The organism is Pseudomonas sp. LABIM340 (assembly GCF_040017195.2).
Taxonomy (GTDB): Bacteria; Pseudomonadota; Gammaproteobacteria; order Pseudomonadales; family Pseudomonadaceae; genus Pseudomonas.
In genome coordinates, this window is the sequence record NZ_CM200227.1 from 1,672,966 (window position 1) to 1,728,982 (window position 56,017).

Sequence of the window (56,017 nt, forward strand, 5' to 3'; positions counted from 1 at the left end):
CCAGGAGCTCAGGGCGTCGACTGGAGCCGAACCGGTACGCTCAGTGTCCGGAGGCGTCCGGGTGTCGTGGGGGCGGGGGGAGTTCGCGGTGGGTTCCATCGGGCGGCATCTTCAAGGGGGTGAAGAAGAGGCCTGGCCCTCGTACTGGAAGCGGAGCGCCGTACACGACGAGAAGCAGGCATTCAATGTTCGAAAAATGGCCGCGGATCATAGAAAGCCGATTTCCACGGCTCAAATGCGCTGGGTGGTTTCCGTCGCAGGGGTGGGGATTTGAGGATCAGGTCGCGCTTTGCGGCAGCTTCCGGAGTGCCAGTCCGGGAAGTGTGACCGAAAGGTCAGGAAAAGAAATGAAATGTGATATCTGTCGCACAGTGGCGCTGTGATGCTACTCTCACCGCGCTCGCGCAAGGATTGCGCCACTACCCCTCAGAGCACCACTGGAGCACGCATGGACGCTTCTGCAACGCCTGCTGTCATCCCGCAATCGGAAATCGCCCTGCTGGCGAACATCCTCGCCCTCGCCACCCGCAACATGTCCAACCTCAGTACGCTGATCACCCAGTTGTCGGTGGAGCTCGGCCATAGTCCCGATCCGCACCTGCAGCGCGTGGGCCAGCGGGTGCTGGCGGATGTGGATGTGCTGGCGAAATCCCTGGATACCCAGTGGGAGCTGATCGGCGCGCTGGCGCGCTTCTGCCCGCTGCTGTCGCGCACGCCGCTGGTGAAGCCGTCGCTGGTGACGGAAATCCATATTACCGAGCTGCCCCAGCGGACGTGATCCGAACTCCCCAGCAGGAGCGGGCCATGCCCGCGATCGCGCGCATGGCCCGCTCCTGCAGGTTGACGCTCTATTCGCCGGTCTGCGCCAGCTCGAAGCTCATCATCAGCGCCCAGGGCGCATCGCTGTCGCCCACGCGGATGGGTTGTAGCAATTGCACGCGGCGGCCTTTCACCTGTTCCCAGCAGCGGCCCTGGGCGATGGCGTTGCGTGCTTCCTGCGGCAGCTCGCCGGCCTTGTCGCCCAGACGCTTGGCGTCGGAATGGGTGACGTAGACGCTGGCGTTGGACAGCAGCGTGTACTGGCCGTTGCCCATGGGGCTCAGCTTGCCGAGGCTTTCCTGCAGCTGGTGCAGGGTGTAGTCGGCGCCCAGGATGCCGAGGAAGCGGCCGTTGGAGTACATCGGAGACATGAACGAGGTCATCAGCACGGTGCTGCCGCCGACGCTGTACTCGTAGGGCTCCATGAACACGTCGCGGCCCTTGTCGCGGGGGATCTGGTACCAGTCGCCGCTACCGTCGGCCTTGTCGTAGCCGACCAGGCATTCGCGCTGGGCCACGCCGCTGCCGCGGTGCCAGTAGGCCATGAGGCGCCCGCTGGCGTCGTGGCCGGGGGCGTCGATGAACTCGCGGTCGCGGCCGTCGAAGGCATTGGGTTCGCAACCGCAGGCGAAGGCCAGCAACTCGGGGTTGCGGGTCAGGTACTCGTGCATCACCGCGTCGATCTGCTCGCGCTGCGGGCCGAGGTTGCGGCTCTTCATGCCGAGGATGAAATGCTTCAGGCCATAGAGGGCGGTGGCCATCACGGCGAAGCGCGCCTCCAGTCGCTGGGACTCGCTGGCGAGCACCACGCGGGCGGTGTCCAGCAGGCTGGAGTGCTCGGCCTGTTCGACGTCGGCCAGGGCGCGGGCGCTCTCGCTCTTGATCGAGGCGACGACGTTGCCGATGTCGGCGGTGGCGTTGGCCGACTGGGTCGCCAGGCGGCGCACCTCATCGGCGACCACCGCGAAGCCGCGCCCGCTTTCCCCGGCGCGGGCGGCTTCGATGGCGGCGTTGAGGGCCACCAGGTTGGTGTTCTTGGCGATCTGCTTGATGACTTCGGAGACCTTGCTGATCTCGGTCCAGCGCACATTGAGGTCGGCGATCAGTTGCTTGACCTGGTCGATGGTAGAGCGGGTGCTGGAGCTGTCTTCGGCCTTGGCGGGCCGTGGTTCGAGTGTGATTGACATGGTTTGGGACACTGCAGTGGCGGAGGAGGGCAGAGTTAGGCGAGGGCTTCTTTCTGGTTATGTCGGCCGCGCCCCGAGGCGTGGCCGATGATGCTCCCTGTAGGAGCGGGCCCATGGGGCGCTCCTACAAAGGCGGCGCAGGGCGGATGACGCCCTGCGTGCCCGACGTCTGTTACCAGCCGAGCTGCTTGTGCAGGCCCAGGGCGTCGTAGTAGTCGCCCTGGTAGACGATCTTGCCGTCCTTGACCTTCACGTAGCTCACACCGTCGAACGACAGCGGCTTGTTGGTCGCCGGGGTCTGGGCGTCCCAGGCTCCGGTGTTGGTGCCGCTGAAGGTCCACTGGAAGGCGATGCCGTCCTTGTCGACGATCGGCTTGCCGTTCATCTTCCACTTCAGGTCCGGAACGGCCCCCACGAACACCTTGATCACGTTGTCGCGCGCGGCATCGCGGCCCTTCTGCGGGGTGCCGACGGTGACGTCGAAGTATTCCGCATCCTTGGCCAGGTAGCCGGCGGCCTTCTCGGCATCGTGGGCGTTCCACGCGGCCATGTAGGCATCGACGATCTGTTTGGGCGACTCTGCGGCCTGTACGAGGCCGGCAAAGGTGAACAGCGACAGCAGGTAAAACGCTCTGACGAGGTGACGCATGCTTGCCTCCGTTGCGGGCGGGCCCGCGGGTTGTCGGCCGGACGGCCGTTAAGTGCGGCGCCACGCGGTGCGCGGCGCCGGATTGCTCAGGCCAGCTCGCCCACCGCGCGCCAGGCCTCGTCGATGGCTGCGTGGGCATAGGCGTCCCAGGCGGCATCGGAGTTGGCGATGGTGACGTTGCCGACCTTGGTACGAGCCAGGTTCATCAGTTTTTCGCTCTCTTCCTCATCATCGAAGAGGCTGTTGGAGAAGTACGAATAGCCGTGCGACCAACGGTTGATGGTGATCCCCTGGATATCCTTCTGATGGTCGAAGCCGGCCGGGCCGAGCATGGCCTGCAGCTGGTCGCGGATCATCTCTTCCATCTTTTCGAAAGACATGGCGTAGAGCTTGCCGCGGCCGACGCGGGCCTGGGTACGTGCGTCCATGCCGGCGTTGGGGCTGGTGGGCACGTAGACCATGTGCAGGCCGATGGGCTGGTTCGGATCGCGCGGGTGGCTGTAGCCGCCGATGTCCACCGGGTAGTCCAGCTTCACGCGGCTGTACGGCTGGCTCGGCGCGTAGATCTCATGCACGCCCAGCTTCATGAAACTCTGCCAGTTGCGGATCACCACCTTGGTGTACACCAGCGGGAACTTCACGTTCTGCGCCAGGGCGTGGCTCTGCTCGGCGGAGAGGTCGCGCAGGATGTAGGGGATGATCATGTTGTAGCAGGCCAGCACGCAGTGCTTGGCGCGCACACGGTGCAGGGCGCCGGCGCGGCTGTAGCCGACGTCCACGCCGCCATCGCGGTTCTTCACGCTGACCGCGGTGCTGTTCAGGCGCAGGCGCACGGCGTTCTTCGGCTGGTCCAGCTTGGCGTAGTCGAAGGTGGCCAGGACGATGTCGTTCATGTCCTTGCCCGGTGCCACGCCGGGAATCAGGCCGCGCACCAGCAGGCGCGCCAGCGAGGCGTTACCGTCGGGGAAGTGGTAGATGTACGGCTCTTCCATCTCGGCCTTGGCTTCCTCGCTGATGGGCGAGAGGTCCATGGCGGCGAAACCGGGGAAGCCCACGGAGTAGGCCGAGTCGGCGGGGACGGCGTCGATGCTCAGCGCCGAGAAGTCGTTGGTGCGGCTGAGGAAGTAGCGGGTGGCGGCTTCGCTCAGGCCGACGTCCTTGCGCAGGAAGTCCTGGTAGCTGGTCTTGGCCAGGTGCGCTTCCTTCTCCTCGCGGGTCTTGCCGGCGAGGTAGTCCTTCGGCGCTTCGTGCAGGTCGATCAGCGCCTGGCGGTCGGCCTCGGGCAGCGGGAAGTCGGAGATGAACGCGCGCCAGCTGCGGGCGTTGAGTTTTTCCGGGGCGATGTCGTCGGCCACCATGGGCGTCGGGTCGCCGGACACCATCTTCGCTTCGCCGAAGCCGGCCTTGTCGAAGAACACGCCGCGCGACAGGCCCAGGTTCGGGTAGAAGTCACGGTCGAAGGCGGTCTCGAAACGGTCCACGTCAACGTTCAGCTGCTTGAGCAGATTGTTGACCGTGTCGCTGTACAGGTGCTTGGGCGACTGGAAGGCTTCGCTGCCGCCGTAGCCGAGGATCATCCGGCCGCCGGCCTGGAATTCGTTGCGCTTGGCATGGCCGCCGAAGTCGTCGTGGTTCTCGATGATCAGCACGCGCGCCTTGGGGTGCTTCTGCCGGTAGAACCAGGCCGCGGACAGGCCGCTGATGCCGCCGCCGACCACCACCAGGTCGTACTGCTCCTCGATCTTCAGGCCATCGGTATCGAATACCTTCTTCTCCCAGCCCATCTGGTGCGCGACCTCGAACGCGCCGGGATGGCTGCCGCGCATGCCGGTGAGGGCGGGCGGGTAGTAGCGGCCGGAGGGGGCGGCCTGGAGAAGTTGCAGCGGGGTGAGGCCCGCGCCGATGGTGAGGGCAACGCCGTTGAGGAAGTCGCGGCGGGTGATGGTCATGGGAAGTCCTTGCAAGGTGATGGCCCGGGGCACGGGCTGTCATGGTTTTGCCCTTCCATCCGGAAGGGAGTGCGGCATGCGTGGCCGCGCGGCGGTCCCGGTCGAGCGGGGCGCCGTAAAGCATCGGGCCCTCGTGTGAGGGCCCGACTTGTTACTGCTTAATGTTTGATCATCACGTGACGGATCGCGGTGTAATCCTCGAGGCCGTACATCGACATGTCCTTGCCGTAGCCGGACAGCTTCATGCCGCCGTGGGGCATCTCGGTGGTCAGCATGAAGTGCGTGTTGACCCAGGTGCAGCCGTACTGCAGGCGGGCGGACAGGCGATGGGCGCGACCGATGTCGCTGGTCCACACCGAGGAGGCCAGGCCGTAGTCGGAGTCGTTGGCCCAGGCCAGCGCCTGTGCTTCGTCCTCGAACTCGGTGACCGAAACCACCGGGCCGAAGATTTCGCGGCGGACCACTTCGTCGTCCTGGCGGGCGCCGGCGAGCACGGTCGGCTCGAAGAAGAAGCCCGCGCGGTCGGCACGCTTGCCACCGGTGACCACTTCGATGTGCGGAACCTGGCGGGCGCGCTCGACGAAGCCGATGACGCGCTCCAGGTGCTGCTCGGTGATGACCGGGCCGAGCTCGGTGTTCGGGTCGTCCTGCTCGCCGTACTGGATGCTGGCCACCGCTTCGCCGAGCTTCTGCACGAACTTGGCGTAGATGCCCTTCTGCGCGTAGATGCGGCAGGCAGCGGTGCAGTCCTGGCCAGCGTTGTAGAAGCCGAAGGTGCGGATGCCTTCCACGGCGGCGTCGATGTCGGCGTCGTCGAAGATCAGTACCGGGGCCTTGCCGCCCAGTTCCATGTGCATGCGCTTCACGGTATCGGCGGTGCCGGCGATGATGCGGCTGCCGGTGGCGACCGAACCGGTCAGGGACACCATGCGCACTTTCGGGTGGGTAGTCAGCGGCTCGCCGACGGTCGGGCCGCGGCCGAAGACCAGATTGACCACGCCGGCGGGGAAGATGCCGGCCATCAGCTCGGCCAGGCGCAGGGCGGTCAGCGGGGTCTGCTCGGAGGGCTTGAGCACCACGGTGTTGCCGGCGGCCAGGGCCGGGCCGAGTTTCCACGCGACCATCATCAGCGGGTAGTTCCACGGTGCGATGGAGGCGACCACGCCCACCGGGTCGCGGCGGATCATCGAGGTGTGGCCTGGCAGGTATTCACCGGCGGCGGAGCCCTGCATCACGCGGCAGGCGCCGGCGAAGAAGCGGAACACGTCGGCCACGGCCGGCAGTTCGTCGTTCAGCGCGGCGGAGTAGGGCTTGCCGCAGTTGTTGGACTCCAGGCGGGCCAGTTCCTCGGCGTTGGCGTCGATGGCGTCGGCCAGTGCCAGCAGGAGCAGGGAGCGATCCTTCGGCGCGGTCTGCGACCAGCTGTCGAAGGCGGCGTCGGCGGCCAGCACGGCGGCGTCGACCTGGGCCGGGGTCGCCTCGGCGATTTCCACCAGGGTGGTGCCCAGCGACGGGTTCAGGACGGCGAGCTTTTCGCCTTCGCCAGCGACCAGTTGGCCGTTGATCAGCAGATTGGTTTGCATGGTTGAGTCCTCTTGTTCAGGAGCGTGGTGCAAATTCGGTTGGGGTGTTTCTTTTTAGGGGCCTGCCGGCGAGGGGCCGGCGGGCCTGAGGGGTTCTGTTGGCTTACTTGCCGCTCCCCGCCACGCCTTCGCCACCCTTGGTCAGGTAGTAGGCGCCGAGGATCGGCAGCATGGTCACGATCATCACCAGCATCGCCACCACGTTGGTCACCGGCACGTCGCGCGGGCGGCCCAGCTGGTTGAGCAGCCAGATCGGCAGGGTGCGTTCATGGCCGGCGGTGAAGGTGGTGACGATGATCTCGTCGAAGGACAGCGCGAACGCCAGCATGCCGCCCGCGAGCAACGCCGAGCCGAGGTTCGGCAGGATCACGTAGCGGAAGGTCTGCCAGCCGTCGGCGCCCAGGTCCATCGAGGCTTCGATGAGGCTGTGCGAGGTGCGGCGGAAGCGCGCGATGACGTTGTTGTAGACGATCACCACGCAGAAGGTGGCGTGGCCGATGACGATGGTCAGGAAGCCCGGCTCGATGCCGAGGGTCTTGAACGCCGACAGCAGCGCGATGCCGGTGATGATGCCGGGCAGGGCGATCGGCAGGATCAGCATCAGCGAGATGCCTTCCTTGCCGAAGAAGTCGCGGCGGTACAGCGCGGCCGCGGCCAGGGTGCCCAGGCACATGGCGATCAGCGTGGCGACGCTGGCGATCTTCACCGACAGCTCGATGGCTTCGAGCACGTCCTGGCGCGCGAAGGCGACGCTGAACCAGTGCAGGGTGAAGCCCTTGGGCGGGAAGCTGAAGGCCGCGTCCTCGGTGTTGAAGGCGTACAGGAAGATGATCAGGATCGGGAAGTGCAGGAACACCAGCCCGCCCCAGGCGGCTGCTTTGAGCCCCCAGGAAGCTTTCTCAGAGTGCATCGAAGGCCCCCAGACGTTTGACGATGGAGAGATAGACCGCGATCAGTACGATGGGCACCAGGGTGAAGGCGGCGGCCATCGGCATGTTGCCGATCGCGCCCTGCTGGGCGTAGACCATGCTGCCGATGAAGTAGCCCGGCGGGCCCACCAGCTGCGGCACGATGAAGTCGCCCAGGGTCAGGCTGAAGGTGAAGATCGAGCCGGCGGCGATACCGGGGATCGACAGCGGCAGGATGACCTGGAAGAAGGTCTGCCGCGGGTGCGCGCCGAGGTCGGCCGAGGCTTGCAGCAGTGAAGGCGGCAGGCGTTCCAGGGAGGCCTGGATCGGCAGGATCATGAACGGCAGCCAGATATACACGAACACCAGGAAGCGTCCGAAGCTGGAGGTGGACAGGGTGTTGCCACCGATGCCCGGAATGCCCAGCAGCAGGTTCAGCACGGGCTCGAGCCCCAGGTGCTGGACGAACCACATGGCGACGCCGCCCTTGGCCAGCAGCAGGGTCCAGGCGTAGGCCTTGACGATGTAGCTGGCCCACATCGGCATCATCACGGCGATGTAGAAGAACGCCTTGGTCTTGCCGGTGGTGAAGCGCGCCATGTAGTAGGCGATGGGGAAGGCCACCGCGCCGCTGGCGATGGACACCGCGACCGCCATCAGCACGGTGCGCTGGATGATGTCGAAGTTGGAGCCACTGAGCAGCGAGCCGAAGTTGGCCCAGGTCAGGTCCGGCGTCACCGTCATGGTGAAGTCGTCGAAGGTGTAGAAACCCTGCCACAGCAGCGTCAGCAGCGAGCCCAGGTAGATCGCGCCGAACCACAGCAGCGGCGGGATCAGCAGCAGCGAGAGGTACAGCGTCGGCTTGCGGTAGAGCAGGTTGCACAGGCGGCGCAGCGGGCCATTGCTGGCCTGCGGTACCGGTGCGTTCATCGTCAGTTCCATGTCACGCGCCCTCGTTCAGCACCACCATCGCCTCGCGCGCCCAGCGAGCGGTCACGCGCTGGCCCGGCTGGTGGGCGAGGTCGATGTCGGCCCACTGGCTGTTGGCCTGGCTGAGGCAGAGGTTCTGGCCGTTGTCGAGACGGATCTCGTAGCGGGTCGCCGCGCCCTGGTACTGGATGTCGTGCAGCAGGCCGCTGATCTCGATGTCCGAGGCGCTGCGCTCGCCATTGGCGAAACGGATGTGCTCGGGACGGATGGAGAAGGGCTGGGCGTTGCCGGTCAGGCCCTGGGCGATGTCGCCGCGCAGCACGTTGGAGGTGCCGACGAATTCCGCCACGAACGGGGTGGCTGGTTTCATGTAGAGGTTGCGCGGGGTGTCGACCTGCTCGATGCGGCCCTTGTTGAACACCGCGACGCGGTCGGACATGGACAGCGCTTCGCTCTGGTCGTGGGTGACGAAGATGAAGGTGATGCCCAGCTGGCGCTGCAGCTTCTTCAGCTCGCTCTGCATCTGCTCGCGCAGCTTTAGGTCGAGGGCGCCGAGGGGTTCGTCCAGCAGCAGCACGCGCGGGCGATTCACCAGGGCGCGGGCCAGAGCCACGCGCTGGCGCTGACCGCCGGAGAGCTGCACCGGCTTGCGCACGCCATAGCCGCCCAGGGCGACCATGCCGAGGGCTTCTTCGGCGCGCTTGAGGCGTTCGGCCTTGCCGATACCTTTTACCTTCAGGCCGTAGGCGACGTTCTCCAGCACGCTCATGTGCGGGAACAGCGCGTAGTCCTGGAACACCGTGTTGACGTCACGCTGGTAGGGCGGCAGGCCGGCGGCCTCCTCGCCATGGATGCGGATGGAGCCTGCGCTGGGTTGCTCGAAGCCGGCGATCAGGCGCAGGCAGGTGGTCTTGCCCGAGCCCGACGGGCCGAGCATGGAGAAGAACTCGCCGTCCTTGATGTCGATGGACACCCGGTCAACGGCCTTGACGTCGCCGAACTGGCGGGAGACCTGGGTGAATTGAACAGCGGGAGTGGTCATGGTGCACGCTCCAAGGGGCAGGAATCCGGCGTAGGGGAGCCCTGCCCGTGAATCTGAGATACGGGTGAATCGGTACGTATTGGGTGGGGCGGGAACGCCCTCTCCCTCTGGGAGAGGGCCGGGGTGAGGGAAGGCACGGCACACGGCCGGCCCTCACCCCCAACCCCTCTCCCAGAGGGAGAGGGGAGCCGGAATCAACGGCCGCCCATGATCCCGATGTAATCCTGGGTCCAGCGGCTGTACGGGACGAACTTGCCGCCCTCGGCCACCGGGGTTTTCCAGAACGCGATCTTGTCGAACTGGTTGTAACCGTTGGTGGCGCAGCCTTCGGCACCGAGCAGGGTGCTGGCCTTGCAGCCTTCGGGCACGGCCGGCACGGAGCCGAACCAGGCCGCCACGTCGCCCTGCACTTTGGGTTCCAGCGACCAGTTCAGCCACTTGTAGGCGCAGCTCGGGTGCTGGGCTTCGGCGTGCAGCATGGTGGTGTCGGCCCAGCCGGTGACGCCTTCTTTCGGGAACACGGTGGCGATCGGCTGACCTTCGGCCTTCAGGGCGTTGGCCTGGTACGGCCAGGCGCTGGAAGCGGCGACGCCTTCGTTCTTGAAGTCGCTCATCTGCACGGTGGTGTCGTGCCAGTAGCGGTGGATCAGGTCATGCTGCTTGCGCAGCAGTTCGACCACGGCGGCGTACTGCTTCTCGTCGAGCTGGTACGGGTCGGTGATGCCCAGCTCCGGCTGGGTCGCCTTCAGGTACAGCGCGGCGTCGGCGACGTAGATCGGGCCGTCGTAGGCCTGCACGCGGCCCTTGTTCGACTTGCCGTCAGGCAGGTTCTGGGCGTCGAACACGACCTTCCAGCTGTCCGGCGCGGTGGGGAAGACCTTGGTGTTGTACATCAGCAGGTTCGGGCCCCACTGGTACGGTGCGCCGTAGGTCTTGCCGTTGACCACGTACCAGGCGGCGTCCTTCAGGCGCGGGTCGATGTTCTTCCAGTTGGGGATCAGCGACGGATCGATCGGCTGCACGCGCTTGCCGTAGATCAGGCGCAGGGAGGCGTCGCCGGATGCGGTGACCAGGTCGTAGCCGCCCTTGGCCATCAGGCTGACCATCTCGTCGGAGGTGGCGGCGGTCTTCACGTTGACCTGGCAGCCGGTGTCCTTCTCGAACTGGGTGACCCAGTCGTAGTTCTTGTCGGACTGGCCGCGCTCGATGTAGCCGGGCCAGGCGATGATGTCCAGGCGGCCTTCGCCTTTGCCGACTTCCTTCAGGGCCTCGGCGGCCTGGACGCCGGCGCTGGCCAGCAGGGCGGTGGTGATGGCACTGAGCAGTGCGGTCTTGCGCATCGGGTGTCTCCCTCTCGTTGTTGTCTCTATTGGTGGGGCAGTTCAATCGAGCAACAGCCCTCGGACGGCTTGGCGTCGGGGCGTTTCTTATGTGCCGGCGGGCGACCCCGCCGGGTGGTTCAATCCAGTCGCTGGCCGTGGCGCGCCATGATGTGGCGCACCACGCTGTAGTCCTGCAGCGAATCGCTGGACAGGTCCTTGCCGTAGCCCGAACGCTTGAGCCCGCCGTGGGGCATCTCGCTGGCGAGCATGAAATGGGTGTTGATCCAGGTGCAGCCGTACTGCAGGCGGTTGGCGATCTGGAAGGCCTTGTCGAGGTTCTGCGTCCATACCGAGGAGGCCAGGCCGTACTCGGAGTCGTTGGCCCAGTCCACCGCCTGTTCCAGCTGGTCGAAGCGGGTCACGGTGACCACCGGGCCGAACACCTCGCGCTGGACGATCTCGTCCTGCTGCTTGCAGCCGGCCAGCAGGGTCGGCTGGTAGTAGAAGCCGGGGCCCGAATGCACGGCGGCGCCGGTGACGCGCTCGATGTGCGGCTGGCCGAGGGCGCGTTCGACGAAGCTGGCGACGCGGTCGCGCTGGCGAGCGCTGATCAGCGGGCTGATCTCATTGTCGGCATCGCGCTTGCAAGCGAAGCGGATGCTGGCCACGGCGTCGCCCAGTTCAGCGACGAGGCGGTCATGGATGCCGGCCTGCGCATAGATACGGCAGGCGGCGGTGCAGTCCTGGCCGGCGTTGTAGTAACCGTGGGTGCGCACGCCCTGGACCACGGCTTCGAGGTCGGCGTCGTTGCAGACGATCACCGGCGCCTTGCCGCCCAGTTCCAGGTGGGTGCGTTTGAGGGTGCGCGCAGCGGCCTGGAGAATCTTCTGGCCGGTGACGATATCTCCGGTCAGCGACACCATGCGCACCTTCGGGTGGCTGACCAGATGGCTGCCGACGCCTTCGCCGCCGCCGCAGACGATGTTGATCACGCCCGCGGGGAGGATTTCCGCCAGCGCCGGGGCCAGCGCCAGGATGCTCAGCGGGGTGTGTTCGGACGGCTTGAACACCAGGGTGTTGCCGGCGGCCAGCGCGGGGGCGATCTTCCACGCGGCCATCATCAGCGGGTAGTTCCACGGCGCAATCGAGGCGACCACGCCGACCGGGTCGCGGCGCACCATGCTGGTGTGGCCGGGCACGTATTCACCGGCCAACTGGCCCTGCTGGCAGCGCACGGCGCCGGCGAAGAAACGGAACACGTCGGCGGTGGCCGGGATATCGTCCTGGCGCGCCAGGTGCAGCGGCTTGCCGCAGTTCAGCGACTCCAGCTGGGCGAGGTCGTTCGCGCGCTTGTCGATGGCATCGGCGATGGCGAGCAGGGCGGTGGCGCGCTGGGCGGGCGTGGTGCGGGCCCAGGCGGGGAAGGCGCGGTGCGCGGCAGCGATGGCCTGCTCGACCTGGTCCAGGGAGCCGTCGGCGATGCTGACAATGGTTTCGCCCGTGGTCGGGTTGATGATCGGCTCGGCCATGCCTTCGCCGGCGACCAGTTGGCCGTCGATCAGCAAGGCGGTATGCAGGGTTGCGCCGGTCATCTTGGAAGCTCGTCTTTTATCTGTCTTGTTTTCGGTGGCCATGTGCGTGCTCCGGAGGGGGCGATACCCGGAGCTGGCCCTTTGTATGAAGGCAGAGACTAGAGTCCGGGCGTGGGGTCGACAAATTCTAATTACTGAAAGCGGTGTTCGATTAAATCGAATGGCTGACTTTGCTGCACCGAACCCGTAGGGCGCATAACGCCCCAGGCGTTATCCGCCATCAGCGCCGCTCCGAATCCTGGCGGCGGATAACCGCAAGCGGTTATGCGCCCTACCTTCAGATGGAAAGCTTCTTCGCGTTGGGCTGTTCGCGGGCCACGGTGAGGAACGGATCCACCAGCGGCGGTCTCGCGGTGCCACGACGCCAGGCCAGGCCGACGTCCAGCGGCTCGGAGAGGTCCACCAGCGGCCGCGCCTCGATGATGTCGCCCTCAAGCGACCAGGGGCGGTAGGTCATGTCCGGCTGGATCGACAGGCCCAGGCCCGCGGCCACCAGGCTTCGCACCGCCTCCACCGAGGCCGTGCGCAGCGTCACCTGTGGCACCAGCCCGGCGCGGGACCAGATACGCTGGGTGTGCAGGCCCATCTCGTCGGCGTTCAGCTGGATCAATGGCTCGCCCGCCACATCGGCCAGGCCGATGCTGTCGCGCTCCAGCAGCGGGTGCTGCGCCGGCAGCCAGAGGCGGTGCGGCGAGTGGGTCAGCACCTCGGTCTGCAGGGCGTGGCGGTCTTCCAGGTTGGAGAGGATCAGCACGCCGACATCGATCTCGCCGCTCACCAGCAGGTGCTCGATGTACGGGCGCTCGTCTTCTACCACGCGGGTCTGCACGTTGGGGTAGGCGCGCTGGAAGCGGTTGATCAGGTCCGCCAGGTAGTAGCCCGCTACCAGGCTGGTCACGCCGATGGTCAGGCTGCCGGCCACCTGGTCGGTGCTCTGCTGCAGGCTGCGCTTGGCGTTCTCCACCGTGGCCAGGATCAGGTGCGCCTGGCGCAGGAACTGGTGGCCCTGGTGGGTCAGGGTCATGCCCTTGGCGTGGCGGTCGAACAGGCGCACGCCGATCTCCTCCTCCAGTTGCTGGATGGCAAGGGTCAGGGTGGACTGGGAAATGAACACCGCCTGGGCGGCGGCGGAAATCGAACCGGTCTCGGCGACGGCGATGAAGTGGCGGATCTGGCGGAGCGTCATCATGGTGATTGGCCGCTGGCGCTAAGCCCGGTCTAGAGCCTTGTCTAGCCGGTCTGGGCGCTTTTCATTGTTGATTATCGAAAATCTATAGGAGCATTCTTTTAAATCGAATGAAAGCGGCCTATTTGTGCTGCGGACCCGCGGGCATTGGCCCGCAATATCCGGAAGCACACTGTCGCTGCGTCCCGGCCGCGCGCTGGACTAGAGTCGGAATCCACAATTTTCGATAGACAGTGGAGATCGCCATGAACACTCGCGGCCTGCTCGACCAGCTCCTCAGATCCGGCCAGGACCTCCTGCAGAACAAGGGCGTGGCCCGGCAGGACGGCGCCCAGCAGTCCTCTTCGTCCGGCAAGGGCGGCGGCCTTGACCTGGGCAGCCTGCTCTCCGGCGCCGGTGGCGGCGCCCTGGCGGCGGGCGCGCTGGGCCTGCTGATGGGCAGCAAGAAGGCGCGCAAGATTGGCGGCAACGTCGTCACCTATGGCGGCCTCGCGGCGCTTGGCGTGCTTGCCTACAAGGCCTACGGCAACTGGCAGCAGAAGCAGGCCAGTGCCCCGCGGGGCGAACCGCAGACCGTCGACCGCCTGTCACCGGCGCAGGCCGAGCAGCACAGCCATGCCATCCTGCGGGCCATCGTCGCTGCCGCGAAGGCCGATGGACATATCGATGATCGCGAACGCCAGCTGATCGACGGCGAAATCGCCAAGCTCACCGGCGACGTCGAGCTGCAGGGCTGGCTGGACCGCGAACTGGCCAAACCGTTGGACCCGGCCGAAGTCGCCCGCGCCGCCACCAGCGAGGAAATGGCTGCCGAAATGTACCTGGCCAGCCTGCTGATGGTCGACGAGACCAGCTATATGGAACGCGCCTACCTCGACGAACTGGCCCGCCAACTGAGCCTCGACGCCGGCCTCAAGGTCGAGCTGGAAGCCCAGGCGCAAAAGGCGCTGGACGCCGTGCCCGCGTGACCTTCCTCGCAATCGCCGGCTGAAGTCGGCGCCGGGCGGCAATCGCCTGGCTGGCAATCTCTCGCGGCGGCAGGCTTCGCCCCGGGTGTCCCGCCCTGACACCCGGCCGGCGAACGGCGCTGGCGCATCGGTGTGGCGGGACTATCGTTGCCCAACGCATAGCGAGAGTTGTCATCTCATGAATGCTGGTTCTCTTTTCGATCAACTGCTCAAGGCAGGTCAGAGCTCATTGCTGCAACAGGTTGGCGACGCCGCCCGGCGCGCCACGCAAGCCGGCGAGGGTCACTCCATGAACACTACGGATCTACTGGAACAATTGCTGCGCGGCAGCCAAGGCGCGGCGACACAACAGGGCGGCGGCGCGGGAGGCCTGGGCGGCCTCGGTGGGTTGCTGGGTGGCTTGCTGGGCGGCTCCTCCGGTGGTGCCGGTGGCGGGCTCGGCGGCCTGGGCGACGTACTGGGCGGCATGCTCGGGGGCGGCATGAACAGCGGCGGTGCGCCGCAAGGCCGTACGGGCAGCAGCGGCGGCATCAACTACGCCATGCTCGCGTCCCTCGGCATGATGGCCTTCCAGGCTTATCAGAATTACCAGCGCCAGCATCCGGCTGCGGCACCGCAACAGCAGTCGCTGATGACCGTGGACCAGCTCTCCGGCCCGGAGGCCGAGGCTCATAGCCACGCGATCCTGCGCGCGATGATCGCTGCCGCCAAGGCCGACGGCCGCATCGATGAAAAGGAAAAGGCCGCCATCCAGGCCGAAATCGCCCGGCACACCGATGAGCCGGAGCTGCAGGACTGGCTCGACGCCGAAGTGCGCAAGCCGCTGGACGCCGCCGAAGTCGCCGAGTCCGCCCAGGGCGATCCGGCCGTGGCCGCCGAGATGTACCTGGTCAGCGTGATGCTGGTGGACGACCAGCAGGGCACCGAGCGCACCTACCTGGACGAACTCGCCTACAACCTCAACCTCGCCCCGGAACTCCAGGCCCACCTGGAGCAGCAGGCCAAGGCTGGCGGTGAAGTAGCTTGATACAACTCAGCGCACGGCTGTAGGAGCGTTCGTACAATTTGACGGTCAGAGCGCTCGGACGGACGCACCCATGCGGTGCGTTCGTTCTTCATTTCTGCAAGGAGGCTTCATGCCGTTCGTACGTTTCACCCTCCCCACTGCGCTGCTGCTCAGCGCCACCGCCACCTTCGCCAACGCCGCCAAGCTGGAAGACGTCGCGCCTTATCCCAAGGCCGAGGACGGCTTCGTGCGCCAGGTCATCCACCTGCCCAAGCAGGCGCAGGAAGAAAACTTCAAGGTCGAGATCCTCGCCGGCAAGACACTGACCGTCGACTGCAACCGCCAGCGCCTGGGCGGCACCCTGGAAGAGAAGACCCTGGAAGGCTGGGGCTACTCCTACTACCGCCTGGACAAGGTCAGCGGCCCGGCCAGCACCCTGATGGCCTGCCCGGATGGCAAGACCCGCAAGGACTTCGTCCCGGTGATCGGCGACGGTTTCGTGCTGCGCTACAACAGCAAGCTGCCGATCGTGATCTACGCGCCCAAGGACGTCGAAGTCCGCTACCGCCTGTGGTCGGCTTCCGAGAAGGTCCAGAAGGCCCGCGTCGAATAATCCTGCCCCTGTAGGAGCGGGCCATGCCCGCGATCACGCGAATACGCGTGATTGGATCCGGACGGAATTCCAGTAGGACACTCGCGATTTGCTTCGACGGGGGTAGTGGCGTTCGGATCAACCGTCGGCCCTGCCGACGGATCGCGTGCATGGCACGTTCCTACAGGGAGCAAGCCTCGCAGCAATGGCTGCAAGGGGGCTTTCACTGGACGAACGTAGCCAGGTCCTTTCTCAACTGGGCGAGGATGGCCGAGGGTTTGCCGTCGCCCCATCCCAGATGCACGCCCATCCTGTCGAGGCACTCGATGGCCGCCAGGGAGGAGGTTTTCAGCGAGGCGTCCATGCTGCCGGTGATCTTCATTTGCCCGAATGCGGCGGCAATGACGACGTGGCAGCTCTGGTAGATGTCCGGCTCGAGCTCTTTGTTTTCCGGCTTGAGTGCGCCTTCGATATCGATCGAGACGGGCTCGACGAAGGTCATTCCCCACTGGGTTTCGATCAGCCATCGGGGGAAGTCCGCGACGTGCGGGGTCTTCTGAGTGCGGATGAAGCCGGCGAGCTCGCTCAGGGCATCGCTGCCTTCGTCGCTGCCGAAGGGCGCATCTTCATCGCAGCAGTCGTAATAGACGTCATCGGCGAAGTGGGTGACGAAGCGCGGGTGCGAGGTCAGGCGATGCAGCCCGACTTCCTCGTCGTCGAAGTAGCGGTGGCTGTCGTAGTCGAAGGGGAAGTCGACATAGCCTTTCTTCATCTTGCCCTGGGTGAGCTTCCGGGCCTGCGCCTCGCAGTCCTGAGAGGACGCGAATGCCTTGATCTGGTTGCGGCCGCTGGTGCCGCTTTTCCCGTAATTGACCAGCAGTTCGGAACCCAGCGTTTCAACCCGCCAGAACTTGTCTGCTTTTTCTTCCGTGAACTTCAGTGACGCCTTCATCCTGACCTCAGTTGGTTTGCAGGTGGGAATTATCTGAATTCCCGGCTGAATGGTCGAGCACGTAGGGCGGAACACCTTGTAGGAGCGGGCCATGCCCGCGATCGCGCGCATGGCGCGCTCCTACAGGGGATCAAGGTTTACCGCCCACCAGTATTCCCTGTTCGCGCCCACAGACTTCCACCAGAAAATCCCACACCAGCCTCAACCGCACCGAGCGGTGCAATTCGCGCCGGGTGCACATCCAGTATTCCCGTTCGATGAATTCCTCCGGCAGCACCGGCACCAGCCGCGGGTCGTGCAGGCCCATGTACTGCGGGAGGATGGCGATGCCGATGCCGGCCTGGGCGGCCTGTTGCTGGGCGACCACGCTGGTGCTGCGGAACACTACCTGTGGGTGGCGGCAGAAGCTGTGGTGGAACAGCAGTTCCTGGCTGAACAGCAGGTCGTCGACGTAGCCGATCCACGGGTGGCGGCTGAGGTCTTCGCGGTCGCGCAGGGGCGGGGCGTTTTCCAGGTAGGCGGGGCTGGCGAACAGGCTAAGGCGGTAGCTGGTGAGGCGGCGGCTGATCACCAGGTCGGCGCTGGGGCGTTCCAGGGTGATGGCGATGTCCGCCTCGCGGTTGGTGATGCTGACGAAGCGCGGCACCGACACCAGTTCCACTTCCAGGCCGGGGTAGCGCTGCATCAGTTCGCCCAGGCGCGGGGCGAGGAACATGGTGCCCAGGCCTTCGGTGACACCGATGCGGATCTGCCCCAGCGGCGAGATGGCCTGGCTCATTTCCTCCTGGGCGAGGAGGGCAGTGTTCTCCATCGCCTCGGCGTGCTTGAGCAGCGCCTGGCCTGCCGGGGTGAGCTGGTAGCCGCCGGTGTGCTGGGCGAACAGCTGGGTGCCCAAGTCGCGCTCGATGCTCTCGATATGCCGCGCCACCGTGGCGTGGGTGGTGCCCAGGCGTTTGGCGGTGGTCAGCAGGCGTCCGCTGCGGTGCAGCTCCAGGAAGTAGCGCAGGTCATTCCAGTCGAACATCTCGGCAGTCCTTGTTGTTAGAAAACGCACAGCAGCTGACTCGAAACGACTGTTCTTTTATCACGAACGAACGACTAGGCTCGGTCCTCAGATAACAAGAACAAGCACGACGAGGTACTTCTCCATGCCCCAGGCACTGGATGCTTATGACTACCTGATCGTCGGCGCGGGCCCTGCCGGCTGCCTGCTGGCCAATCGTCTGTCCGCCGACCCTGCCAACCGCGTGCTGCTGCTCGAAGCCGGCGGCCCGGACAACTATCCCTGGATCCACATTCCTGTCGGTTACCTCTATTGCATCGGCAACCCGCGCACCGACTGGTGTTTCGACACCGAGAAGGTGCCGGGCCTGAACGGCCGCGCGATCAAGTACCCGCGCGGGCGCACCCTGGGCGGCTGCTCCTCGATCAACGGCATGATCTATATGCGTGGCCAGGCGCTGGACTATGACGGCTGGGCCGCCGAGGGTAACGCCGGCTGGGGCTGGAATGACCTGCTGCCGCTGTTCATGAAGATGGAGGACCACTTCGGCGGGTCGAGTGAGCTGCACGGCTCGGGCGGCGAATGGCGGGTGGAGAAACAGCGGCTGTCGTGGACCATCCTCGATGCCTTCCGCGAGGCGGCGGCGCAGTCTGGCGTGCGCCCGGTGGACGACTTCAACGGCGGCGACAACGAAGGCTGCGGCTACTTCCAGGTGAACCAGCGTTCCGGCGTGCGCTGGAACGCCTCGAAGGCCTTCCTGCGACCCATCGCCAACCGCCCCAATCTCACTGTGCTGACCAACGTGGAAGCCCTGCGCGTGCTGCTGGAGAACGGGCGCGCCGCCGGGCTCGAAGTGAATTGGCAGGGCACGCGGCGTGAGTTGCGCGCCCGGCGTGAAGTGATTCTCTGCGCCGGGGCGATCAACACGCCGGTGCTGCTGCAACGCTCCGGCATCGGCCCGCGCGATCTGCTGGAGAAACACGGTGTCGGCGTGCGCCATGAGCTTTCCGGCGTCGGCGGCAACCTGCAGGACCACCTGCAGCTGCGCCTGATCTACCGCATGAACGGCGCGCCCTCGCTGAACCAGATCGCCTCGACGCTGTGGGGCAAGATGGGCATGGGCCTGGAGTACCTGTTCAAGCGCAGCGGCCCGCTGTCCATGGCGCCGAGCCAGCTGGGCGCATTCGCCAAGTCCGACCCCGGCCAGCGTTCGGCCAATCTCGAGTACCACGTGCAGCCGCTGTCGCTGGAGCGCTTCGGCGAGCCGCTGCACAGCTTCCCGGCGTTCACCGCTTCGGTGTGCGACCTGCGCCCGCTGAGCCGTGGCTCGGTGACGCTGCGTTCGCTGGACCCGCGCGACAAACCGGTGATCCAGCCCAACTACCTGAGTCACCCGCAGGACCTGCGCGTGGCCGCCGACGCCATCCGCCTGACCCGCCGCATTGCCTCCGCGCCGGCGCTGGCGCGCTACCAGCCGGTGGAGTTCAAGCCCGGCCCGGATTACCAGACCGAGGAAGACCTGCACCGCGCCGCTGCCGAGATCGGCACCACCATTTTCCACCCGGCCGGCACCTGCCGCATGGGGCCGGGCGAGGGCGCGGTGGTGGACAGCCAGCTGCGCGTGCACGGCATCCCCGGCCTGCGCATCGCCGATGCTTCGATCATGCCCAGCCTGACCTCCGGCAACAGTTGCTCGCCGGTGCTGGTGATCGCGGAAAAGGCCGCGCAGATGATTTTGAGCGAACCCGCGCGTGGCGCGGAGGTCATCCCTTCCAGTGGGCACACACAGGAGGAAGCTCCGGTGGCGTGACGGCGATCCCGTCTGCCCACTTTTTTATTTGGCGTGTAGCAAATCAACGGTATCGCGCGGTGTAAAAACCGTGGCAGTCGAGGCTGACAAAAACAAAAGCCCCCAGAAGGGGCGGGAGAGCCCGCAATGACCGATCCAGCAATCACGAGTGCGACACAGACCAGCTCCTATGAGCGGCCCGCGACCTCGCGTCGCGACGAGCGCAAGGTGATCTTTGCCTCGTCGCTCGGCACGGTGTTCGAGTGGTACGACTTCTTCCTCTACGGGTCGCTGGCGGCAATCATCGCCAAGCACTTCTTCGCCGGGGTCAACGACACCACGGCATTCATCTTCGCCCTGCTGGCATTCGCCGCCGGCTTCCTCGTCCGCCCCTTCGGCGCGCTGGTGTTCGGCCGCCTGGGGGACATGATCGGGCGCAAGTACACCTTCCTCGTCACCATCCTGCTGATGGGCCTGTCGACCTTTGCGGTGGGCCTGCTGCCGGCCTACGCCACCATCGGCGTGGCGGCGCCGATCATCCTCATCGTGCTGCGCCTGCTGCAGGGCCTGGCGCTGGGCGGTGAGTACGGCGGCGCGGCGATCTATGTGGCCGAGCACGCGCCGGACCACAAGCGCGGCGCCTACACCAGCTGGATCCAGTGCACCGCCACCGCTGGCCTGCTGCTCTCGCTGGTGGTGATCTGGGGTTGCCGCCAGCTCACCGGCGCCGAGTTCGAGACCTGGGGCTGGCGCCTGCCGTTCCTGATCTCCATCGTGCTGCTGGGCATCTCCACCTGGATTCGCCTGTCGATGCACGAGTCGCCGGCGTTCCTGAAGATGAAGGCCGAGGGCAAGGTGAGCAAGTCGCCGCTCAAGGAGTCCTTCACCAACTGGGGCAACCTGAAGATCGTCCTGATCGCGCTGTTCAGCATCAACGCGGGCCAGGCGGTGACCTTCTACGCGGCGCAGTTCTACGTGATGTTCTTCCTCACCCAGGTGCTGAAGGTGGACCCGGCGTTGTCCAACGGGTTGCTGATCATCTCCCTGGTGATCGGCGCGCCGCTGTTCGTGGTCATGGGCTGGCTGTCGGACAAGGTCGGGCGCAAGCCGGTACTGATCACCGGCCTGTTGCTGGCCACGGTGCTGTACTTCCCGCTGTTCCAGGCGCTGACCCACTACGCCAACCCGCAGATCGATGCGGCCACGCGCCAGGCGCCGGTCACCGTGATGGCGGACCCGGCCACCTGCACCTTCCAGTTCGACCCGGTGGGCAAGGCCAAATTCGACAGCGCCTGCGACAAGGCCAAGACCCTGCTGGTGAAGGGCGGCGTGCCCTACAGCACGGTGGCCGCGCCGGCCGGCAGCGAGCTGGTGGTGACCGTCGGCGAGAAGCGCCTCGAGGGCTTCGACGCCGCTGCGCTGGGCAATGCGGTGAAGGATGCCGGCTACCCGACCGTGGCCGACTCTTCGATGGTGAACCGGCCGATGGTGGTGGCGATCATCGTCGCGCTGATCTTCATCGCCACCTGCTGCTACGGTCCGCTGGCGGCGCTGATGGTCGAGCTGTTCCCGACGCGCATTCGCTACACCTCGCTGTCGCTGCCGTACCACATCGGCAACGGCTGGTTCGGCGGACTGCTGCCGACCATCTCGTTCGCGCTGGTGGTGTACACCGGCAACATCTTCTACGGCCTGTGGTACCCGGTGCTGATCACGGCGATGAGCCTGGTCTGCTCGCTGCTGTTCCTGAAGGAGACCAAGGACAACGACATCCACGCGGATTGATCCTCGGCTGAGGTGAAAGGGCCCGGCTGGTTGCCGGGCTTTTTCATGTGCGCTCTGGCGCCGCTGCGTCTCGTCAGCGCGGGAGTCGTGCGTGGAATTGCCAAGGCCTTCGCCTTAGGATGCAGGGCCCGGTACACCGCCGGATCACTCAAGGAGCGAATACGATCATGGCCATCAGGAACGAAAAGCTGAGTCAGTACACCTTCCTCGACGACATGGTGCGCGACAGTTACTTCCCGCCGCAGCTGGTCGCCAAGGGGCAGCAGTTGCTGGTAGCGCTGTGCGAGTCCATCGAGGCGCAGGCGCCAGCGGACCTGGATGCGCTGTACGCGCTGACCCATGAAACCACCCTGGCCTTCAATGCGCTGGGCGAGGAGTTCGAGGACCAGGGCAGCGAGATCGAGACCGCGGCGCGCGAAAGCATCGGCGGGGATGTCGCCTTCATCGCCGAGGCCTATGGCTTCGATGCCGATATCGAGGAATTGATCGCGCCGCGAGAGTGGTAGATCGTTCGAGCTTCTGTGAAATGACGAAGGCCCGGCTTGATGCCGGGCCTTTTCATTGGGGCGCCGGAGTCCGCCTGCAGGAGCTGGGTGGTTGCGGGCATGGCGGGAGGCGCCTTGCAGGATGGGTATCGCTGCGCTCCACGCCATCCTACGGTCGAGGTTATTCCCGAATCGGTAGGCGCGAGAGGAAAGACAAAGGGCGCCCGGAGGCGCCCTTTGCGGCAAGCAGCAGCGATCAGCGGAAAGCCGGCACCACGTGCTTGATGAACAGTTCCAGCGACTTCTTCTTCTGCGCATACGGCAGGCTGTTGTCGGCCCAGAAGCTGAACTCGTCCACGCCCAGTTCCTGGTAGTGGCGGATGCGCGCGATGATTTCTTCCGGGGTGCCGATCATGGTGTTCTTGCGAATGTTCTCCAGCTCGAACTCCGGGCGCTCCTTGAACTTCTCCTCGGGGCTGGGCGGCAGCAGGCCGTTGACCGGGGTCTGCTTGTTGCCGAACCAGGCGTCGAAGGTGCGGTAGAAGCGCGAGATGGCCTCGGCGCCGACCTTCCAGCCTTCCGGGTCGTCGGCGGTGTGCACGTGGGTGTGGCGCAGCACCATCAGTTGCGGGCGCGGCACGTCCGGGTTGTTGGCCAGGGCGGCTTCGAACTTGTTCTTCAGGTCGACGACTTCCTCGTCGCCCTTCATCAGCGGGGTGACCATCACGTTGCAGCCGTTGGCCACCGCGAAGTTGTGCGAATCCGGGTCGCGGGCGGCGATCCACATCGGCGGGGTCGGCTTCTGGATCGGGCGCGGCGAGGAGGTGGCGGTGGGGAACTTCCAGATCTCGCCTTCGTGGGCGACGTCGCCCTGCCACAGCGCCTTCACCACCGGGACCATCTCGCGCAGGTACTTGCCGCCGTCGCCGGCCGGCATGCCGTTGGCCATGCGGTCGAACTCGTACTGGTAGGCGCCGCGGGCCAGGCCCACTTCCATGCGACCGTTGCTGATCACGTCGAGCAGGGCGCATTCGCCGGCCACGCGGATGGGGTGCCAGAACGGCGCGATGATGGTGCCGGCGCCCAGGTGGATGGTTTCGGTGCGCGCGGCCAGGTAGGCCAGCAGCGGCATCGGGCTCGGCGAAATGGTGTACTCCATGGCGTGGTGCTCGCCGATCCAGACGGTGGAGAAACCGCCGGCTTCGGCCATCAGCGTCAGCTCGGTGAGCTCTTCGAACAGCTGGCGGTGGCTGGGCTGGTCGTCGTAGCGCTCCATGTGCACGAACAGGGAAAACTTCATATCGCTTACCTCGAACCTTTCTTGTTTCCGGCGCGGCAGCCGGCGGGAGATGCGCAGGCACGCATCGCTGCTTTTCGGCGGTCAGGCGCGGCGGCGGGGGGAGTGGCCGTTTTCCGCGCTAGGGAATCCGTTGCATATTGGTATACCATAATACGGGATGTCTGCAAGGCGTTTCTGCCGCGAGCAGACCAAGGGAGTAGGGATGAACCTCAAACAAAAACTGATCCTCGCCTTTTCCGCCATCGCCAGCCTGCCGGTGATCCTCGTCGCCGTGCTGGTGATCCTCAACCTGCGCGGCGAGGCGCGGGACAGCTTCATCGACGGCAGCAGCCGCGAGATCCGCCAGGTCGAAAACGCCATGCAGATCTTCTTCGACGGCATCACCCAGAACGTCGAATACCTCGCCAGCCATCCGCAGCTGGCGGCCATCGACAGCAGCCTCAAGCAGTACATCGGCGCCGACGCCGCGCAGCACCCGACCGGGGAGCTGGACAAGCGCGTCTTCGACCTCTTCACCGGCCTGGCGCAGAGCCATCCGGATTACGCCTACGTTTCCCTGGGCACCCGCGAGGGCGGCTACAGCTTCTGGCCGGGCGACGCCAAGCTGGCCAGCTATGACCCGCGCACCCGCCCCTGGTACCAGGCGGCCATGGCCCAGCCGGGCAAGACTCTGCGCACCAAGGCCTACTACTGGGCCGCGGACAAGGTGGTGCTGGTGAGCAGCGTGCGGACCTTCGCCAACCAGTTCGGCCCGCAGGGCGGGGTGGTCAATATCGACGTCTCGCTCAAGCGCCTGACCGATATCGTCAAGGCTATCCGCCTGGGCGAATCCGGCTACCTGATGCTGATGGAAGGCGACGGCACCATCCTGGTCGATCCGCACAACCCGGAGAACAATTTCAAACAGCTGGGCGAGCTGGGCGGCGATTTCCAGCGCCTGGCCAGTGCGCAGAAAGGGCTGGTGGAAGTGACTATCGGCGGCGAGCCCTACCTCGCCAACGTCTGGCCGTCCGAGACCCTGGGCTGGCGCTTCGTCGGGCTGATCAAGGAAAGCGAGGTGATGAGCAAGGCGACCCGCCTGACCTGGGGCATCGCCCTGGTGGCGGTGATCATCGCGCTGGTGTTCGCCGGCCTCGGCTCGCTGTTCGCCGGGTTGGTAGTGCGCCCGGTGCGCGCCGTGGCCGCCGGTCTTGAAGGTATCGCTCAGGGCGACGGGGATCTCACTGGCCGTCTTGCCGTACGCGGCAGCGATGAAACGGCGCAACTGGCCGGCTGGTTCAACCAGTTCCTCGATGCGATCCGCCGGTTGGTGCAGAGCATCGGCACCGCCGCCGGCAGCATCCACCAGAGCTCCGGCAGCAGCCGCGAGACCTCCCAGGCGCTGGCCGATACCGCGGCGCGCCAGCGTGAGGCGGTGGACATGGTTTCCACCGCGTTCAACGAGATGGTCATGACCGCCAACGAGGTCGCGCGCTCCTGCAGCCAGGCGGCGGAATCCGCCGACAGCGGCCAGCGCCAGGCCCACGATGGCCAGCTGCAGATTGACGAGGCGGTGGACAGCGTTGGCCGCCTGAGCGACGAGATTGCCCTCTCCGCCGACGCCATGCGTCAGCTGGAGCAGGACAGCAACGACATCCAGTCGATTCTCGGCACCATCCGCTCCATCGCCGAGCAGACCAACCTGCTGGCACTCAACGCGGCCATCGAGGCGGCGCGGGCGGGCGACCAGGGGCGTGGTTTCGCCGTGGTGGCCGACGAGGTGCGCGCGCTGGCGCGGCGCACGGCGGAGTCCACCGGGGAGATCGACAACCTGCTCGGCACCCTGGCCCGCCGCACCCACGACACCGGGCGGCAGATGCAGTCGAGCCTGGAGGCGTCGCAGCGCACTGTCGGTTCGATCCGTGAGGCGCGCGCTTGCTTCGGGGCGATCCGCGAATCGGTGGACGTGATCCGCGACATGAACGCCCAGATCGCCACTGCTGCCGAGGAACAGCACCAGGTGGCGGAGGAGATCAACCGGCACATCAGCCAGATCCACCGCGACGCCCAGGAGGTCGCCGGCCTGGCGGACGCCACGCGGGGCGATGCGCAGACCCTGAGCGGGCTGTCGGACGAGCTGAACCGGCTGGTGTCGCGGTTCAGGACCTGATGGGAAAAAAGGGGCTCGCGAAGGCGGGCCTCCTTTTTTTGCGGCTGAGAAAGGTGGTTCCCTGTAGGAGCGCGCCTGGCCCACCTGGCGCTGCGCCGGGCTCATCGGCGCGTCGGATCGATGGGTATCGCTGCGCTCCACACCATCCTACGTCCCATGCTTCATGGCAATCGTAGGGCGCATAACGCGCCAGCGTTATCCGCCGCCGCAACGGCGGATAACCTGTTCCAGGTTATTCGCCCTACGGTCCTGATCGATGGGTATCGCTGCGCTCCACGCCATCCTACGCTTGCGCCTCATGGTGGCTCCGCCGCTGGCGAAGGTAGGGCGCATCAGGACCAGCCAACAGACAAAAGAAAAGCCCCTTCTCACTCCCGCAAGAAGGGGCCTGCGCCGGACGGCGAAAGATCAGGCGGTCAGGCGAAAGCCTGCAGCGCGCCCATCTTTCCGCGGCAGTAAATCATCGGGGTGATCTGCTGGTCCGGCACGATCAGGTTCTTCACGGCGCCGACCAGGATGGCGTGGTCACCGCCTTCGTATTCGCGCCACAGCTCGCATTCGATGATGGCGGTGGCGTTCTCCAGCAACGGGTTGCCGCGTTCGCTCAGGGTCCACTCGATGCCCTGGGTCTTGTCCTTGCCCTTGCTGGCGAAGGCATAGGCCTCGCCCTTCTGGTCGGCGGAGAGCAGGTGGATGGCGAAGTGCTTGCGGCGGATCAGCACCGGGTAGGAATCGGAGCTGTAGTTGGGGCAGAACAGCACCAGCGCCGGGTCCATCGACAGGGAGCTGAAGGCGCTCGCGGTGAGGCCGACCACCTGGCCATCGTCGTCCATCGTGGTGATGACGGTGACGCCGGACGGGAAGGAGCCCATGACTTGTTTGTAGGCAGCGTGGTCGATCATTGCGAGTACCTGTCTTGTGAGCCGGCCATCGGGAGTGGTCGTTTCGTCTGATGGTATACCGTAATACTTCGAAAGCAAGCCATTTCTTTTCCCGATGGATGGACGGCGAAAGGCCGACTGTCGGCTGGAGGCTAAGGAATACGGGGCTTTCGCCGATAGGGTGAGTGTCCGCCAGACACCCCGTTGGCTACCATTCGACCAACGGTTACTCAGAAATACCTTGCCTGGTATTTGGAATACCATAATATTGCCTCCGTCACTGCAGCGCCGTTTCTGCCCGATTCAAGGCGCCGGATGACCAGACCTTACAAAGACAATAAGCAAGGCAAAAACGATGTCCGATACTCCGCTGATCGAGAACCATACCGTCGATTACGTGCCGCCGGCCGAGCGCCATGGGCGCTCCCGCGACCTGTTCACGCTGTGGTTCAGCACCAACATCGCACCGCTGCCGGTGGTCACCGGCGCGATGGCGGTCCAGGTGTTCCATCTCGACCTGCTCTGGGGGCTGATCGCCATTGTCCTGGGCCATATGTTCGGCGGCGTGTTCCTCGCCCTGGCATCGGCGCAGGGCCCGCAGATGGGTATCCCGCAGATGGTCCAGAGCCGGGGCCAGTTCGGCCGTTACGGTGCCTTGCTGATCGTGTTCTTCACCGCGCTGATCTACGTCGGCTTCTTCATTTCCAACATCGTCCTGGCGGGCAAGTCGATCCAGGGCCTGGTGCCGGCGACCCCGACGCCCGTGGCGATCATCCTCGGCGCGCTGAGCGCCACTGCCATCGGCGTGATCGGCTACCGCTTCATCCACACCCTCAATCGCATCGGCACCTGGGTGATGGGCGGCGCGCTGCTGCTGGGCTTCGTCATCATGTTCGGCGGCGACCTGCCGGCGAACTTCCTCTCCCGCGGCGCCTTCAACCTGTCCGGCTTCCTGGCCACCCTGTGCCTGGGCATCATCTGGCAGATCAGCTTCGCGCCCTACACCTCGGACTACTCGCGCTACCTGCCGGCCAGCGTCGGCATTGGCAAGCCGTTCCTGGCGACCTTCGCCGGCGCGGTGGCGGGCACCAGCCTGTCGTTCAGCTTTGGCGCCGTCGCCGTGCTGGCGACGCCGGAAGGCACCGATGCGATGGTCGCGGTCAAGCAGGCCACGGGCCTGTTCGGCCCGGTGCTGATGCTGCTGTTCCTGCTCAACATCATCAGCCACAACGCGCTGAATCTTTACGGCGCGGTGCTCTCCATCGTCACCTCGATCCAGACCTTCGCCGGCAGCTGGACGCCCAGCGTGCGGGTACGCGTGGCGTTGTCCTCGGTGGTGCTGGCGGGCAGCTGCCTGATGGCGCTGGGAGCCTCGGCAAACTTCATTTCGCAGTTCATCGGCCTGATTCTGGCGATGCTGATCGTGCTGGTGCCCTGGGCCTCGATCAACCTGATCGACTTCTACCTGATCAAGCGTGGCCGCTACGACATCAACTCGATCTTCCGCCGTGACGGCGGCGTGTATGGGCGCTTCAACCCGCACGCGATCATCGCCTACTTCATCGGCATCATCGTGCAACTGCCGTTCGCCAACACCTCGCTGTTCGTCGGCCCGTACGCCAACTACATCGACGGAGTGGACCTGTCCTGGCTGGTCGGCCTGCTGGTGACCGTCCCGCTGTACTACTGCCTGGCCACCCGCGGCCAGGCCCGCGAAGTTGGCCAGCCGGTGGCGCTGGGGATCGCGGAGTAAGGTTTCGACTTGGGTTTTACACTCTCTGCCCTGCCGGGTTTCGGTGGGGCTTTTTTTTGTCCGGATTTTTCAGGACACGCCGAGTGGTCAATCGACGCCGGCCTTGCCGGCGGATCGCGGGCATGGCCCGCTCCTACAGGGAGCACGCTCTTGCTTTGATGACTTCCAGAGGAGTATCCGCACGCGCCGAATGCCCCTTTCAGAAGGCCGAAGGTGATCGGAGTTTCAGGGGTTGAGCGACATGGATGTCGCGAGAGCGTTGTCGGGCCAGGGATGGCCCGTCAACGCGGGCCCCTGGAACTCCGAGGAACCGAGGGTACTTTTCGCGAAGCGAAAAGCCGGATGGCAGGGGCAAGCCTTTTGGTTACTTTTTGGGGGGCGGCCTTCCGTCGTTTGGAAAAGTAACTCGCCCGAGGGGGCGAAACCAGAAGTCCGCGCGCACACCGAAGCGGCGCTGGAACACCCAGATCAAAGCATCGCGAATGAAGTCCGCACCTACGGCGGAAGTGTCGGCCTAAACCTGTAGGAGCGGGCCATGCCCGCGATCCGTCGGCAGGGCCGACGTTGATCCGGACTCACGTGCTGGCTGCCACTGGCCGGTTCCTTACCCCTCGAATCCCTCGACGATGACGATATCCGCCTTCGCCACGCCCTGCCGGTGCGCGCAGGCCTCCTGGTATTCCGCCGAGCGGTAGCAGGCCACCGCCTGCTCATAGGAATCGAACTCGATCACCACGCTACGCTGAGGAGTAGGGCGCCCCTCCAGGGCCTCGGAGCGTCCGCCGCGGGCGAGGAACTTGCCGCCGTACCTGGCGAAGGCCGCCGGGGCGCGGCGGGTGTATTCGCTGTATTGCTCCGGGTCGGTGATATCGACGTGAGCGATCCAGTAAGCCTTCATGTTCACCTCTGCTTGCTGCTGTTTCGGATAAGAAATGTATTATGGTATACCAGATTTTTTCATCCACGATCCAGCCGAGTACCGCACCATGCCGTTCGACCGCATCGAAGACATCATCGAAGACTACCGCCAGGGCAAGATGGTGCTCCTGGTCGACGACGAAGACCGTGAAAACGAAGGCGACCTGCTGCTCGCCGCCGAGCGCTGCACGCCCGAGGCGATCAACTTCATGGCCCGCGAGGCGCGCGGGCTGATCTGCCTGACGCTGACCGACGAGCACTGCGCCCGCCTGGGGCTCGAGCAGATGGTACCGGCCAACGGCAGCGCCTATTCCACCGCCTTCACCGTCTCCATCGAGGCGGCCACCGGCGTTTCCACCGGCATCTCCGCCGCCGACCGCTCGCACACCGTGATCACCGCCGTGCAGCCGGGCGCTCGCGCCGAGGACCTGGTGCAGCCCGGCCACATCTTCCCCCTGCGCGCCCGCGAAGGCGGCGTGCTGACCCGCGCCGGTCACACCGAGGCGGGCTGTGATCTCGCGCGCCTGGCCGGGCTGACCCCGGCCTCGGTGATCGTCGAGGTGATGAACGACGACGGCAGCATGGCCCGTCGCCCGGACCTGGAAGCCTTCGCCAAGCGCCACGGCATCCGTATCGGCACCATCGCCGACCTGATCCACTATCGCCTGAGCAACGAGCACACCGTCGCGCGCATCGGCGAGAGCGAGCTGCCCACCGTGCACGGCACCTTCCGCCTGGTCACCTATGAAGACCGCATCGAAGGCGGCGTACACATGGCCATGGTCATGGGCGACATCAAGCGCGACGAGCCAACTCTGGTGCGCGTGCACGTGATAGACCCCCTGCGCGACCTGGTCGGCGCCGAGTACACCGGGCCGAAGAACTGGACCCTCTGGGCTGCCCTGCAGAAGGTCGCCGAGGTCGGTCACGGCGTGGTCGTGGTGCTGGCCAACAACGAATCCTCCCAGGCGCTGCTGGCCCGCGTGCCGCAGCTCACCCAGGCGCCTCGGCAGTTCACCCGCTCGCAGTCGCGCATCTATTCCGAGGTCGGCACCGGCGCGCAGATCCTGCAGGACATCGGCGTCGGCAAGATCCGCCATCTGGGCGCGCCACTGAAATACGCCGGTCTCACCGGCTACGACCTGGAAGTGGTGGAGACGCTGCCCTTCGAGGGCTGATCCGTTCGTCCGCTCGCCGTGCTGGCTTTTCGCCGGGAAACTTCAGCACGGTGAGTGTGAAAAAAGATTTCCTTTTCAATCAACTATCTGCGCAACACGAGGAACGACGGGGTGTTCACCCAAGCTTCGCTGCCACGATGGCCGGTGTCGCCGAGGACTTGCGGAAAGTTTGGAATACCATAATATGACATTCCGTAGGCCTTACAATTTCTGCCAGTCAGTGTGCCACTCCATCGCAACCTGACGACGCTACGGCCACCTGCTCCAGACAGGCGATCCACGAAGACCGCCGTGAACAATCACAACAATGAGGGCAAGCAAGATGGTGTTGAAAAAACGTGCGATCGCGGTCCTGACCGCTGCATTCCTCGGCGCAACCGGCACCGCTGCCTTCGGCGCCGACAGCCTCAGCTTCGTCAGCTGGGGTGGTACCACCCAGGATGCGCAGAAGCAGGCCTGGGCCGAACCCTTCAGCCAGTCCACCGGCATCCCCGTGGTGCAGGACGGCCCCACCGACTACGGCAAGCTCAAGGCCATGGTGGAGAGCGGCAACGTTCAGTGGGACGTGGTCGACGTCGAAGCCGACTTCGCCCTGCGCGCCGCCGCCGAGGGCCTGCTGGAGCCCCTGGACTTCAACACCATCAAGCGCGATCGCATCGACCCGCGTTTCGTCTCCGACCATGGCGTCGGTTCCTTCTATTTCTCCTTCGTGCTCGGCTACAACCAGGGCAAGGTCGGCGGCAAGCAGCCGCAGGACTGGTCGGCGCTGTTCGATACCGCCACCTACCCGGGCAAGCGCGCGCTGTACAAATGGCCGAGCCCCGGTGTGCTGGAGCTGGCCCTGCTGGCCGACGGCGTAGCCAAGGACAAGCTCTACCCGCTGGACCTGGACCGCGCCTTCAAGAAGCTCGACACCATCAAGAAAGACATCGTCTGGTGGGGCGGCGGCGCTCAGTCGCAGCAGCTGCTGGCTTCCGGCGAAGCGACCCTCGGCCAGTTCTGGAACGGCCGCATCTACGCCCTGCAGCAGGACGGCGCGCCGGTGGGCGTGAGCTGGAATCAGAACCTGGTCATGGCCGATTTCCTCGTGGTGCCCAAGGGCGCCAAGAACAAGGACGCGGCGATGAAGTTCCTGGCCAACTCCAGCAGCGCCAAGGGCCAGGCCGACTTCGCCAACCTGACCGCCTACGCCCCGGTGAACCTGGACAGCGTCAGCCAGCTCAAGGCTGACCTCGCGCCGAACCTGCCCACCGCCTACGCGCAGGAGCAGATCACCCTCGACTACGCCTACTGGGCGAAGAACGGCCCGGCGATCGCCGCACGGTGGAACGAATGGCTGGTCAAGTGAAAATGGCTGTGATGCAGCCGGGCCAGGCCGCCGGGGGCGCCAAGCGCGCCGCCGGCTCGCCGGCCCCGAAGGCAGAACCCATGCGACAGGATGAAATGCTCACCCACCGCTGGCGGGGTTTCCGCAACCTGCTGCCGGCGCTGCTGTTCCTCGGCCTGTTCTTCCTCGCCCCGCTGATCGGCCTGCTGCTGCGCGGCGTGCTGGAACCGACCCTGGGCCTGGACAACTACGCCCAGCTGTTCGCCAACTCGGCTTACTCGCGGGTGCTGTTCAACACCTTCGCGGTCGGCGCGCTGGTCACCGTGATCAGCCTGCTGCTGGGCTTCCCGCTGGCCTGGGCGATCACCCTGGTCCCGCGCGGCTGGGGCCGCATGCTGTTGAACATCGTGCTGCTGTCGATGTGGACCAGCCTGCTGGCGCGCACCTACTCCTGGCTGGTGCTGCTGCAGGCTTCGGGGGTGATCAACAAGACCCTGATGGCGCTGGGCATCATCGACCAGCCGCTGGAGATGGTGCACAACCTCACCGGCGTGGTGATCGGCATGAGCTACATCATGATCCCGTTCATCGTGCTGCCGTTGCAGGCGACCATGGCCGCCATCGACCCGATGGTGCTGCAGGCCGGCTCGATCTGCGGCGCCAGCCCCTGGACCAACTTCTTCCGGGTGTTCATCCCGCTGTGCCGGCCGGGCCTGTTCTCCGGCGGCCTGATGGTCTTCGTCATGTCCCTGGGCTACTACGTCACCCCGGCGCTGCTGGGCGGGGCGCAGAACATGATGCTGCCGGAGTTCATCGTCCAGCAGGTGCAATCCTTCCTCAACTGGGGCCTGGCCAGCGCCGCCGCTGCGCTGCTGATCGCCATCACCCTGGTGCTGTTCTACCTCTACCTGAAGCTGCAGCCGGAATCCCCGGTGGCTTCCAGTAGCGCGAGGTAAGCCATGCTGCTCTCACCCAATGCCATGAGCCGGCGCATGCGCGTCGGCCTCTACCTCACGACCGGCACCATCGCGGCCTTCCTGCTGCTGCCCATCGTGTTCATCGTCCTGCTGTCGTTCGGCTCCTCGCAGTGGCTGGTATTCCCGCCGCCGGGCTGGACGCTGAAGTGGTACGGCCAGTTCTTCTCCAACCCCGAATGGATGAGCGCAGCGTTCGCCAGCCTGAAGGTGGCGATCCTCACCACCCTCTGCTCGGTCGCCCTGGGCCTGCCCACCGCGTTCGCCCTGGTGCGCGGCAAGTTCCCCGGCCGCGAGCTGCTCTATGGGCTGTTCACCCTGCCGATGATCGTGCCGCTGGTGATCATCGCGGTGGCGGTCTACGCGCTGTTCCTCAAGCTTGGCTACACCGGCACGCTGTTTTCCTTCGTGGTCAGCCACGTGATAGTCGCGCTGCCATTCACCATCATCTCGATCATCAACTCGCTGAAGCTGTTCGACCAGTCCATCGAGGACGCCGCGGTGATCTGCGGGGCCTCGCGCCTGCAGGCGGTGATGAAGGTGACCTTCCCGGCGATCCGCCCCGGCATGGTCGCCGGTGCGCTGTTCGCCTTCCTGGTCTCCTGGGATGAAGTGGTGCTGAGCGTGATGATGGCCAGCCCGACCCTGCAGACCCTGCCCGTGAAAATGTGGACCACCCTGCGCCAGGACCTGACCCCGGTGATCGCCGTCGCTTCGACGCTGCTGATCGGCCTGTCGGTTCTTGTGATGGTGATCGCCGCCGCCCTGCGCCGGCGCAACGAAATCCGCGCCTGAGCGCCGAGGTAAATGCCATGAGTGCCGTGATCCAAGAATCCCGCGAGCAGAAGACCCTGGTCAGCCTGCGCAACCTGAACAAGTTCTATGGCGACTTCACCGCCGTGGACAACATTTCCCTCGACATCCAGGACGGCGAGTTCCTCACCTTCCTCGGCTCCAGCGGGTCGGGCAAGAGCACCACGCTGTCCATGCTGGCCGGCTTCGAGACGCCCAGCAGCGGCGAAATCCTGGTGGAAGGCCAGTCGCTGGTGAACGTGCCGCCGCACAAGCGCGACATCGGCATGGTGTTCCAGCGCTACTCGCTGTTCCCGCATCTGTCGGTGCGCGACAACATCGGTTTCCCGCTGGACATCCGCAAGCAGAAGGGCGCCGAGCGCGACCGCCGCGTCGACGCCATGCTCAAGCTGGTGCAGCTGGACAAGTTCGCCCACCGTCGCCCGGCGCAGCTCTCCGGTGGCCAGCAGCAACGCGTCGCCATCGCCCGCGCGCTGGTCTACGAACCGCGCATCCTGCTGATGGACGAACCCCTCGGCGCGCTGGACAAAAAACTGCGCGAAGACCTGCAGGACGAACTGCGCCACCTGCACCGGCGCCTGGGCATCACCATCGTCTACGTCACCCACGACCAGGAAGAGGCGATGCGCTTGTCCCAGCGCATCGCCATCTTCAGCCACGGCAAGATCGTCGGCCTGGGCAGCGGCTTCGACCTCTACCAGAACCCGCCGAATGCCTTCGTGGCCTCGTTCCTCGGCAACTCCAACTTCCTCCGCGCCCGTGCCCACGGCAACGCCGCGGCGGAGTTCGAAGGCCGCGCGCTGGCGATCCGCCCGACCGCGAACCTGCGCGAAGGCCAGGACATCCTGCTGATGGTGCGCCCGGAAAAAGCCCAGGTACTGAGCCCGGCCCAGGCCGCTGCCACGCCGTTGGCGGCCGGCTGGAACGAAATCCCGGCGAAGGTGGCCGAGACGGTGTTCCTCGGCGAGAGCCTGACCTGCAGCGTGGTCACCGCCAGCGGCGCGACCCTGACGCTGAAGGAGCTTTCCGGCAACACCCAGCCGCTGGCCCCCGGCAGCGAAGTCCGCGTGCGCTGGGCTGCCGCCGACGCGTGCGTGTATGACCAGTGGAACGAAAGCGACCTGACCAAGGGCGCGCACTGATTCGGTTCTGACGATTCATCCCTTGAACCCCCGGCTGCCGTTGTGGTGTCGGGGGCTTTTTTTGCCCGGCGTTTCTGCGGGTGGCGGTGGCATCTGGGACAACCGTCGGCCCTGCCGACGGATCGCGTGCGTGGCACGCTCCTACAGGTTGGCATGGAGGCTTGTGTAGGAGCGGGCCATGCCCGCGAACGCGCGAGTACGCGCGGTCAGACCCAGATGGCGTTCCAGAAGGGGTAATCGCCGACTCGCCGAACCAATCCTGCGCGAAGCGGGTTTGCGACCAGATAGCGTGCGGCTTTGCGCAAATCATCCTCCCGGCGTAGTGCCCGGTCATGGAAGCCTGGTGTCCATAACTCGCTGCGTCTGCCCATGGCCCGATTGGCCAGGCGGGCGCTGGCGGATTTCAGGTTCTTCACGGTGGCCTCCAGGCAGGGCTCTTCGCCTAACTGGAGCAGCCAGTGCGCATGATCAGGCATCAGGATCCAGGCCAGCATGGTGCAGCCGTTCAGCAGGTGCCGATCTTCGAAGCAGCGCGCCGCTGCACAGCCTGCTGCGAAATGGGTGAAGAAGGGTTGGCGCCGAAGCGTCGTGGTGGTGATCAGATAGACCGTATGGGGCAGGGCGACGCGGCCTTTGCGCAAAGCGGCGTGGCCGGGAGAGTGCAGGGCCATGGTCGATCCTCTTTGTGAGTGGATCGACTATCAGGTTGGCTGCTGTTCTCTGCGAGAGGAAATACCCGGAAGCCAGCCGGCTGATTCGGTGTCACCTGTAGGAGCGGGCCGTGCCCGCGAGCGCGTGAATACGCGCGGTCAACTCCAGATGACATTCCAGAAGGGGAGTCGCCAACGCACTCACCCGCTTTGGTGGGGGCACAGCGCCTGGATCAACCGTCGGCCCTGCCGACGGATCGCGTGCATGGCACGCTCCTACAGGTTGGCATTGGCGCTCGTGTAGGAGCGGGCCATGCCCGCGAACGCGCGGATACGCGCGGCTAGATCCAGGCGGTGTTCCAGAAGGGAAAATCGCAGGCACGCTTCAGCTGCTTTACGGGTGCCGATGGTGTTCGGATCAACCGTCGGCCCTGCCGACGGATCGCGTGCATGGCACGCTCCTACAGGGGATCTCGGTGCTAGCGAATGAAGTGCACCTTGCCGGTGTCGTCATTGCCCATGTAGATGCCGTACACCCCGGCCTGGCGCTCCTCGATGTAGCGTTCGAGGATCTGTCGGATCGCCGGGTAGTAGATGCACTCCCAGGGGATTTCCTCCGGGGCGAAGAACTTCACCTGCAGGGTCTCGGGGCCGTGCTCGCCGGTTTCCTCGATTACGCTGGCGCGGAAGATGATGTAGACCTCGCTGATCTTCGGCACGCTGAAGATGGAGTAGGGCGAGACTATGTCGGCGCGCACGCCGGTCTCTTCCCAGACTTCGCGCAGGGCAGCCTGCTCGGTGGTTTCGCCGTTCTCCATGAAGCCGGCCGGCAGGGTCCAGGTGCCCGGGCGCGGCGGGATGCCGCGCTGGCAGAGCAGGTACTTGCCGTCGCGCTCGATAATGCAGCCGGCAATGACCTTGGGGTTCTCGTAGTGGATGTAGCCGCAGCCCGCGCAGATCAGGCGCTCATGGGTATCCCCCGGCGGGCATTGGCGGCTGAGGCCGCCACTGCCGCAAGCGGGACAGAAGCGCGGGGCAGGCATGGCGTCAGCGGCCTATGCGCGGCTCTTTGAGCGCGATGGGGGTGGCGATGTCGCGCACGTTGCCGGCACCGTCCTGCTTGGAACGCAGGTAGTCCAGCGCGACCTTGGCGGCGGCGCGTACGTGATCGACCGAGGCCTGGTGAGCCGCGACCGGGTCGCCGCTCTTGATCGCCTCGACCATGCGTTCCATTTCCTGGTTGCTGGCGGCGCGGCGGTTTTCCTGGGACACGGAGGTGGCCCGCAGGTAGCTGATGCGCGCCTGAAGTTGGCGCAGCTGGGTGGCGGCGGTGCGGTTGCCCGAGCCTTCGAGCAGCACGTCGTAGAAGCCCTGCACCGATTCGATCACCTGCTGCAGCTCGCCGTCTTCCAGCGCCTGGCGGTTTTCTTCCAGCGCGCGCTCCAGGTTGCGGATGTCGCGGGCCTTGGCGTTGAGGGTGAAGAGCTGGACGATCAGGCCTTCGAGCACGCAGCGCAGCTCGTAGATGTCGACCGCGTCTTCCAGGGTGATGATGGCGACGCGCGGACCCTTGGCATCGGCGAACTCCACCAGACCCTCGGACTCCAGGTGGCGCAGCGCCTCGCGCACCGAAGTGCGGCTGACGCCCAGGCGATCGCACAGATCGCGCTCCACCAGGCGGTCGCCCGGCAGCAGCTGGAAGTTGAGGATGGCGCCGCGCAGCTTGTCGAGGACGATTTCGCGCAGGGTGACGGGGTTGCGATTGACCTTGAAGCTATCGTCGAGTGGCAAGCGTTTCATGGGGTCCGCTCTGTGTTCTGGCTGTCCATAGGAAGAACGATGGAGCACCTTCGGGTGCTCCATCGTCAAGTCGGGCCAGCAATCAACCACGTTCCTCGGCGTCGGCCTCGGCGAAGGCTTCGCGGGCGAGGCGGAAACTGTCCACCGCCGCGGGAACCCCGCAATAGATGCCGACCTGCAGGAGGATCTCGCGGATCTGCTCGCGGGATAACCCGTTACGCAGAGCACCGCGCACGTGCAGCTTGAGTTCGTGGGGGCGGTTGAGTGCCGAAATCATCGCCAAGTTTATCATGCTGCGTTCCTTGAGCGATAAGCCGTCCCGGCCCCAGACGTGGCCCCAGCAGTACTCGGTGACCATCTCCTGGAGCGGGCGGGTGAAGTCGTCGGCGTTCTGGATCGACTTGTTCACGTAGGCCTCGCCCAGCACCTGGGTGCGGATCGCCAGGCCTTTCTCGTATTTCTCGTTGCTCATCGCAGACTCCTACAGGGTGCAACCCAGCCTGGCGGCGGGGACGGACAAATAAAAAAGGCCGCTGCCGAGGGTGATGGCGAGCGGCCTTGGAATGCCTTAGCCGGCTATCTCCGGCAGCGCGCCGAGCTTGCCGCGGTGATAGACCATCGGGGTGACCTCCTGCTCCGGCAGGATCAGGTTCTTCACCGCGCCGACGATGATCGCGTGATCACCGCCGTCGTACTCGCGCCACAGCTCGCATTCGATGATCGCCGTGGCCTTGGTCAGCAGCGGGTTGCCCAAGTCGCTCAGGCGCCACTCGATGCCCTTGGCCTTCTCCTTGCCCTTCTTGGCAAAAGCGTAGGCCTCGGCCTGCTGGTCGGAGCACAGCAGGTGAATGGCGAACTGCTTGCTGTCACGCAGGATCGGGTAGGTGTCCGAGCCGTAGTTGGGGCAGAACAGCACCAGCGCCGGGTCGATCGACAGCGCGCTGAACGCGCTGGCGGTGATGCCGACGATCTCGCCGTCGGCATCCAGGGTGGTGACCACGGTGACACCGGACGGGAAGGAGCCCATCACTTCTTTGTAGATGCCAGGTTCGATCATCTCGTCGCTCCTCTTAGCGCATCACGAAGGGATCAGGCATGGGCGCCTGCGAGAGGTTGATCCACACCGTCTTCAGCTCGGTGTAGGCCAGCACCGAGTCGATGCCGCTCTCGCGGCCGTAGCCGCTGTTGTGGAAGCCGCCGATGGGCGCCATGGCGGACACCGCGCGGTAGGTGTTGACCCAGATGATCCCGCTGCGAACGCCACGGGCCATACGGTGGGCGCGGCCCAGGTCGCGGGTCCAGATGCCGGCGGCGAGGCCGAACTGGGAGTCGTTGGCCATCGCCAGCGCTTGCGCCTCGTCCTTGAAGCGAATGACCGAGGCGACGGGGCCGAAGACTTCTTCCTGCATGATCTTCATCGAGTTGCTGTCGCACTCGAACAGGGTCGGCTCGTAGAACCAGCCCTCGGAGTCGATCGACGGGCGCTTGCCGCCCAGGCGCAGGCGGGCGCCTTCGGCGAGGGCGTCGGCGACCAGGCCTTCGACCACGGCGAGCTGCTGCGCGGTGGCCATGGGGCCCATCTCGCTCTGCTCGTCCTGCGGGTTGCCGATGCGGATGCGCTGGGCGCGTTCCACCAGGCGAGCGACGAACTCGTCGTAGATCTCGTCCTGCACCAGCAGGCGCGAGCCGGCGACGCAGCTCTGTCCGGAGGCGGCGTAGATGCCCGCCACGGCGCCGTTGATGGCGCTGTCGAGGTCGGCGTCGGCGAAGATGATGTTGGGCGACTTGCCACCCAGCTCCAGCGACAGCTTGGCGAAGTTCTCCGCGCTGCTGCGCACCACGTGGCGCGCGGTGGCGGCGCCGCCGGTGAAGGCGATCTTGCGCACCAGCGGGTGGCGCGTCAGTGCTGCGCCGGTGCTCGGGCCGAAGCCGGTAACCACGTTGACCACGCCGGCCGGGAAGCCGGCCTCGGTAGCCAGGCGGGCCAGTTCAAGGATGGTCGCCGAGGCGTGTTCCGAAGGCTTGAGCACGATGGTGTTACCGGCGGCCAGGGCCGGGGCCAGCTTGATCGCGGTCAGGTACAGCGGGCTGTTCCACGGGATGATCCCGGCGACCACGCCCAGCGGCTCGTGCACGGTGTAGGCGAACAGGTCGGGCTTATCCAGCGGCAGGGTGCCGCCTTCGAGCTTGTCGGCCAGGCCAGCGGTGTAGTGGAAGAACTCCGGCAGGTAGCCGACCTGGCCGCGGGTCTCACGGATCAGCTTGCCGTTGTCGCGGCTTTCCAGCTGCGCCAGGTGTTCCTTGTTCTCGGCGATCAGGTCGCCCAGGCGGCGCAGCAGCTTGCCGCGGGCAGTGGCGGTGAGGCCGCGCCAGGCCGGGTCGTTGAAGGCGCGCTGGGCGGCCTGCACGGCGCGCTCGACGTCGGCTTCATCGGCATCGGGAAGTTCGGCCCAGGCTTGCGCGCGGGCGGGGTCGAGGCTCTCGAAGGTCTTGCCGGAAACGGCGTCGACCCACTGGCCATCGATGAACATCTGGAAGCGTGCGAGGGTCATGCGACATTCCCCTGTACGTGATTCTTGGAAACCTGCGCCTGTTGCAGGAAGTCGAGCAGCATCTGGTTGACCAGCCGCGGCGACTCCACCGGCATCATGTGGCGCTGTTCGTCGAGCACCGTCACCTTGGCGCCCGGTATGCGTTCGGCGAGCTCGGTGGCCATCTTCGGCGTCGAGCCCGGGTCCAGCTCACCGGTGGCGACCAGAGTCGGCACCTTGATGCTGCCCAGATCGTCCACGCGGTACATGTCCTGCGTGGCGAACAGGGTGTAGGTAGTCAGATAGCCCTGCGGATCGTTGCTGGCAAGGGTCTGGCGGATCGCGGCGATCTGCGCCGGGTTGGCGGCCTGGTACTCGCGGCTGAACCAGCGCGACAGGGCGGCCTCGGCGTTGGCGTCCGGGCCGTGTTCGGCGGCCTGACGGGTCCGCTCGATCACGCCGGCGCGCTGTTCGGCGCTGCGGTTGAACACGCTGTTCAACACCACAAGTCCGTCCAGGCGCTCGGGGTAGTGCAGGGCGAAGGCCCGCGCCACCAGACCACCCATGGAGAAGCCGATGACCGTGGCACTGGTCACGCCCAGGTGGTCGAGCAGCTCGCGCAGCTGGTCGGCGTAACCGACCAGCCCACAGTCCGGCTGCGGCAGCTGACTCGCGCCATGGCCAAGCATGTCATAGGCGATGACCTGGAAATGCGGGGCCAGACCGACGATCTGGCCGCCCCACATTTCCTTGTTCAGGCCGACGCCGTGGATCAGTACCACGGGGTGGCCCTGGCCGGTCGCCAGGTAACTGGTGCCGGCCGGTGTGCGTTCAGCGGTGAGCCGAATCATGGAGCGCTCCTGCACGGTGTGGATCACTGGGCCTGTTCGGCGGCCAGTTCTTCCAGGTCGATGTAACGGTTGCCGATGCGCGGGTGCAGACGGCCACCGTCGGCGGCGCCCAGGACCACGACGATCTCGTCGGCGCGCGGGGCGTCTTCGATCTGCATTTCCAGGGTGATGTAGTGCGAACGCAGGCCTTCGTCGTCCTTGTGCATCATCGGGATCTGGATCGAGGTGCCCGGGCCGCCACGCTTGTTGGTGAAGCTCAGGTAGCTCTTGGCGTCCACGGCCTGGCGGTAGTGGTTGCCGAAACGCAGGGTGTGGATGACGGCGGAGGCGTGCTCGATCTCGCCATCGGCGCCGACCACGGCAGCCTTGCCGTAGGCCTGGATCTTGTCAGCGCCACCGATGGCAGCGGTCAGGCGCTCCACCATCAGCGCGCCCAGCTCGGAGCAGTTGGCCTTGATCTCGGGCTTGAGGTCTTCGACGAAGCCGCGACCGGCCCACGGGTTCTTGATCACCACGGCCAGGCCGACCATGGTCACCGGGGTGTCGGTGGCCTTGCCGGCTTCGATGAAGGTCTGCTCGCTGTAGGTGACGATCTTGCGAATCTCGAAACTCATGGGTCGCTCCAGTTATGACTTCGGCTGGGTTGGGGAAGGGATTCGGTATCATGGTATACCATAATACAGTTTGCGCAAGACGTATTTGCCCAGGGCTCGGAGTGCCCCGAGCCAGCAGTGGCGGGCGGTGCGTGGGAGTGCGGGGAGGGCAGGCGACAGGCGGTCGCAGGGAAAAACCGCCGTTTCGGTGGCTCCGGTGGCGCGGTATCCTTGGCGCCATCAGCCGGCGCGCGTGGCGCCGGAGCCTTGTTGGAGAGTCTTCGAGCATGAAACAGGAAATCGCCACCGTGACCGTCAGCGCCGAGCACTGGGGCCGCGAGGCCGAAGCGGTGGATAACGCCCGTGTGACGGTGACCCTCAGTGCGCCGCAAGAGGGTGTGATCGAGGTGAGCTTCAAGGGCCAGTTGGATGCACCGGAAGAGCCGACCCACGTCTGCGTGACGCTGGAGAACGGGCTGTCCTATTACGGTGAGATCCAGGGCGGTGAGGCGAACGCGGAGGGTGGGTCGATTCGCTTCGAAGGCGAGCTGATCGATCTGGAAGGCTTCTAATCCCGACGCTTGCGCTCGGGCTAATGTAGGAGCGGGCCATGCCCGCGATCGCGTCCATGGGACGCTCCTACAGGCTGGCTCTGTGCTCGCCCAATAAAAAACCGGCCTCGTGGGCCGGTTTTTTATTGCCTGTGGATAACCTTCACTGCTGCTGCGGGACCATCCCCTGGATGCGCTTGGCGAAGGCGTTCGCCAGCGGGCCGTCGGCGAGCAGCAGCAGGTAGTCGTGCTCGGACTTGGCCGCCGGGGCGATCTGGTATTTCAGGGTGCCCGAGGCCACCTGGCCGACCACCGGCACGGTCAGGGTGCCGACGCATTCGAGCACGCCGCTGTCCGGGTCCTTGTCGATGATGGCCACGTCCTTCAGCTCGGCCTTGCTCAGCGCGTCGGACTGGGCGGAAAGTGCGCCGGACAGGAAGATCTTCACCAACTGGTTCTTCACGTCGTCCGAACCGCAGACCTTGGCCTCGTTGCCTCCGCAGGCGCTCAGCAGCGCGGCGGCGGCCAGCACGGCCGACAATTTCAATACGTTCATCTATCCACCCTGTGGCGTTCCATGATGGCCATTGGATAGGAAAAGGCCGGAAAAATTCCCTGCCGACCGCTCCCGTTTCGCTACCCAGTTGGCGAAACGGGAGTAGGGCAGGGCGTCGTCAGACCACGAAGCGCGCCACCATCCCGTTCAGGTCCACGGCCAGGCGCGACAGTTCCTGGCTTGCCGCGCTGGTCTGGGTAGCGCCGGCCGAGGTCTGGGTCGCCAGGTCGCGGATGTTCAGCAGGTTGCGGTCCACCTCGCGGGCGACCTGGGCCTGTTCCTCGGTGGCGCTGGCGATCACCAGGTTGCGCTCGTTGATCAGCGACATGCGCTCGAGGATCACCTGCAGTGAGGCGCCGGCCTCGCCGGTGCGACTGACGGTGCGCTCGGCGTGGGCGGTGCTGCTGAGCAGGGCGGCGACGGTGCGGTCGCTGCCGTTCTGGATGGCCGAGACCAGTTCCTCGATCTCGCGGGTCGAGCTCTGGGTGCGCTGGGCCAGCGAGCGCACCTCGTCCGCGACCACCGCGAAACCGCGCCCGGCCTCGCCGGCGCGGGCGGCTTCGATGGCAGCGTTGAGCGCCAGCAGGTTGGTCTGTTCGGCGACGTTGCGGATCACCTCCAGCACCTTGCCGATGTCCTGCGCCTGGTTCGCCAGGACTTCCGCCTGCTGCGAGGCCTGGCCCACTTCGCCGGCCAGGGTGCCGATGGCGTTGGAGGTCTCGTCGACCCGTTCGCTGCCGCTGCGTGCGGCGTCGATGGCCTCGCGGGAGGCAGCGGAGGTCGAGGCGGCGTTGCTGGCCACTTCCTCAACGGCGCTGGTCATCTGGTTGACGGCGGTGGCGGCCATCTCGATCTGGTCGCTCTGCTGCTGCAGCGCGCGGCTGCTTTCTTCCATGACGCTGTGCATTTCCTCGGCAGCCGATGCCAGCTGGCTGGCCGAGTTGCCGATGCCGCGGATGGTTTCGCGCAGGCTGTTCTGCATGTCCGCCAGGGCGTTGAGCAGTTGCGCCGGCTCATCGCGGCCCTCGACCGTGAAGCGCTGGCTGAGGTCGCCGCTGGCGATGGTCTGGGTCACGCGCACCGCCTGGTTGAGCGGTACGACGATGCTGCGGGTGAGCTGCCAGGCCAGCAGCAGGGTCAGGCCGACGCTCAGCAGCAGGACCGCGCTGACCACCAGCCGGCCGCTCTGGTACTGCTCGACGGCGCGGTCGGCGGCAGCGGCAGCGCCGTTGCGGTTGAGGTCGATCAGCGCGGTGAGGCGTTTGTTCAGTTCGGCACCCTGCTGGGCGATGTTGCCGTTGAGGATGTGCAGTGCGCCCTCATCGTCGTTCTGGCGGATCTTCGCCAGCAACTGGTCGACGTAACCAAGGTAACCGTCCAGCGCCTGGCGCAGCTCGTCGGTGTGCTGCTGCTCCTCGGCACTGAGGATCAGCCGGCGGTAGTCGGCGAGCACCTTGTCCTTGTCCTGCCGTGCCTCGGCGATCAGGCCCAGGCTGCGTTCGCGGGCAGCGCTGTCGTGGTTGACCAGCAGGCGCATGGATTCCAGGCGGATGCGGGCGATGTCTCCCGACAGCTGGTTCATGTGGTTGATGCTCAGCAGCCAGTTGCTGTCGATCTCTTCGGAAGCGGCGCGCAGGGTCGAGAGCTTGTACAGGGAGAACAGCCCGAGGAACACCAGGAGCAGGCCCATGACAGCGAAACCCAGGGACGCGCGGCGGCCAATACTCATGCTTCTGAACATCGTGAAATTCCCTTTTCTTCATCCAGTGTGTGGGGCCCTTGGGCCCTGCCATGCGCAGTGATGGCGCAGTGATATTACTGGGCGCCATTTTTTCGCGGCAGTGGCAAAACAGGACTAGCAGACGAAAAACCTGTCCGCTTTTGGGGAGGGGATGATTCAGACGAGCGTCAGCCAGGCCAGCACCGCGTAGCGCCCGACCTTGGCGACGGTGACCAGCAGCAGGAAGCGCCACAGCGGTTCACGCATGACTCCGGCGATCAGCGTCAGCGGGTCGCCGATCACCGGCGCCCAGCTCAGCAGCAACGACCAGCTGCCGAAGCGCCGGTAGTGGCGCTGGGCTTTTTCCAGCGCCGCATCGCTCACCGGAAACCAGCGCTTGCCGCGCCAGCGCTCCAGCCCGCGGCCCAGCAGCCAGTTCACCAGCGAGCCGAGCACGTTCCCCAGGCTCGCCGCCAGCAGCAGTGACCACAGCGGGTACTGCCCGCCCAGCAGCAGGCCGACCAGCACGGCTTCCGATTGCAGCGGCAGCAGGGTGGCGGCGCCAAAGGCGGAAAGAAAGAGACCGGCGTGGGCGGCGAGAGAAAGGCTCAACATCGGGAATGGGCGAAAAGGCGAGTAGGGGCGGTCAGAATGAGAGGAACCGTCGTACTAAAAATTTGGAATAAAGAGAGGAGCTTCAAGCGTCTACAGATACTATATGTCCTATCTTGCTGACGATTTAGTAGGAATTTACATTCGCGCGATTGCTCGCCCGAATCCATCATCCGTCGGCATGCCACACATCTTCTGGGGAACGCTGTGAAGAACTGGACTCTACGCCAACGCATCCTGGCCAGCTTTGCCGTCGTCGTTGCGATCATGCTGCTGATGGTGGTGATTTCCTACACCCGTCTTCTGCGGGTGGAGCACAGCACGCAGCGGGTCAGTGAAGATGCCATGCCCGGCACCTACGCCCTGACCACGGTGCGTTCAGCCTGGACCGACAGCATCCTGCTGACCCAGGTGCTGGTCGGCCTGAGTGACGGCAAGCCCTACGATGAAGCGCGCCGTCAGGAGTTCCGCGTGATCCACGATGCGCTGATCGAACGCATCGCGCTCTACGAGCGGACCGTCAACGATTCCCGCGACAAGGAAATTCTTGGCCGCTTCAAGCAGCAGGCGGCTGAGTACGATGCCCTGCTGGGGCAGGTCCTGCAGCTCTACACCACCGACCGTGACGGCGCCCGGCGCCTGCTGCTGGAACGTCTCGAACCCATGTGGGAAGACGGTCGCAAGACGCTCAACCAGCTGATTTCACTGAACAAGGAAATCGCCGACGCGGCCGCCGCCGACATCGTCAGCGAGGTCGCCACCGCCAAGGCGATCATGCTCATCTCCCTGTTGCTGGCCATCGTCGCCGCAGCGGTCTGCGGGCTGCTGCTGATGCGCGCCATCACCGAGCCGGTGCGTCAGGTTGTGAAGGGTCTGCAGGTCATGGGTAGCGGTGATTTCACCACGCGCCTGGCGATGGAGCGCAATGACGAGTTCGCGGTGATCGAGACCGGCTTCAACGGCATGGCCGAGGAACTCAAGGGCCTGGTGTCGCAGGCCCAGCGCTCGGCCATCCAGGTGACCACCTCGGTGACCGAGATCGCCGCCACCTCCAAGCAGCAACAGGCCACCGCCACCGAAACCGCCGCCACCACCACCGAGATCGGCGCCACCTCGCGGGAAATCGCCGCCACCTCGCGCGACCTGGTGCGCACCATGACCGAGGTGTCCTCGGCCGCCGAGCAGACTTCCACCCTGGCCGGCTCCGGCCAGCTGGGCCTGGCGCGCATGGAAGAGACCATGCACCACGTTATGGGCGCCGCCGAGCTGGTCAACGCGAAGCTGGCGATCCTCAACGAGCGCGCCGGCAACATCAACCAGGTGGTCACCACCATCGTCAAGGTGGCCGACCAGACCAACCTGCTCTCGCTCAACGCCGCCATCGAGGCGGAGAAGGCCGGCGAGTACGGCCGCGGTTTCGCCGTGGTCGCCACCGAAGTGCGCCGCCTGGCCGACCAGACTGCCGTGGCCACCTACGACATCGAGCAGATGGTCCGCGAGATTCAGTCCGCCGTGTCTGCAGGCGTGATGGGCATGGACAAGTTCTCCGAGGAGGTGCGTCGCGGCATCTCGGAAGTCGGCCAGGTCGGCGAGCAGCTCTCGCAGATCATCCAGCAGGTGCAGGCGTTGGCGCCGCGCGTGCAGATGGTCAACGAAGGCATGCAGGCCCAGGCCACCGGCGCCGAGCAGATCAACCAGGCGCTGGTGCAGCTCGGCGAGGCCACCGGGCAGACCGTGGAATCCCTGCGCCAGGCCAGCTTCGCCATCGACGAGCTGAACCTCGTGGCCAACGGACTGCGCAATGGCGTCTCCCGCTTCAAGGTCTGACGCCGCCGCGGCGGGCAGGCTTTACTTGCAGTTCCGCCTGGGCGCGGACCGCTATGCGCTGGACGTCCATGACGTCATCGAGGTGCTGCCGGTGCCTGCGCTCAAGCGCGTGCCGGAAGCGCCGGCCTGGGTTGCCGGGCTGTTCCCGCACCGTGGCGAACTGCTGCCAGTGCTGGACATGAGCCAACTGGCCTTCGGGCACAGCGCGCCACGGCGCACCAGCACGCGCCTGGTACTGGTGCGTTACCGCGCCGCAGATGAGGGCCCGGAGCAGCGCCTCGGGCTGATCCTCGAACAGGCGACCCACACCCTGCGCCGTGATCCGGCGGCCTTCCGCGACTACGAACTGGACAACGGCAGCGCCCGCTACCTCGGCCCCGTGCTGGAGGACGAGCAGGGCCTGCTGCAGCGGGTGGGCGTCGATCAACTGCTCAGCGACGAAGCCCGCGTGCGACTGCTGCGCGACTCCGGGGGAGCGCCGGCATGACCGACCCGCGCTTCGCCCAGCTGCTCAAGGAGCGCATCGGCCTGGATGCCGAGTCGGTCGGCGACGCCGTGATCGAGCGCGCCGTGCGCCAGCGCTGCAACAAGGTCAGCGGCGGCAACGCCGAGCATTACTGGATGCAGCTGCAAGGCTCCGCCGAGGAAGTTCAGGCGCTGATCGAGGCGGTGATAGTCCCGGAAACCTGGTTCTTCCGTTACCCCGAATCATTCGGCGCGCTGGCGGACCTCGCCTCCCGTCGCGTGCTGGAGCTGGCCGGCACCCGGCCGCTGCGCATCCTCAGCCTGCCGTGCTCCACCGGCGAGGAGCCTTACTCCATCGTCATGGCGCTGCTGGATGCGGGGCTAGCGCCGGCCGCCTTCCAGGTCGACGCGCTGGACGTCAGTCGCGCGGTGCTGGAGCGGGCGGAGGAGGGGCGCTACGGACGCAACTCGTTCCGTGGCGCCAACCTGGCATTCCGCGACCGTTACTTCAGCGCCGACGGCAACGACTACCAGCTGGCCGAGGCGGTGCGCCGCAAGGTCCGCTTCCGCGTCGGCAACCTGCTCGCGCCGGGCCTGCTGGCTGGCGAAGCGCCCTATGACTATGTGTTCTGCCGCAACCTGCTGATCTATTTCGACCGCCCGACCCAGGAGCAGGTGGTGGACGTGCTGCGCCGGCTGGCGCGGCCCGACGGCGTACTGTTCATCGGCCCCGCCGAGGCCAGCCTGATGTCGCGCATCGGCCTGCGTCCGCTGGGCGTGCCGCAGTCCTTCGCCTTCCCATTGCAGGATGCCGAGCCCGCGCCGCGTGCGGCGCCGCTGACCTGGACGGCGCCCCCGCCGATTCCCCGCCCGGCCCCGCCCAAGCCCGCGCCGCTGCGCCCGCGTCCGGCGAGCCAGCCCGGACAGCCGCCCGCTGCCGCCGCCGGCAACGCGCTGGCGGAGATCGCCCGGCTGGCCAATTCCGGGCAGGCCGCCGAAGCGCGCCAACGCTGCGAGGCGCTGCTGGCCGAGAAAGGCCCGAACGCCGAAGCCTTCTACTGGCTCGGCCTGCTGGCCGATGCCCAGGGCCAGGGCAGCGAGGCCCAGGCTTTCTACCGCAAGGCCCTGTACCTGCAACCCGATCACCAGGAAAGCCTGCAACACCTGGCCGCGCTGCTCGCGGCCCAGGGCGATGCGGCCGGCGCCCGCCGTTTGCAGGAGCGCGCCGCGCGAGGAGTGAAGCGCAATGGTTGAACGCGGCCCGTCTTACATCGATGGCTCATCCATCGGCGATGACCTGCCGACGGTGGACGACTGCTGGAACCGCATCGGCGTGCGCGGCGACCGCAGCTGCCCGAAGCTGGCCGAGTACATCCATTGCCGCAATTGCCCGGTGCACGCCGCCGCTGCCATCAGCCTGCTGGACCGCTACGCGCTGGGCACCGAAGGCGCGGACCTGGCGCCTGTCGAAGTCGCCGAAGAGGCGGTCGAGGAAGGCCGTCCGCACCTGATCTTCCGCCTTGGCGAAGAATGGCTGGGCCTGCCCACCCGAGCCCTGGCCGAGGTCGCTCCGGCCTGCGGGGTGCATTCGCTGCCGCACCAGCGCTCACCCGCACTGCTGGGCGTGGCCAACGTGCGCGGCACGCTGGTGGCCTGCATTTCCCTGGGTGAACTGCTCGGCCTCGACAGCCGCGCGGCCGCCCGCGACGACGCTCGCATCGTGCCGCGCATGCTGATCCTGGCGGCGGTCGGCGGGCCGATCATCTCGCCGGTGGACGAAGTGGACGGCATCCATGAACTGGACGAGAAGGCCATCGTCGAAGCCTCGTCCCAGAGCCACGCCGCCAACGACCGCTTCACCCGTGGGGTGATGCAGTGGCGCAACCGCAGCATTCGCCTGCTCGACCAGGAAGCCCTGCTCGACGCCGCCACCCGGAGCCTCGCATGACCCCGGACCAGATGAAGGACGCGTCGATGCTGGAGCTGTTCCGCCTGGAGGCGGAGGCCCAGACGCAGGTGCTGGTTCACGGGCTGATGGCGCTGGAGCGCAACCCGACCCAGGCCGACCAGCTCGAAGCCTGCATGCGCGCCGCGCACTCGCTCAAGGGCGCTGCGCGCATCGTCGGCCTCGACGCCGGCGTGCAGGTTGCCCACGTCATGGAGGATTGCCTGGTCGGCGCCCAGGAAGGCCGGCTGCTGCTGACCTCCGGGCATATCGACGCGCTGCTGGCCGGCACCGATATCCTCCTGCACATCGCCGATGCCCAGCCCGAGCGCGCCGAACAGGCCCAGCAAGGCGTGCCGGCCATGGTCGAACACCTGCAGGCGCTGGTTTCCGGAAAGGCCCCTGCGCAGCCAGCACCGTCTGTTCCAGTGCCCGCCGAGCCCGCTCCGGTAGCAGTCGAACCGCCAGCGCCGGCTCCCGCGGCTCCCGCCGAACGCCCACAGCGTCGCCGCTCCAGCGACAGCGATGAAGCTGGCGAGCGCGTGCTGCGGGTGACCGCTGAGCGTCTGAACCAACTACTCGACTACTCCAGCAAGTCGCTGGTGGAGTCCCAGCGCCTGAAGCCGCTGCTCGATTCGCTGCAGCGCCTTAAGCGCATCCAGGCCAGCGCCAGTCGTGTGCTCGACGGCGCCCGCGATGCCGCCAGCACCGCCAACCTCGACGCCGAGGCGCAGGCCTATCTGGCCGACGCGCGGCGACTGGTTGGTGAGTGCCAGCAACTGCTCAGCGAGCAGATCGCCGAGCTGGACGAATTCAGTTTCAAGGCCGGCCAGCGCGCCCAGTCGCTCTACGACACCGCGCTGTCCTGCCGCATGCGGCCGTTCTCCGACGTGCTCTCCGGGCAGGCGCGGATGGTCCGCGACCTTGGGCGCTCGCTGGGCAAGACCGTGAACCTGGACATCCAGGGCGCCACCACCCAGGTCGACCGCGACGTGCTGGAGAAGCTCGAAGCGCCGCTCACCCATCTGCTGCGCAATGCCGTCGACCACGGTATCGAGTCCGCCGAAGTGCGCGCCCACAACGGCAAGCCGGAGGAGGGCACGATCCAGCTGCTGGCCCGCCATCACGCCGGCATGCTGGTGCTGGAACTGCAGGATGACGGCGGCGGCGTCGATCTCGACCGCCTGCGCTCGGCCATCGTGCGCCGCCAGCTGTCCACCGAGGAAACCGTGGCGCGCCTCACCGAGGAAGAGCTGCTGAGCTTCCTGTTCCTGCCCGGCTTCAGCATGCGCGAGCAGGTCACCGAGGTGTCCGGCCGGGGCGTTGGCCTGGACGCCGTGCAGCACATGGTGCGTCAGCTGCGTGGTGGCATCCGCATGGAACAGGTGCGCGGGCAGGGCGCGCGTTTCCATCTGGAAGTGCCGCTGACGCTGTCCGTGGTGCGCAGCCTGGTCGTCAGCATTGGCGGCGAGGCCTACGCCTTCCCGCTGGCGCACATCGAGCGCATGCGCCGTCTGGCGCCGGACGAGATCGTCCAGCTCGAAGGCCGCCAGCAGTTCTGGCACGAGGGCCGGCATGTCGGCCTGGTGTCCGCCAGCCAGCTGTTGCAGCGCCCCGACGGCGAAGCCACGCCGGACGAGATTCCGGTAGTGGTCATCCGCGAGCGGGAAAGCGCCTATGGCGTGGCGGTGGAGAAATTCATCGGCGAGCGCACCCTGGTGGTGGTGCCGCTGGATACCCGGCTGGGCAAGGTGCAGGACGTCTCCGCCGGTGCGCTGCTGGATGACGGCACGCCGGTGCTGATCCTCGACGTCGAGGACATGCTGCGCTCGGTGGAAAAACTCCTGGCCACCGGCCGTCTGGAACGCATCGACCCTACTGGCCGTCTCACCGGCCCGGCGCGCAAGCGCGTGCTGGTGGTGGACGACTCGCTCACCGTGCGCGAGCTGGAACGCAAGCTGCTGCTGGGGCGCGGCTATGATGTCGCCGTGGCGGTCGATGGCATGGACGGCTGGAACGCGCTGCGCTCGGAGCATTTCGACCTGGTCATCACCGACATCGACATGCCGCGCATGGACGGTATCGAGCTGGTGACCCTGATCCGCCGCGACACCCGCCTGCAGTCGCTGCCGGTGATGGTGGTGTCCTACAAGGACCGCGAAGAAGACCGGCGGCGCGGACTCGATGCCGGCGCCGACTATTATCTGGCCAAAGCCAGCTTCCATGACGAGGCCCTGCTGGATGCGGTGGTCGACCTGATCGGAGGAGCGCACGGGTGAAGATAGGGATAGTCAACGACATGCCCCTGGCGGTGGAGGCGATGCGCCGGGCGCTGGCTTACGAGCCGGCGCACCGCATCGTCTGGGTTGCCGCCAATGGCGCGGAAGCGCTGGAGATGTGCGCCGCGCACAAGCCCGACGTAATCCTCATGGACCTGCTGATGCCGGTGATGGATGGCGTCGAGGCGACCCGCCGGATCATGGCCCAGAGCCCCTGCGCGATCATCGTCGTGACGGTGGACCTGGAGCGCAACATGAGCCGCGTGTTCGACGCCATGGGCAATGGCGCGGTGGACGCGGTGAACACGCCGGTCATGGGCACCGGCGACCCCGCTGAAGCGGCCCGCCCGCTGCTGCGCAAACTGCAGAACCTGGCCTGGCTCAACGCCCCGCGCGACAGCCGCCCGGCGATCAATGCGGTGCCGGCGCGCAAGGGCAGTGGAGCGCGCAAGCTGATCGCCATCGGCTCCTCGGCCGGCGGCCCGGCGGCGCTGGCGGACCTGTTCGCCCGCCTGCCCGCGGACTTCCCCGCCGCCATCGTGGTCGTCCAGCATGTCGATGAAGTCTTCGCCGCCGGCATGGCTGAGTGGCTCTCGACCCAGTCGAAGATTCCCGTGCGCCTGGCGCGCAACGGCGAGCCGCCGCAGCCGGGCTGCGTGCTGCTGGCTGCCACCAACCACCATATCCGCCTGCTCAAGGGCGGCGAGCTGGCTTATACCGCCGAGCCCAGCAGCCACATTTACCGGCCTTCCATCGACGTGTTTTTCGACAGCGTGGTCGAGTACTGGGTCGGCGATGCCGTCGGCGTGCTGCTCACCGGCATGGGCCGGGACGGCGCCGAGGGCCTGAAACACATGCGCGAACGAGGTTACCTGACCCTGGCCCAGGATCAGGAAAGCAGTGCCGTGTACGGTATGCCCAAGGCTGCGGCGGCGATCGGCGCCGCGGTGGAGATTCGCGCGCTGGGCGATATCGCCCGACGACTCGCTGAGGTCTGCGCCTGAGCGCGGGCTACGGAGCTGATTGCATGAACCCCCTATCCATGAACTCAAGCCAGAGTGACTACCCCGTGAACACCCCAGGCGATACCGCAGTGATGGTGCTGCTGGTGGACGACCAGCCAATGATCGGCGAAGCCGTGCGCCGCGCGCTGGCGGACGACCCCAGCATCGACTTCCATTTCTGCTCCGATCCGCACCAGGCCATCGCCCTGGCGATCCAGATCAAGCCCACGGTGATCCTCCAGGACCTGGTGATGCCCGGTGCCGACGGTCTCTCGCTGGTGCGTGAGTACCGCGCCAACCCGGCGACCCGCGACCTGCCGATCATCGTCCTGTCGACCAAGGAAGACCCGGCGGTGAAGAGCGCGGCGTTCAGCGCCGGCGCCAACGATTACCTGGTCAAACTGCCCGACGCCATCGAACTGATCGCGCGGGTACGCTACCACTCGCGCTCCTACCTCGCCCTGCAGCAGCGCGACGAGGCCTACCGCGCCCTGCGCGAAAGCCAGCAGCAGCTGCTGGAAACCAACCTGGTGCTGCAGCGGCTGATGAACTCCGACGGCCTCACCGGGCTGTCCAACCGCCGGCACTTCGACGAGTACCTGGAAATGGAGTGGCGCCGCGCCCTGCGCGAGCAGACCCAGCTGTCGATCCTGCTGATCGACGTGGACCACTTCAAGGCCTACAACGATACCTTCGGCCACGTGCAGGGCGACGAAGCGCTGCGCCAGGTGGCCGGGGCGATCCGCGCCAGCGCCAGCCGCCCCTCGGACCTGCCGGCGCGCTATGGCGGCGAGGAGTTCGTCATGGTCCTGCCCAACACCTCGCCCGGCGGCGCGCGCCTGCTGGCGGAGAAGCTGCGGCGCCTGGTGCAGGACCTGAACATCCGTCACGAGCTGCCGATACCGGGTTCGTCGCTGACCATCAGCATCGGCGTGGCGACCCTGATCCCCCAGGCCGGGCAGGCCTGTCGTCAGCTCATCGAACTGGCCGACCAGGCGCTCTACAACGCCAAGCATGGCGGGCGCAACCAGGTGGCCATCGCCGGCTGAATGGGCGGGGAGGGCGCGGAAACGGTGAGCGTGCTTTGTCGTAAAGCCTGAAAGGGCGACAAAAAATCACGTATACTTGCCGGCTTTTCTACGCCCTTTACCCGTGAGAGATGCCCGCCATGGAAATCCAACCGATCCTCAACAGCATCAAGGACCTCTCCGACCGTACCCATTCGATTCGGGGGTATCTTTGACTACGATCTGAAACATGATCGTCTGATCGAAGTAAACCGCGAACTGGAAGACCCGGCGGTCTGGAACAAGCCCGAATACGCCCAGAACCTGGGCCGCGAGCGCGCCATGCTGGCGCAGATCGTCGAGACTCTCGACGAGCTCACCGGCGGTCTGGCCGACTCCCGCGACCTGCTCGACATGGCGGTCGAGGAGAATGACGAGGGCGCCGTCGGCGACGTCGAGGCTGAAGTCCAGCGCCTGCGCGAAATCCTCGAGAAGCTCGAGTTCCGCCGCATGTTCAGTGGCGAGATGGACCCCAACAACGCCTACCTGGACATCCAGGCCGGCTCCGGCGGCACCGAAGCCCAGGACTGGGCCAACATGCTGCTGCGCATGTACCTGCGCTGGGCGGACAAGAACGGCTTCAGCGCCGAGATCGTCGAGCTGTCCGAGGGCGAGGTCGCCGGCATCAAGGGCGCCACCGTGCACATCAAGGGCGAATACGCCTTTGGCTGGCTGCGCACCGAGATCGGCGTGCACCGCCTGGTGCGCAAGAGCCCCTTCGACTCCGGCAACCGTCGCCACACCTCGTTCACCGCGGTGTTCGTGTCGCCGGAAATCGACGACAACATCGAGATCGAGATCAACCCGGCCGACCTGCGCATCGACACCTACCGCTCCTCCGGCGCGGGCGGTCAGCACGTGAACACCACCGACTCCGCGGTGCGTATCACCCACGTGCCGACCAACACCGTGGTGGCGTGCCAGAACGAACGCTCCCAGCACGCCAACAAGGACACCGCCATGAAAATGCTGCGGGCCCGGTTGTACGAGCAGGAGATGCAGAAGCGCACCGCCGCCTCGCAGGCGCTGGAAGACACCAAGTCCGATATCGGCTGGGGTCACCAGATCCGTTCCTACGTGCTCGACCAGTCGCGCATCAAGGACCTGCGTACCGGCGTGGAACGCAGCGATTGCGACAAGGTGCTCGACGGCGACCTCAACGAATACCTGGAAGCCAGCCTGAAACAAGGCCTGTAACAGCACCCCCTGCGGGGCGGGCCACGCAGCCCGGCCCCGCCAGTAACCCCTATTGATCAAGACGCCAGGCAGATAGACGACCATGAGCGACCAACAACTCGACGCTACCGAACTGCAACAGGAAGAAAACAAGCTGATCGCCCAGCGCAAGGAAAAGCTTGCTGCCGTGCGTGAAGCCAAGGCCATCGCCTTCCCTAACGACTTCCGCCGCGAGAACTACTTCGCGGACCTGCAGAAACAGTACGAAACCGCGACCAAGGAAGAGCTGGAAGCAGCTGCCATCCCGGTCAAGGTTGCCGGTCGCATCATGCTCAACCGCGGCTCCTTCATCGTCCTGCAGGACAGCAGCGGCCGTCTGCAGGTCTACGTGAACCGCAAGACCCTGCCCGAAGAGACCCTGGCCGAGATCAAGACCTGGGACCTGGGCGACATCATCGGCGCCGAAGGCACCCTGGCCCGTTCCGGCAAGGGCGACCTGTACGTCGAGATGACCAACGTGCGCCTGCTGACCAAGTCGCTGCGCCCGCTGCCGGATAAGCACCACGGCCTGACCGACACCGAGCAGCGCTACCGCCAGCGCTACGTCGACCTGATCGTCAACGAGGAAACCCGCCACACCTTCCGCGTGCGTTCCCAGGTCATCGCCCACATCCGTCGCTTCCTGTCCGATCGCGGCTTCCTCGAAGTGGAAACCCCGATGCTGCAGACCATCCCCGGTGGCGCGGCGGCCAAGCCCTTCGAAACCCACCACAACGCGCTGGACATGGCCATGTTCCTGCGTATCGCCCCGGAGCTGTACCTCAAGCGCCTGGTGGTCGGTGGCTTCGAGAAGGTCTTCGAGATCAACCGCAACTTCCGTAACGAAGGCGTCTCGACCCGGCACAACCCCGAGTTCACCATGCTCGAGTTCTACCAGGCCTACGCCGACTACGAAGACAACATGGACCTGACCGAAGAGCTGTTCCGCGAGCTGGCCCAGGCCGTGCTCGGCAGCACCGACGTGCCTTACGGCGACAAGGTCTTCCACTTCGGCGAGCCGTTCGCCCGCCTGTCCGTGTTCGATGCCATCCTCAAGTACAACCCGGAACTCACCGCGGCTGACCTGACCGACCTCGAGAAGGCCCGCGCCATCGCCAAGAAGGCCGGCGCCAAGGTCCTCGGCCACGAAGGCCTGGGCAAGCTGCAGGTGATGATTTTCGAAGAGCTGGTCGAGCACAAGCTGGAGCAGCCGCACTTCATCACCCAGTATCCGTTCGAAGTGTCCCCGCTGGCCCGCCGCAACGACAACGATCCGAGCGTCACCGACCGCTTCGAGCTGTTCATCGGTGGCCGCGAGATCGCCAACGCCTACTCCGAGCTCAACGACGCCGAAGACCAGGCCGAGCGCTTCATGCTGCAGGTCAAGGAGAAGGACGCCGGTGACGACGAGGCGATGCACTACGACGCCGACTTCGTCAACGCCCTCGAATACGGCATGCCGCCCACCGCCGGTGAAGGCATCGGCATCGACCGCCTGGTGATGCTGCTGACCAACTCGCCGTCGATCCGCGACGTCATCCTCTTCCCGCACATGCGCCCGCAGGCGTAAGCGCAGGAACAGGAGAGAAAGGCCGCCCTCGGGCGGCCTTTTTCGTTTCCGCGCTGTCTGGCGGCGCCGGAGTCAACCTGTACGAGCGCGCCATGCGTGCGTTCGCGGGCATGGCCCGCTCCTACAAGCGGGTGGGAAACTTGCGGTATACCATCCGACGAAATGCATGTCATTTGCGTGGCTCGGCGACTCTGTGGCACGTCTCACTCCCAGGCCTGATTCCCAGCCGCCTGCTCTGCCTCGCGGCCCGCTCTGTGCGCCGGTGTCGCAGCTGCAAAGCGGCAATTGTTTTCCCACAGAAAAGCTCGAACAATGAGCCATCAGGCCGCGCCGCCGGAGGTAATGCCAGTGACCCAAGTGTCCCCGCGAGACAGCGCAGCGCAAGTCGCCAGCGCCATCGCAGAAAGTGTCAAATACCAGGGCCGCAAGGCCAGCCGCCAGGGCAGCGAGCAGCGCCGCCAGGCGATCCTCGACGCCGCCCTGCGGATCATCGTGCGTGATGGCGTCCGCGCCGTGCGCCACCGCGCCGTGGCTGCCGAGGCCGGTGTGCCGCTATCGGCCACCACCTACTACTTCAAGGACATCCAGGATCTCATCAC

51 protein-coding genes and 2 pseudogenes (1 of these 53 cut by a window edge) are annotated in these 56,017 nt (G+C 66.0%); 26 read left to right on the plus strand and 27 right to left on the minus strand.

Going from position 1 to position 56,017, the window contains the following annotated elements; translation table 11 throughout:
* Positions 1–448: 448 nt before the first annotated feature.
* Positions 449–778, plus strand: coding sequence for a hypothetical protein (locus ABKS89_RS07920; RefSeq protein ID WP_348587789.1), 330 nt, complete (start codon positions 449–451; stop codon positions 776–778).
* A gap of 70 nt (positions 779–848) precedes the next feature.
* Here ABKS89_RS07920 and ABKS89_RS07925 read toward each other — a convergent pair whose 3' ends face one another.
* From ABKS89_RS07925 to ABKS89_RS07975, 11 genes and pseudogenes are all read right to left on the minus strand, one after another.
* On the minus strand, positions 849–1,580 hold the full coding sequence (locus ABKS89_RS07925; RefSeq protein ID WP_518301034.1) for a PDC sensor domain-containing protein: 732 nt from the start codon (positions 1,578–1,580) through the stop codon (positions 849–851).
* A gap of 132 nt (positions 1,581–1,712) precedes the next feature.
* Positions 1,713–2,006, minus strand: a pseudogene (locus ABKS89_RS07930) (methyl-accepting chemotaxis protein); the annotation flags it as partial.
* A gap of 172 nt (positions 2,007–2,178) precedes the next feature.
* Positions 2,179–2,655 (minus strand): ester cyclase, encoded by a 477-nt coding sequence (locus tag ABKS89_RS07935; RefSeq protein ID WP_045209913.1) that lies wholly within the window; start codon positions 2,653–2,655, stop codon positions 2,179–2,181.
* A gap of 86 nt (positions 2,656–2,741) precedes the next feature.
* The gene (locus ABKS89_RS07940) at positions 2,742–4,604 is read right to left on the minus strand and encodes an FAD-dependent oxidoreductase (protein ID WP_348587787.1); all 1,863 of its coding nucleotides are present in this window, start codon (positions 4,602–4,604) and stop codon (positions 2,742–2,744) included.
* 158 nt (positions 4,605–4,762) lie between these two features.
* Positions 4,763–6,187, minus strand: a complete 1,425-nt coding sequence (locus ABKS89_RS07945) for a gamma-aminobutyraldehyde dehydrogenase (protein WP_138212583.1) — start codon at positions 6,185–6,187, stop codon at positions 4,763–4,765.
* A 103-nt stretch (positions 6,188–6,290) separates the two neighbouring features.
* Positions 6,291–7,097, minus strand: coding sequence for an ABC transporter permease (locus tag ABKS89_RS07950; RefSeq protein WP_348587786.1), 807 nt, complete (start codon positions 7,095–7,097; stop codon positions 6,291–6,293).
* The gene (locus ABKS89_RS07955) at positions 7,087–8,037 is read right to left on the minus strand and encodes an ABC transporter permease (protein WP_348587785.1); all 951 of its coding nucleotides are present in this window, start codon (positions 8,035–8,037) and stop codon (positions 7,087–7,089) included. Before ABKS89_RS07955 ends, ABKS89_RS07950 begins: the two co-directional genes overlap by 11 nt.
* A gap of 1 nt (position 8,038) precedes the next feature.
* Positions 8,039–9,067, minus strand: a complete 1,029-nt coding sequence (locus ABKS89_RS07960; RefSeq protein WP_081517784.1) for an ABC transporter ATP-binding protein — start codon at positions 9,065–9,067, stop codon at positions 8,039–8,041.
* A gap of 194 nt (positions 9,068–9,261) precedes the next feature.
* A complete protein-coding gene (gene ydcS, locus ABKS89_RS07965) occupies positions 9,262–10,407 on the minus strand; it encodes a putative ABC transporter substrate-binding protein YdcS (RefSeq protein WP_081517785.1) in 1,146 nt (381 codons plus the stop codon).
* Between the two features lie 119 nt (positions 10,408–10,526).
* Positions 10,527–11,981, minus strand: a complete 1,455-nt coding sequence (locus ABKS89_RS07970; protein WP_518300996.1) for an aminobutyraldehyde dehydrogenase — start codon at positions 11,979–11,981, stop codon at positions 10,527–10,529.
* Between the two features lie 277 nt (positions 11,982–12,258).
* On the minus strand, positions 12,259–13,170 hold the full coding sequence (locus ABKS89_RS07975) for a LysR family transcriptional regulator (RefSeq protein ID WP_081517787.1): 912 nt from the start codon (positions 13,168–13,170) through the stop codon (positions 12,259–12,261).
* Positions 13,171–13,412: 242 nt separating this feature from the next.
* On the opposite strand from ABKS89_RS07975, the gene ABKS89_RS07980 reads away from it, so the two are divergent.
* The 3 genes from ABKS89_RS07980 (at position 13,413) to eco (ending at position 15,754) form a co-directional block, all read left to right on the plus strand.
* Complete coding sequence (locus ABKS89_RS07980) at positions 13,413–14,135, plus strand: tellurite resistance TerB family protein (RefSeq protein ID WP_348587783.1); 723 nt, start codon at positions 13,413–13,415, stop codon at positions 14,133–14,135.
* Positions 14,136–14,424: 289 nt separating this feature from the next.
* Entirely contained in the window at positions 14,425–15,162 is a 738-nt protein-coding gene (locus ABKS89_RS07985; RefSeq protein ID WP_348587782.1) for a tellurite resistance TerB family protein, read from the plus strand.
* Between the two features lie 109 nt (positions 15,163–15,271).
* Positions 15,272–15,754 (plus strand): serine protease inhibitor ecotin, encoded by a 483-nt coding sequence (gene eco, locus ABKS89_RS07990; protein ID WP_138212591.1) that lies wholly within the window; start codon positions 15,272–15,274, stop codon positions 15,752–15,754.
* Positions 15,755–15,956: 202 nt separating this feature from the next.
* Here the strand turns inward: eco and ABKS89_RS07995 are convergent, their stop codons facing one another.
* Together ABKS89_RS07995 and ABKS89_RS08000 are read right to left on the minus strand one after the other, a co-directional pair.
* Entirely contained in the window at positions 15,957–16,796 is an 840-nt protein-coding gene (locus ABKS89_RS07995; protein WP_348587781.1) for a WGR domain-containing protein, read from the minus strand.
* 19 nt (positions 16,797–16,815) lie between these two features.
* On the minus strand, positions 16,816–17,709 hold the full coding sequence (locus tag ABKS89_RS08000; RefSeq protein WP_138212593.1) for a LysR family transcriptional regulator: 894 nt from the start codon (positions 17,707–17,709) through the stop codon (positions 16,816–16,818).
* Positions 17,710–17,833: 124 nt separating this feature from the next.
* Between ABKS89_RS08000 and ABKS89_RS08005 the strand changes: the two genes are divergently transcribed.
* The 3 genes from ABKS89_RS08005 to ABKS89_RS08015 all read left to right on the plus strand — a co-directional run bounded on the left by ABKS89_RS08005 (position 17,834) and on the right by ABKS89_RS08015 (position 21,768).
* Positions 17,834–19,498: a GMC family oxidoreductase gene (locus ABKS89_RS08005; RefSeq protein ID WP_348587780.1), complete on the plus strand. Its 1,665-nt coding sequence runs from the start codon at positions 17,834–17,836 to the stop codon at positions 19,496–19,498.
* 126 nt (positions 19,499–19,624) lie between these two features.
* Complete coding sequence (locus ABKS89_RS08010; protein ID WP_348587779.1) at positions 19,625–21,262, plus strand: MFS transporter; 1,638 nt, start codon at positions 19,625–19,627, stop codon at positions 21,260–21,262.
* A 167-nt stretch (positions 21,263–21,429) separates the two neighbouring features.
* Complete coding sequence (locus ABKS89_RS08015; RefSeq protein WP_348587778.1) at positions 21,430–21,768, plus strand: DUF5713 family protein; 339 nt, start codon at positions 21,430–21,432, stop codon at positions 21,766–21,768.
* A 235-nt stretch (positions 21,769–22,003) separates the two neighbouring features.
* Here ABKS89_RS08015 and ABKS89_RS08020 read toward each other — a convergent pair whose 3' ends face one another.
* Positions 22,004–23,047: an LLM class flavin-dependent oxidoreductase gene (locus ABKS89_RS08020; protein ID WP_138212597.1), complete on the minus strand. Its 1,044-nt coding sequence runs from the start codon at positions 23,045–23,047 to the stop codon at positions 22,004–22,006.
* A 358-nt stretch (positions 23,048–23,405) separates the two neighbouring features.
* Here ABKS89_RS08020 and ABKS89_RS08025 point away from each other — a divergent pair.
* Positions 23,406–24,290, plus strand: a pseudogene (locus ABKS89_RS08025) (cache domain-containing protein); the annotation flags it as partial.
* 207 nt (positions 24,291–24,497) lie between these two features.
* Complete coding sequence (locus ABKS89_RS08030; RefSeq protein WP_518301035.1) at positions 24,498–25,196, plus strand: methyl-accepting chemotaxis protein; 699 nt, start codon at positions 24,498–24,500, stop codon at positions 25,194–25,196.
* 416 nt (positions 25,197–25,612) lie between these two features.
* On the opposite strand, the gene ABKS89_RS08035 is transcribed toward ABKS89_RS08030, so the two are convergent.
* The gene (locus tag ABKS89_RS08035; protein WP_151186231.1) at positions 25,613–26,098 is read right to left on the minus strand and encodes a flavin reductase family protein; all 486 of its coding nucleotides are present in this window, start codon (positions 26,096–26,098) and stop codon (positions 25,613–25,615) included.
* A gap of 334 nt (positions 26,099–26,432) precedes the next feature.
* Between ABKS89_RS08035 and ABKS89_RS08040 the strand changes: the two genes are divergently transcribed.
* On the plus strand, positions 26,433–27,830 hold the full coding sequence (locus ABKS89_RS08040; protein ID WP_348587776.1) for a purine-cytosine permease family protein: 1,398 nt from the start codon (positions 26,433–26,435) through the stop codon (positions 27,828–27,830).
* A 604-nt stretch (positions 27,831–28,434) separates the two neighbouring features.
* On the opposite strand, the gene ABKS89_RS08045 is transcribed toward ABKS89_RS08040, so the two are convergent.
* Positions 28,435–28,728, minus strand: coding sequence for a DUF1330 domain-containing protein (locus tag ABKS89_RS08045; RefSeq protein WP_081517804.1), 294 nt, complete (start codon positions 28,726–28,728; stop codon positions 28,435–28,437).
* Between the two features lie 88 nt (positions 28,729–28,816).
* On the opposite strand from ABKS89_RS08045, the gene ribBA reads away from it, so the two are divergent.
* The 5 genes from ribBA (at position 28,817) to ABKS89_RS08070 (ending at position 34,182) form a co-directional block, all read left to right on the plus strand.
* Positions 28,817–29,926 carry a bifunctional 3,4-dihydroxy-2-butanone-4-phosphate synthase/GTP cyclohydrolase II gene (gene ribBA / locus ABKS89_RS08050; protein ID WP_081517805.1) on the plus strand — a complete coding sequence of 370 codons (1,110 nt, stop codon included), beginning with the start codon at positions 28,817–28,819 and terminating at the stop codon, positions 29,924–29,926.
* Positions 29,927–30,248: 322 nt separating this feature from the next.
* A complete protein-coding gene (locus ABKS89_RS08055; RefSeq protein ID WP_348587775.1) occupies positions 30,249–31,274 on the plus strand; it encodes a polyamine ABC transporter substrate-binding protein in 1,026 nt (341 codons plus the stop codon).
* A complete protein-coding gene (locus ABKS89_RS08060; RefSeq protein ID WP_518300997.1) occupies positions 31,259–32,209 on the plus strand; it encodes an ABC transporter permease subunit in 951 nt (316 codons plus the stop codon). Before ABKS89_RS08055 ends, ABKS89_RS08060 begins: the two co-directional genes overlap by 16 nt.
* A gap of 3 nt (positions 32,210–32,212) precedes the next feature.
* Positions 32,213–33,022 carry an ABC transporter permease gene (locus ABKS89_RS08065; protein ID WP_081517808.1) on the plus strand — a complete coding sequence of 270 codons (810 nt, stop codon included), beginning with the start codon at positions 32,213–32,215 and terminating at the stop codon, positions 33,020–33,022.
* 17 nt (positions 33,023–33,039) lie between these two features.
* Positions 33,040–34,182, plus strand: coding sequence for an ABC transporter ATP-binding protein (locus ABKS89_RS08070; protein WP_192289472.1), 1,143 nt, complete (start codon positions 33,040–33,042; stop codon positions 34,180–34,182).
* A gap of 206 nt (positions 34,183–34,388) precedes the next feature.
* Here the strand turns inward: ABKS89_RS08070 and ABKS89_RS08075 are convergent, their stop codons facing one another.
* The 8 genes from ABKS89_RS08075 to ABKS89_RS08110 all read right to left on the minus strand — a co-directional run bounded on the left by ABKS89_RS08075 (position 34,389) and on the right by ABKS89_RS08110 (position 40,628).
* Positions 34,389–34,853 carry an REP-associated tyrosine transposase gene (locus ABKS89_RS08075; RefSeq protein WP_348587773.1) on the minus strand — a complete coding sequence of 155 codons (465 nt, stop codon included), beginning with the start codon at positions 34,851–34,853 and terminating at the stop codon, positions 34,389–34,391.
* 458 nt (positions 34,854–35,311) lie between these two features.
* Positions 35,312–35,875 (minus strand): NUDIX hydrolase, encoded by a 564-nt coding sequence (locus ABKS89_RS08080; RefSeq protein ID WP_138212605.1) that lies wholly within the window; start codon positions 35,873–35,875, stop codon positions 35,312–35,314.
* A 4-nt stretch (positions 35,876–35,879) separates the two neighbouring features.
* Positions 35,880–36,632 (minus strand): GntR family transcriptional regulator, encoded by a 753-nt coding sequence (locus tag ABKS89_RS08085; protein WP_081517812.1) that lies wholly within the window; start codon positions 36,630–36,632, stop codon positions 35,880–35,882.
* A gap of 82 nt (positions 36,633–36,714) precedes the next feature.
* Positions 36,715–37,104: a carboxymuconolactone decarboxylase family protein gene (locus ABKS89_RS08090; RefSeq protein ID WP_045209939.1), complete on the minus strand. Its 390-nt coding sequence runs from the start codon at positions 37,102–37,104 to the stop codon at positions 36,715–36,717.
* Positions 37,105–37,200: 96 nt separating this feature from the next.
* Entirely contained in the window at positions 37,201–37,689 is a 489-nt protein-coding gene (locus ABKS89_RS08095; RefSeq protein ID WP_138212607.1) for a flavin reductase family protein, read from the minus strand.
* A gap of 13 nt (positions 37,690–37,702) precedes the next feature.
* Positions 37,703–39,184 carry an aldehyde dehydrogenase gene (locus ABKS89_RS08100; RefSeq protein ID WP_348587772.1) on the minus strand — a complete coding sequence of 494 codons (1,482 nt, stop codon included), beginning with the start codon at positions 39,182–39,184 and terminating at the stop codon, positions 37,703–37,705.
* Positions 39,181–40,014: an alpha/beta fold hydrolase gene (locus ABKS89_RS08105; RefSeq protein WP_081517816.1), complete on the minus strand. Its 834-nt coding sequence runs from the start codon at positions 40,012–40,014 to the stop codon at positions 39,181–39,183. Before ABKS89_RS08105 ends, ABKS89_RS08100 begins: the two co-directional genes overlap by 4 nt.
* A 23-nt stretch (positions 40,015–40,037) precedes the next feature.
* Positions 40,038–40,628 carry an amino acid synthesis family protein gene (locus tag ABKS89_RS08110; protein ID WP_138212610.1) on the minus strand — a complete coding sequence of 197 codons (591 nt, stop codon included), beginning with the start codon at positions 40,626–40,628 and terminating at the stop codon, positions 40,038–40,040.
* Positions 40,629–40,894: 266 nt separating this feature from the next.
* On the opposite strand from ABKS89_RS08110, the gene ABKS89_RS08115 reads away from it, so the two are divergent.
* On the plus strand, positions 40,895–41,179 hold the full coding sequence (locus ABKS89_RS08115) for a hypothetical protein (RefSeq protein ID WP_138212611.1): 285 nt from the start codon (positions 40,895–40,897) through the stop codon (positions 41,177–41,179).
* A gap of 142 nt (positions 41,180–41,321) precedes the next feature.
* Here the strand turns inward: ABKS89_RS08115 and ABKS89_RS08120 are convergent, their stop codons facing one another.
* The 3 genes from ABKS89_RS08120 to ABKS89_RS08130 form a co-directional block, all read right to left on the minus strand.
* On the minus strand, positions 41,322–41,714 hold the full coding sequence (locus ABKS89_RS08120) for a hypothetical protein (protein WP_138212612.1): 393 nt from the start codon (positions 41,712–41,714) through the stop codon (positions 41,322–41,324).
* 118 nt (positions 41,715–41,832) lie between these two features.
* On the minus strand, positions 41,833–43,443 hold the full coding sequence (locus tag ABKS89_RS08125; RefSeq protein ID WP_518300998.1) for a methyl-accepting chemotaxis protein: 1,611 nt from the start codon (positions 43,441–43,443) through the stop codon (positions 41,833–41,835).
* A 168-nt stretch (positions 43,444–43,611) separates the two neighbouring features.
* Entirely contained in the window at positions 43,612–44,049 is a 438-nt protein-coding gene (locus ABKS89_RS08130) for a YqaA family protein (RefSeq protein ID WP_348587770.1), read from the minus strand.
* Between the two features lie 204 nt (positions 44,050–44,253).
* On the opposite strand from ABKS89_RS08130, the gene ABKS89_RS08135 reads away from it, so the two are divergent.
* From ABKS89_RS08135 to ABKS89_RS08180, 10 genes are all read left to right on the plus strand, one after another.
* A complete protein-coding gene (locus ABKS89_RS08135) occupies positions 44,254–45,873 on the plus strand; it encodes a methyl-accepting chemotaxis protein (protein ID WP_138212615.1) in 1,620 nt (539 codons plus the stop codon).
* Positions 45,848–46,360, plus strand: coding sequence for a chemotaxis protein CheW (locus ABKS89_RS08140; protein ID WP_138212616.1), 513 nt, complete (start codon positions 45,848–45,850; stop codon positions 46,358–46,360). Before ABKS89_RS08135 ends, ABKS89_RS08140 begins: the two co-directional genes overlap by 26 nt.
* Positions 46,357–47,592, plus strand: coding sequence for a CheR family methyltransferase (locus tag ABKS89_RS08145; RefSeq protein ID WP_348587768.1), 1,236 nt, complete (start codon positions 46,357–46,359; stop codon positions 47,590–47,592). Before ABKS89_RS08140 ends, ABKS89_RS08145 begins: the two co-directional genes overlap by 4 nt.
* Positions 47,585–48,286, plus strand: a complete 702-nt coding sequence (locus ABKS89_RS08150; RefSeq protein WP_348587766.1) for a chemotaxis protein CheW — start codon at positions 47,585–47,587, stop codon at positions 48,284–48,286. Before ABKS89_RS08145 ends, ABKS89_RS08150 begins: the two co-directional genes overlap by 8 nt.
* Complete coding sequence (locus ABKS89_RS08155; protein ID WP_138212619.1) at positions 48,283–50,562, plus strand: hybrid sensor histidine kinase/response regulator; 2,280 nt, start codon at positions 48,283–48,285, stop codon at positions 50,560–50,562. Before ABKS89_RS08150 ends, ABKS89_RS08155 begins: the two co-directional genes overlap by 4 nt.
* Complete coding sequence (locus ABKS89_RS08160) at positions 50,559–51,566, plus strand: chemotaxis response regulator protein-glutamate methylesterase (RefSeq protein ID WP_348587764.1); 1,008 nt, start codon at positions 50,559–50,561, stop codon at positions 51,564–51,566. The genes ABKS89_RS08155 and ABKS89_RS08160 overlap by 4 nt, the downstream gene beginning before the upstream one ends.
* Before the next feature lie 38 nt (positions 51,567–51,604).
* Positions 51,605–52,615, plus strand: a complete 1,011-nt coding sequence (locus ABKS89_RS08165) for a response regulator (protein WP_138212942.1) — start codon at positions 51,605–51,607, stop codon at positions 52,613–52,615.
* Positions 52,616–52,734: 119 nt separating this feature from the next.
* Positions 52,735–53,830, plus strand: a protein-coding gene (prfB, locus tag ABKS89_RS08170; RefSeq protein ID WP_138212621.1) for a peptide chain release factor 2 whose coding sequence is annotated in 2 segments (ribosomal slippage) — positions 52,735–52,806 and positions 52,808–53,830 — 1,095 coding nt in all. Because the reading frame shifts where the segments join, the coding sequence is not laid out codon by codon here.
* Between the two features lie 82 nt (positions 53,831–53,912).
* Positions 53,913–55,418 carry a lysine--tRNA ligase gene (gene lysS, locus ABKS89_RS08175; protein ID WP_081517829.1) on the plus strand — a complete coding sequence of 502 codons (1,506 nt, stop codon included), beginning with the start codon at positions 53,913–53,915 and terminating at the stop codon, positions 55,416–55,418.
* A 348-nt stretch (positions 55,419–55,766) separates the two neighbouring features.
* Positions 55,767–56,017 carry the beginning of a TetR/AcrR family transcriptional regulator gene (locus tag ABKS89_RS08180; protein WP_138212622.1) on the plus strand. It continues 466 nt past the right edge of the window, so only the first 251 of its 717 coding nucleotides appear in the window; it begins with the start codon at positions 55,767–55,769; its stop codon lies off the right edge, out of view.

Bases quoted from the DNA above. Each gene is read 5' to 3' on its own strand.
- ABKS89_RS07950 (WP_348587786.1), bottom strand. From the start codon at position 7,097: ATGCACTCTGAGAAAGCTTCCTGGGGGCTCAAAGCAGCCGCCTGGGGC.
- ABKS89_RS07960 (WP_081517784.1), bottom strand. From the start codon at position 9,067: ATGACCACTCCCGCTGTTCAATTCACCCAGGTCTCCCGCCAGTTCGGC.
- ABKS89_RS08080 (WP_138212605.1), bottom strand. From the start codon at position 35,875: ATGCCTGCCCCGCGCTTCTGTCCCGCTTGCGGCAGTGGCGGCCTCAGC.
- ABKS89_RS08005 (WP_348587780.1), top strand. From the start codon at position 17,834: ATGCCCCAGGCACTGGATGCTTATGACTACCTGATCGTCGGCGCGGGC.
- ABKS89_RS08120 (WP_138212612.1), bottom strand. From the start codon at position 41,714: ATGAACGTATTGAAATTGTCGGCCGTGCTGGCCGCCGCCGCGCTGCTG.
- ABKS89_RS08070 (WP_192289472.1), top strand. From the start codon at position 33,040: ATGAGTGCCGTGATCCAAGAATCCCGCGAGCAGAAGACCCTGGTCAGC.
- ABKS89_RS08040 (WP_348587776.1), top strand. From the start codon at position 26,433: ATGTCCGATACTCCGCTGATCGAGAACCATACCGTCGATTACGTGCCG.
- ABKS89_RS08055 (WP_348587775.1), top strand. From the start codon at position 30,249: ATGGTGTTGAAAAAACGTGCGATCGCGGTCCTGACCGCTGCATTCCTC.
- ydcS (WP_081517785.1), bottom strand. From the start codon at position 10,407: ATGCGCAAGACCGCACTGCTCAGTGCCATCACCACCGCCCTGCTGGCC.
- ABKS89_RS08145 (WP_348587768.1), top strand. From the start codon at position 46,357: ATGACCGACCCGCGCTTCGCCCAGCTGCTCAAGGAGCGCATCGGCCTG.
- ABKS89_RS08095 (WP_138212607.1), bottom strand. From the start codon at position 37,689: ATGATCGAACCTGGCATCTACAAAGAAGTGATGGGCTCCTTCCCGTCC.
- ABKS89_RS08125 (WP_518300998.1), bottom strand. From the start codon at position 43,443: ATGAGTATTGGCCGCCGCGCGTCCCTGGGTTTCGCTGTCATGGGCCTG.
- ribBA (WP_081517805.1), top strand. From the start codon at position 28,817: ATGCCGTTCGACCGCATCGAAGACATCATCGAAGACTACCGCCAGGGC.
- ABKS89_RS08015 (WP_348587778.1), top strand. From the start codon at position 21,430: ATGGCCATCAGGAACGAAAAGCTGAGTCAGTACACCTTCCTCGACGAC.
- ABKS89_RS08010 (WP_348587779.1), top strand. From the start codon at position 19,625: ATGACCGATCCAGCAATCACGAGTGCGACACAGACCAGCTCCTATGAG.
- ABKS89_RS08155 (WP_138212619.1), top strand. From the start codon at position 48,283: ATGACCCCGGACCAGATGAAGGACGCGTCGATGCTGGAGCTGTTCCGC.
- ABKS89_RS08085 (WP_081517812.1), bottom strand. From the start codon at position 36,632: ATGAAACGCTTGCCACTCGACGATAGCTTCAAGGTCAATCGCAACCCC.
- ABKS89_RS07935 (WP_045209913.1), bottom strand. From the start codon at position 2,655: ATGCGTCACCTCGTCAGAGCGTTTTACCTGCTGTCGCTGTTCACCTTT.
- ABKS89_RS08115 (WP_138212611.1), top strand. From the start codon at position 40,895: ATGAAACAGGAAATCGCCACCGTGACCGTCAGCGCCGAGCACTGGGGC.
- ABKS89_RS08045 (WP_081517804.1), bottom strand. From the start codon at position 28,728: ATGAAGGCTTACTGGATCGCTCACGTCGATATCACCGACCCGGAGCAA.
- lysS (WP_081517829.1), top strand. From the start codon at position 53,913: ATGAGCGACCAACAACTCGACGCTACCGAACTGCAACAGGAAGAAAAC.
- ABKS89_RS08140 (WP_138212616.1), top strand. From the start codon at position 45,848: ATGGCGTCTCCCGCTTCAAGGTCTGACGCCGCCGCGGCGGGCAGGCTT.
- ABKS89_RS08020 (WP_138212597.1), bottom strand. From the start codon at position 23,047: ATGAAGTTTTCCCTGTTCGTGCACATGGAGCGCTACGACGACCAGCCC.
- ABKS89_RS08000 (WP_138212593.1), bottom strand. From the start codon at position 17,709: ATGTTCGACTGGAATGACCTGCGCTACTTCCTGGAGCTGCACCGCAGC.
- ABKS89_RS07940 (WP_348587787.1), bottom strand. From the start codon at position 4,604: ATGACCATCACCCGCCGCGACTTCCTCAACGGCGTTGCCCTCACCATC.
- ABKS89_RS08105 (WP_081517816.1), bottom strand. From the start codon at position 40,014: ATGATTCGGCTCACCGCTGAACGCACACCGGCCGGCACCAGTTACCTG.
- ABKS89_RS07985 (WP_348587782.1), top strand. From the start codon at position 14,425: ATGAACACTACGGATCTACTGGAACAATTGCTGCGCGGCAGCCAAGGC.
- ABKS89_RS07945 (WP_138212583.1), bottom strand. From the start codon at position 6,187: ATGCAAACCAATCTGCTGATCAACGGCCAACTGGTCGCTGGCGAAGGC.
- ABKS89_RS08035 (WP_151186231.1), bottom strand. From the start codon at position 26,098: ATGATCGACCACGCTGCCTACAAACAAGTCATGGGCTCCTTCCCGTCC.
- ABKS89_RS07925 (WP_518301034.1), bottom strand. From the start codon at position 1,580: ATGGCCACCGCCCTCTATGGCCTGAAGCATTTCATCCTCGGCATGAAG.
- eco (WP_138212591.1), top strand. From the start codon at position 15,272: ATGCCGTTCGTACGTTTCACCCTCCCCACTGCGCTGCTGCTCAGCGCC.
- ABKS89_RS08150 (WP_348587766.1), top strand. From the start codon at position 47,585: ATGGTTGAACGCGGCCCGTCTTACATCGATGGCTCATCCATCGGCGAT.
- ABKS89_RS07920 (WP_348587789.1), top strand. From the start codon at position 449: ATGGACGCTTCTGCAACGCCTGCTGTCATCCCGCAATCGGAAATCGCC.
- ABKS89_RS08100 (WP_348587772.1), bottom strand. From the start codon at position 39,184: ATGACCCTCGCACGCTTCCAGATGTTCATCGATGGCCAGTGGGTCGAC.
- ABKS89_RS08030 (WP_518301035.1), top strand. From the start codon at position 24,498: ATGACCGCCAACGAGGTCGCGCGCTCCTGCAGCCAGGCGGCGGAATCC.
- ABKS89_RS07975 (WP_081517787.1), bottom strand. From the start codon at position 13,170: ATGATGACGCTCCGCCAGATCCGCCACTTCATCGCCGTCGCCGAGACC.
- ABKS89_RS07970 (WP_518300996.1), bottom strand. From the start codon at position 11,981: ATGACCGGCGCAACCCTGCATACCGCCTTGCTGATCGACGGCCAACTG.
- ABKS89_RS08060 (WP_518300997.1), top strand. From the start codon at position 31,259: ATGGCTGGTCAAGTGAAAATGGCTGTGATGCAGCCGGGCCAGGCCGCC.
- ABKS89_RS08110 (WP_138212610.1), bottom strand. From the start codon at position 40,628: ATGAGTTTCGAGATTCGCAAGATCGTCACCTACAGCGAGCAGACCTTC.
- ABKS89_RS08165 (WP_138212942.1), top strand. From the start codon at position 51,605: ATGAACTCAAGCCAGAGTGACTACCCCGTGAACACCCCAGGCGATACC.
- ABKS89_RS08065 (WP_081517808.1), top strand. From the start codon at position 32,213: ATGCTGCTCTCACCCAATGCCATGAGCCGGCGCATGCGCGTCGGCCTC.
- ABKS89_RS07980 (WP_348587783.1), top strand. From the start codon at position 13,413: ATGAACACTCGCGGCCTGCTCGACCAGCTCCTCAGATCCGGCCAGGAC.
- ABKS89_RS08130 (WP_348587770.1), bottom strand. From the start codon at position 44,049: ATGTTGAGCCTTTCTCTCGCCGCCCACGCCGGTCTCTTTCTTTCCGCC.
- ABKS89_RS08090 (WP_045209939.1), bottom strand. From the start codon at position 37,104: ATGAGCAACGAGAAATACGAGAAAGGCCTGGCGATCCGCACCCAGGTG.
- ABKS89_RS07955 (WP_348587785.1), bottom strand. From the start codon at position 8,037: ATGGAACTGACGATGAACGCACCGGTACCGCAGGCCAGCAATGGCCCG.
- ABKS89_RS08075 (WP_348587773.1), bottom strand. From the start codon at position 34,853: ATGGCCCTGCACTCTCCCGGCCACGCCGCTTTGCGCAAAGGCCGCGTC.
- ABKS89_RS07995 (WP_348587781.1), bottom strand. From the start codon at position 16,796: ATGCGCGCGATCGCGGGCATGGCCCGCTCCTACAAGGTGTTCCGCCCT.